General features: G+C 73.3%; 52 protein-coding genes (1 of these 52 cut by a window edge). 31 read left to right on the plus strand and 21 right to left on the minus strand.

Going from position 1 to position 56,395, the window contains the following annotated elements:
• Window positions 1-105 precede the first annotated feature (105 nt).
• Window positions 106-1,671, minus strand: coding sequence for a bifunctional phosphoribosylaminoimidazolecarboxamide formyltransferase/IMP cyclohydrolase (gene purH, locus AB0C78_RS14000; protein WP_360746761.1), 1,566 nt, complete (start codon window positions 1,669-1,671; stop codon window positions 106-108).
• Complete coding sequence (gene purN, locus AB0C78_RS14005) at window positions 1,668-2,372, minus strand: phosphoribosylglycinamide formyltransferase (RefSeq protein ID WP_360747052.1); 705 nt, start codon at window positions 2,370-2,372, stop codon at window positions 1,668-1,670. The genes purH and purN overlap by 4 nt, the downstream gene beginning before the upstream one ends.
• A 106-nt stretch (window positions 2,373-2,478) precedes the next feature.
• On the opposite strand from purN, the gene AB0C78_RS14010 reads away from it, so the two are divergent.
• Window positions 2,479-2,964 (plus strand): hypothetical protein, encoded by a 486-nt coding sequence (locus AB0C78_RS14010; protein WP_360746763.1) that lies wholly within the window; start codon window positions 2,479-2,481, stop codon window positions 2,962-2,964.
• Window positions 2,965-2,986: 22 nt separating this feature from the next.
• On the opposite strand, the gene AB0C78_RS14015 is transcribed toward AB0C78_RS14010, so the two are convergent.
• The 3 genes from AB0C78_RS14015 to sucC all read right to left on the minus strand — a co-directional run bounded on the left by AB0C78_RS14015 (window position 2,987) and on the right by sucC (window position 7,031).
• Window positions 2,987-4,705, minus strand: coding sequence for a DUF6350 family protein (locus AB0C78_RS14015; protein ID WP_360746766.1), 1,719 nt, complete (start codon window positions 4,703-4,705; stop codon window positions 2,987-2,989).
• A 257-nt stretch (window positions 4,706-4,962) separates the two neighbouring features.
• Window positions 4,963-5,850 carry a succinate--CoA ligase subunit alpha gene (gene sucD, locus AB0C78_RS14020; RefSeq protein ID WP_360746769.1) on the minus strand — a complete coding sequence of 296 codons (888 nt, stop codon included), beginning with the start codon at window positions 5,848-5,850 and terminating at the stop codon, window positions 4,963-4,965.
• A gap of 2 nt (window positions 5,851-5,852) precedes the next feature.
• Window positions 5,853-7,031: an ADP-forming succinate--CoA ligase subunit beta gene (gene sucC / locus AB0C78_RS14025; RefSeq protein WP_360746772.1), complete on the minus strand. Its 1,179-nt coding sequence runs from the start codon at window positions 7,029-7,031 to the stop codon at window positions 5,853-5,855.
• 268 nt (window positions 7,032-7,299) lie between these two features.
• On the opposite strand from sucC, the gene AB0C78_RS14030 reads away from it, so the two are divergent.
• Window positions 7,300-8,790, plus strand: coding sequence for a glycoside hydrolase family 15 protein (locus AB0C78_RS14030; RefSeq protein WP_360746775.1), 1,491 nt, complete (start codon window positions 7,300-7,302; stop codon window positions 8,788-8,790).
• A gap of 57 nt (window positions 8,791-8,847) precedes the next feature.
• Here the strand turns inward: AB0C78_RS14030 and AB0C78_RS14035 are convergent, their stop codons facing one another.
• The 3 genes from AB0C78_RS14035 to AB0C78_RS14045 form a co-directional block, all read right to left on the minus strand.
• Window positions 8,848-9,615: a TSUP family transporter gene (locus tag AB0C78_RS14035; RefSeq protein ID WP_360746778.1), complete on the minus strand. Its 768-nt coding sequence runs from the start codon at window positions 9,613-9,615 to the stop codon at window positions 8,848-8,850.
• 67 nt (window positions 9,616-9,682) lie between these two features.
• Window positions 9,683-10,225 (minus strand): GNAT family protein, encoded by a 543-nt coding sequence (locus AB0C78_RS14040; protein ID WP_360746781.1) that lies wholly within the window; start codon window positions 10,223-10,225, stop codon window positions 9,683-9,685.
• A 149-nt stretch (window positions 10,226-10,374) separates the two neighbouring features.
• On the minus strand, window positions 10,375-11,571 hold the full coding sequence (locus tag AB0C78_RS14045) for an amidohydrolase family protein (RefSeq protein ID WP_360746784.1): 1,197 nt from the start codon (window positions 11,569-11,571) through the stop codon (window positions 10,375-10,377).
• Window positions 11,572-11,745: 174 nt separating this feature from the next.
• Between AB0C78_RS14045 and AB0C78_RS14050 the strand changes: the two genes are divergently transcribed.
• Window positions 11,746-12,186, plus strand: coding sequence for a hypothetical protein (locus AB0C78_RS14050; RefSeq protein WP_360746787.1), 441 nt, complete (start codon window positions 11,746-11,748; stop codon window positions 12,184-12,186).
• On the opposite strand, the gene AB0C78_RS14055 is transcribed toward AB0C78_RS14050, so the two are convergent.
• Entirely contained in the window at window positions 12,173-13,549 is a 1,377-nt protein-coding gene (locus tag AB0C78_RS14055; RefSeq protein WP_360746790.1) for an MFS transporter, read from the minus strand. The two genes, AB0C78_RS14050 and AB0C78_RS14055, sit on opposite strands and share 14 nt — an antisense overlap.
• Window positions 13,550-13,665: 116 nt before the next feature.
• On the opposite strand from AB0C78_RS14055, the gene AB0C78_RS14060 reads away from it, so the two are divergent.
• Window positions 13,666-14,694, plus strand: coding sequence for an AsnC family transcriptional regulator (locus AB0C78_RS14060; protein ID WP_360747055.1), 1,029 nt, complete (start codon window positions 13,666-13,668; stop codon window positions 14,692-14,694).
• On the opposite strand, the gene pcrA is transcribed toward AB0C78_RS14060, so the two are convergent.
• Window positions 14,651-16,912 (minus strand): DNA helicase PcrA, encoded by a 2,262-nt coding sequence (gene pcrA / locus AB0C78_RS14065; protein WP_360746793.1) that lies wholly within the window; start codon window positions 16,910-16,912, stop codon window positions 14,651-14,653. The two genes, AB0C78_RS14060 and pcrA, sit on opposite strands and share 44 nt — an antisense overlap.
• Before the next feature lie 289 nt (window positions 16,913-17,201).
• Here pcrA and AB0C78_RS14070 point away from each other — a divergent pair, with 289 nt between their 5' ends.
• Both AB0C78_RS14070 and AB0C78_RS14075 read left to right on the plus strand, forming a co-directional pair.
• Window positions 17,202-18,668, plus strand: coding sequence for a hypothetical protein (locus tag AB0C78_RS14070; RefSeq protein WP_360746796.1), 1,467 nt, complete (start codon window positions 17,202-17,204; stop codon window positions 18,666-18,668).
• A 67-nt stretch (window positions 18,669-18,735) separates the two neighbouring features.
• Window positions 18,736-19,059, plus strand: a complete 324-nt coding sequence (locus AB0C78_RS14075) for a protealysin inhibitor emfourin (RefSeq protein WP_360746799.1) — start codon at window positions 18,736-18,738, stop codon at window positions 19,057-19,059.
• Here AB0C78_RS14075 and dhaM read toward each other — a convergent pair whose 3' ends face one another.
• Genes dhaM through dhaK form a run of 3 tightly spaced genes read right to left on the minus strand, consistent with a single transcriptional unit; the run spans window position 19,060 to window position 21,100 of the window.
• Window positions 19,060-19,443, minus strand: coding sequence for a dihydroxyacetone kinase phosphoryl donor subunit DhaM (dhaM, locus tag AB0C78_RS14080; RefSeq protein ID WP_151541716.1), 384 nt, complete (start codon window positions 19,441-19,443; stop codon window positions 19,060-19,062).
• A 2-nt stretch (window positions 19,444-19,445) separates the two neighbouring features.
• On the minus strand, window positions 19,446-20,108 hold the full coding sequence (gene dhaL / locus AB0C78_RS14085; protein ID WP_360746802.1) for a dihydroxyacetone kinase subunit DhaL: 663 nt from the start codon (window positions 20,106-20,108) through the stop codon (window positions 19,446-19,448).
• Window positions 20,105-21,100 (minus strand): dihydroxyacetone kinase subunit DhaK, encoded by a 996-nt coding sequence (gene dhaK / locus AB0C78_RS14090; protein WP_360746805.1) that lies wholly within the window; start codon window positions 21,098-21,100, stop codon window positions 20,105-20,107. The genes dhaL and dhaK overlap by 4 nt, the downstream gene beginning before the upstream one ends.
• A 106-nt stretch (window positions 21,101-21,206) precedes the next feature.
• Between dhaK and AB0C78_RS14095 the strand changes: the two genes are divergently transcribed.
• From AB0C78_RS14095 to AB0C78_RS14115, 5 genes are all read left to right on the plus strand, one after another.
• Complete coding sequence (locus AB0C78_RS14095) at window positions 21,207-22,172, plus strand: nucleoside hydrolase (protein ID WP_360746808.1); 966 nt, start codon at window positions 21,207-21,209, stop codon at window positions 22,170-22,172.
• 76 nt (window positions 22,173-22,248) lie between these two features.
• Complete coding sequence (locus tag AB0C78_RS14100) at window positions 22,249-22,992, plus strand: PIG-L deacetylase family protein (RefSeq protein ID WP_360746811.1); 744 nt, start codon at window positions 22,249-22,251, stop codon at window positions 22,990-22,992.
• A 110-nt stretch (window positions 22,993-23,102) separates the two neighbouring features.
• The gene (locus tag AB0C78_RS14105; protein WP_360746814.1) at window positions 23,103-23,492 is read left to right on the plus strand and encodes an SRPBCC family protein; all 390 of its coding nucleotides are present in this window, start codon (window positions 23,103-23,105) and stop codon (window positions 23,490-23,492) included.
• A gap of 169 nt (window positions 23,493-23,661) precedes the next feature.
• Window positions 23,662-24,561, plus strand: a complete 900-nt coding sequence (locus AB0C78_RS14110) for a serine hydrolase (protein ID WP_360746817.1) — start codon at window positions 23,662-23,664, stop codon at window positions 24,559-24,561.
• 107 nt (window positions 24,562-24,668) lie between these two features.
• On the plus strand, window positions 24,669-25,841 hold the full coding sequence (locus AB0C78_RS14115; protein ID WP_360746820.1) for an FAD-dependent monooxygenase: 1,173 nt from the start codon (window positions 24,669-24,671) through the stop codon (window positions 25,839-25,841).
• Window positions 25,842-25,948: 107 nt separating this feature from the next.
• Here the strand turns inward: AB0C78_RS14115 and AB0C78_RS14120 are convergent, their stop codons facing one another.
• On the minus strand, window positions 25,949-26,716 hold the full coding sequence (locus AB0C78_RS14120; RefSeq protein WP_360746822.1) for a DUF4190 domain-containing protein: 768 nt from the start codon (window positions 26,714-26,716) through the stop codon (window positions 25,949-25,951).
• 153 nt (window positions 26,717-26,869) lie between these two features.
• Between AB0C78_RS14120 and AB0C78_RS14125 the strand changes: the two genes are divergently transcribed.
• Window positions 26,870-27,193 carry a hypothetical protein gene (locus tag AB0C78_RS14125; protein WP_360746825.1) on the plus strand — a complete coding sequence of 108 codons (324 nt, stop codon included), beginning with the start codon at window positions 26,870-26,872 and terminating at the stop codon, window positions 27,191-27,193.
• Complete coding sequence (locus AB0C78_RS14130; protein ID WP_360746828.1) at window positions 27,190-27,624, plus strand: acyl-CoA thioesterase; 435 nt, start codon at window positions 27,190-27,192, stop codon at window positions 27,622-27,624. Before AB0C78_RS14125 ends, AB0C78_RS14130 begins: the two co-directional genes overlap by 4 nt.
• 24 nt (window positions 27,625-27,648) lie before the next feature.
• On the opposite strand, the gene AB0C78_RS14135 is transcribed toward AB0C78_RS14130, so the two are convergent.
• Complete coding sequence (locus tag AB0C78_RS14135) at window positions 27,649-28,287, minus strand: response regulator transcription factor (protein ID WP_360746831.1); 639 nt, start codon at window positions 28,285-28,287, stop codon at window positions 27,649-27,651.
• A 53-nt stretch (window positions 28,288-28,340) separates the two neighbouring features.
• Entirely contained in the window at window positions 28,341-29,498 is a 1,158-nt protein-coding gene (locus AB0C78_RS14140; protein WP_360747058.1) for a PspC domain-containing protein, read from the minus strand.
• A gap of 223 nt (window positions 29,499-29,721) precedes the next feature.
• Between AB0C78_RS14140 and AB0C78_RS14145 the strand changes: the two genes are divergently transcribed.
• The 5 genes from AB0C78_RS14145 to AB0C78_RS14165 all read left to right on the plus strand — a co-directional run bounded on the left by AB0C78_RS14145 (window position 29,722) and on the right by AB0C78_RS14165 (window position 33,580).
• On the plus strand, window positions 29,722-30,963 hold the full coding sequence (locus tag AB0C78_RS14145; protein ID WP_360746834.1) for a PspC domain-containing protein: 1,242 nt from the start codon (window positions 29,722-29,724) through the stop codon (window positions 30,961-30,963).
• The gene (locus AB0C78_RS14150; protein WP_151541705.1) at window positions 30,956-31,162 is read left to right on the plus strand and encodes a hypothetical protein; all 207 of its coding nucleotides are present in this window, start codon (window positions 30,956-30,958) and stop codon (window positions 31,160-31,162) included. The genes AB0C78_RS14145 and AB0C78_RS14150 overlap by 8 nt, the downstream gene beginning before the upstream one ends.
• 58 nt (window positions 31,163-31,220) lie before the next feature.
• Complete coding sequence (locus tag AB0C78_RS14155; protein WP_360747061.1) at window positions 31,221-31,307, plus strand: putative leader peptide; 87 nt, start codon at window positions 31,221-31,223, stop codon at window positions 31,305-31,307.
• A 67-nt stretch (window positions 31,308-31,374) separates the two neighbouring features.
• The gene (locus AB0C78_RS14160; protein ID WP_360746837.1) at window positions 31,375-32,724 is read left to right on the plus strand and encodes a dicarboxylate/amino acid:cation symporter; all 1,350 of its coding nucleotides are present in this window, start codon (window positions 31,375-31,377) and stop codon (window positions 32,722-32,724) included.
• 154 nt (window positions 32,725-32,878) lie between these two features.
• Complete coding sequence (locus AB0C78_RS14165; RefSeq protein WP_151541703.1) at window positions 32,879-33,580, plus strand: TetR/AcrR family transcriptional regulator; 702 nt, start codon at window positions 32,879-32,881, stop codon at window positions 33,578-33,580.
• Between the two features lie 184 nt (window positions 33,581-33,764).
• Here AB0C78_RS14165 and AB0C78_RS14170 read toward each other — a convergent pair whose 3' ends face one another.
• Window positions 33,765-34,151: a cysteine dioxygenase gene (locus AB0C78_RS14170; RefSeq protein WP_360746841.1), complete on the minus strand. Its 387-nt coding sequence runs from the start codon at window positions 34,149-34,151 to the stop codon at window positions 33,765-33,767.
• Window positions 34,152-34,439: 288 nt separating this feature from the next.
• Between AB0C78_RS14170 and AB0C78_RS14175 the strand changes: the two genes are divergently transcribed.
• Both AB0C78_RS14175 and AB0C78_RS14180 read left to right on the plus strand, forming a co-directional pair.
• A complete protein-coding gene (locus AB0C78_RS14175; protein ID WP_360746844.1) occupies window positions 34,440-35,978 on the plus strand; it encodes an alkaline phosphatase D family protein in 1,539 nt (512 codons plus the stop codon).
• Window positions 35,979-36,185: 207 nt separating this feature from the next.
• Window positions 36,186-36,551 carry a hypothetical protein gene (locus AB0C78_RS14180; RefSeq protein ID WP_360746847.1) on the plus strand — a complete coding sequence of 122 codons (366 nt, stop codon included), beginning with the start codon at window positions 36,186-36,188 and terminating at the stop codon, window positions 36,549-36,551.
• Between the two features lie 108 nt (window positions 36,552-36,659).
• Here the strand turns inward: AB0C78_RS14180 and AB0C78_RS14185 are convergent, their stop codons facing one another.
• On the minus strand, window positions 36,660-37,385 hold the full coding sequence (locus AB0C78_RS14185) for a TetR/AcrR family transcriptional regulator C-terminal domain-containing protein (RefSeq protein WP_360746850.1): 726 nt from the start codon (window positions 37,383-37,385) through the stop codon (window positions 36,660-36,662).
• A gap of 113 nt (window positions 37,386-37,498) precedes the next feature.
• On the opposite strand from AB0C78_RS14185, the gene AB0C78_RS14190 reads away from it, so the two are divergent.
• The 10 genes from AB0C78_RS14190 (at window position 37,499) to AB0C78_RS14235 (ending at window position 47,496) form a co-directional block, all read left to right on the plus strand.
• Entirely contained in the window at window positions 37,499-39,004 is a 1,506-nt protein-coding gene (locus AB0C78_RS14190) for an MFS transporter (RefSeq protein WP_360746853.1), read from the plus strand.
• 221 nt (window positions 39,005-39,225) lie between these two features.
• Window positions 39,226-40,098, plus strand: coding sequence for an isocitrate lyase/PEP mutase family protein (locus tag AB0C78_RS14195; protein ID WP_360746856.1), 873 nt, complete (start codon window positions 39,226-39,228; stop codon window positions 40,096-40,098).
• A gap of 159 nt (window positions 40,099-40,257) precedes the next feature.
• Window positions 40,258-40,605, plus strand: a complete 348-nt coding sequence (locus tag AB0C78_RS14200) for a hypothetical protein (protein WP_360746859.1) — start codon at window positions 40,258-40,260, stop codon at window positions 40,603-40,605.
• 193 nt (window positions 40,606-40,798) lie between these two features.
• Window positions 40,799-40,966, plus strand: coding sequence for a hypothetical protein (locus AB0C78_RS14205; RefSeq protein WP_360746862.1), 168 nt, complete (start codon window positions 40,799-40,801; stop codon window positions 40,964-40,966).
• Window positions 40,963-41,670 carry a peptidoglycan-binding protein gene (locus tag AB0C78_RS14210; protein ID WP_360746865.1) on the plus strand — a complete coding sequence of 236 codons (708 nt, stop codon included), beginning with the start codon at window positions 40,963-40,965 and terminating at the stop codon, window positions 41,668-41,670. Before AB0C78_RS14205 ends, AB0C78_RS14210 begins: the two co-directional genes overlap by 4 nt.
• Before the next feature lie 259 nt (window positions 41,671-41,929).
• Complete coding sequence (locus AB0C78_RS14215; protein WP_360746868.1) at window positions 41,930-42,424, plus strand: (2Fe-2S)-binding protein; 495 nt, start codon at window positions 41,930-41,932, stop codon at window positions 42,422-42,424.
• Window positions 42,421-44,841 carry a xanthine dehydrogenase family protein molybdopterin-binding subunit gene (locus AB0C78_RS14220; RefSeq protein WP_360746871.1) on the plus strand — a complete coding sequence of 807 codons (2,421 nt, stop codon included), beginning with the start codon at window positions 42,421-42,423 and terminating at the stop codon, window positions 44,839-44,841. The genes AB0C78_RS14215 and AB0C78_RS14220 overlap by 4 nt, the downstream gene beginning before the upstream one ends.
• Entirely contained in the window at window positions 44,838-45,695 is an 858-nt protein-coding gene (locus tag AB0C78_RS14225; protein WP_360746874.1) for a xanthine dehydrogenase family protein subunit M, read from the plus strand. The genes AB0C78_RS14220 and AB0C78_RS14225 overlap by 4 nt, the downstream gene beginning before the upstream one ends.
• Before the next feature lie 160 nt (window positions 45,696-45,855).
• Window positions 45,856-46,692 (plus strand): SRPBCC family protein, encoded by an 837-nt coding sequence (locus tag AB0C78_RS14230; RefSeq protein WP_360746877.1) that lies wholly within the window; start codon window positions 45,856-45,858, stop codon window positions 46,690-46,692.
• Window positions 46,693-46,794: 102 nt separating this feature from the next.
• On the plus strand, window positions 46,795-47,496 hold the full coding sequence (locus tag AB0C78_RS14235) for a class I SAM-dependent methyltransferase (RefSeq protein ID WP_360746880.1): 702 nt from the start codon (window positions 46,795-46,797) through the stop codon (window positions 47,494-47,496).
• Window positions 47,497-47,562: 66 nt separating this feature from the next.
• On the opposite strand, the gene AB0C78_RS14240 is transcribed toward AB0C78_RS14235, so the two are convergent.
• The 3 genes from AB0C78_RS14240 to AB0C78_RS14250 form a co-directional block, all read right to left on the minus strand.
• The gene (locus AB0C78_RS14240) at window positions 47,563-51,165 is read right to left on the minus strand and encodes a CDP-glycerol glycerophosphotransferase family protein (protein ID WP_360746883.1); all 3,603 of its coding nucleotides are present in this window, start codon (window positions 51,163-51,165) and stop codon (window positions 47,563-47,565) included.
• A 169-nt stretch (window positions 51,166-51,334) separates the two neighbouring features.
• Window positions 51,335-54,781 carry a CDP-glycerol glycerophosphotransferase family protein gene (locus AB0C78_RS14245; protein WP_360746886.1) on the minus strand — a complete coding sequence of 1,149 codons (3,447 nt, stop codon included), beginning with the start codon at window positions 54,779-54,781 and terminating at the stop codon, window positions 51,335-51,337.
• 205 nt (window positions 54,782-54,986) lie between these two features.
• Entirely contained in the window at window positions 54,987-55,898 is a 912-nt protein-coding gene (locus tag AB0C78_RS14250) for a LysR substrate-binding domain-containing protein (protein ID WP_360746889.1), read from the minus strand.
• A 143-nt stretch (window positions 55,899-56,041) separates the two neighbouring features.
• Here AB0C78_RS14250 and AB0C78_RS14255 point away from each other — a divergent pair, with 143 nt between their 5' ends.
• A protein-coding gene (locus AB0C78_RS14255) for a SigE family RNA polymerase sigma factor (RefSeq protein ID WP_360746892.1) crosses the window boundary here: on the plus strand, window positions 56,042-56,395 show its 5' portion. It continues 228 nt past the right edge of the window; 354 of the gene's 582 nt are visible here — the first part of the coding sequence; its start codon is at window positions 56,042-56,044; its stop codon lies off the right edge, out of view.

A 56,395-nucleotide genomic window follows, 5' to 3' on the forward strand; every position in this document is an offset into this window, starting at 1 on the left:
CCGTCCGGGGGGGGCGCGCCCCCCCCGAGCAACCCGGGGCTGGTGGGGTACAAGGGCGGCGCCGGCCGGGCGGGGGCAGGTCGCGCCGGGCCCGGACCGTTTCGATCAGTGGAAGAAGTGCCGGGTTCCGGTGAAGTACATGGTGATGCCGGCCTTCTTCGCGGTCTCGATCGCCAGCTCGTCGCGGATCGAGCCGCCCGGCTGGACGACGGCCTTGACGCCGGCCTCGATCAGCACTTCGAGCCCGTCCGGGAACGGGAAGAACGCGTCGGACGCGGCGACGGAGCCGCGCGCCCGCTCCTCGCCCGCGCGGGCGACCGCGAGGCGGGCCGAGTCGACCCGGTTGACCTGGCCCATGCCGACGCCCACGGTGGCGCCGCCGGACGCCAGCAGGATCGCGTTGGACTTGACGGCGCGGACGGCCCGCCAGGCGAACGCGAGGTCGCGGAGGGTGTCCTCGTCGGCGGCGTCGCCGCAGGCGAGGTCCCAGCCGGACGGGTCGTCGCCGGGCGCGTCGACCCGGTCGACGGTCTGCACGAGCAGCCCGCCGTCGATCCGGCGGGACTCGGTGGCGCCGCCGGGGGCGTCCGGGCAGATCAGCAGCCGGGTGTTCTTGAACCGGTTCTTCAGCACGGTGACGGCTTCGTCGTCGAAGGACGGGGCGACGACCACCTCGGCGAAGCTGCCGGTGATCTGCTCCGCCATCGCGGCGGTGACCGGCCGGTTCGCGGCGATCACGCCGCCGTAGGCGGACGCGGGGTCGCATTCGAGGGCGAGCCGGTGCGCCTCGGCGATGTCGGCGCCGACCGCGATGCCGCACGGGTTGGCGTGCTTGATGATCGCGACGCACGGGTCGGTGAAGTCGTAGGCGGCGCGGCGGGCGGCGTCGGTGTCCACGTAGTTGTTGTAGGACATCTCCTTGCCGTAGATCTGCTCGGCGCCCGCGAGGCCCGTCTCGCCCGGCACCCGGTACAGGGCGGCGCGCTGGTGCGGGTTCTCGCCGTACCGCAAGGCGTTCGACCGCTCCCACGTGGCGCCGATGAAGTCGGGCCACTGCGTCTCGGCGGCCTCCTCGTCGGGCGCGTACTCGCTCGCGAACCAGGACGCCACGGCGACGTCGTAGGACGCGGTGTGCTTGAAGGCGAGGGCGGCGAGGCGGCGGCGCTGCTCCAGCGTGAACCCGCCCGCCTTCACCGCGTCGAGGACGTCCCCGTACGCGGACGGGTCGACGACGACGGCGACGGACGCGTGGTTCTTCGCGGCGGCGCGGACCATCGTCGGGCCGCCGATGTCGATCTGCTCGACGCACTCGTCGGGCCCGGCGCCGGACGCGACGGTCGCGGCGAACGGGTACAGGTTCACCACGGCCAGGTCGAACGGCTCGACGTGCAGGTCGTCGAGCTGCTGCAGGTGGTCGTCCTTGCGCCGGTCGGCGAGCAGGCCGGCGTGCACCTTCGGGTGCAGGGTCTTGACCCGTCCGTCCAGGCACTCGGGGAACCCGGTGAGCTTCTCCACCTTCATCACCGGCACCCCGGCGGCGGAGATCCGGCCCGCCGTGGACCCGGTGGACACGATCTCCACCCCGGCCTCGTGCAGGCCCCGGGCCAGCTCCTCCAGCCCGGTCTTGTCGTACACGCTGATCAGTGCGCGCTTGATCGCCACCCGACTCACCGGCCGAGCTCCCCTCGTTCCGTCTGACCTGGACTGCCGGACGTTCCGCCGTCCGGCGCGGCGCCGCCGGACGTGCCGTCGCCGCAGGTTCTGCATTTCATCGAGACCCGCCGCCCCCGCGTGGTCCAGCCGTCGCGGGCCAGCCGTCCGACGACGTCGACCAGGAGCCGGCGCTCCACCTGCTTGATGCGCTCGTGCAGGGAGTCCTCGTCGTCATGCCAGCCCACGGGAACGGTCTCCTGGGCGATGACGGGTCCGGTGTCCACTCCTTCGTCGACGAAGTGAACCGTACAGCCCGTGACCTTGACCCCGTACGCCAGGGCGTCCCGTACGGCGTGCGCGCCGGGGAACGAGGGCAGCAGCGCGGGATGGGTGTTGACGATGCGGCCGCCGAACCGGGCGAGCACCGCCGGGCCGAGGATCTTCATGAACCCGGCGGACACCACCAGGTCGGGTTCGTGCTCGGCGATGGCGGCGGCGAGGGCCTCGTCCCACTCGGCGCGGGAGGGGAAGTCGGGGATGCGGAGGGTGAAGGCGGGTAGCCCGGCGCTTTCGGCGCGCTCGGTGCCGCCTATCCCTTCGCGGTCGGCGCCCACGGCCACCACTTTCGCCCCGTAGGCTGGATCTGCGCAGGCGTCGAGCAGCGCTTGTAGGTTGGTCCCCGCGCCGGAGACGAGGACGACGAGCCGGGCGGACACCATGACTCCCTTGTGGACGGTGGGGTGGACGGTGGGGTTGTCGGCATTCGGCATGAAGCCTATCGGCCCTGTTCGGCGCGGTTGAATCCACGGTTGGGAGGAAGCGGACGTGAGCGAGCAGCCGGGACGCCCGGCCCATCCCGTCGAGCAGGGACGGGATCCGGCGGGGCCGCCCCCGGGGCCCTTGGGCCGTCCGCCGGGTCAGCAGCCGGTGGAGCGGACCGGCCGGCGGGCCCTGTGGCTCGGCGTCGCCGCCCTGGTGACCTCGTTGTTCTTCTACCCGCTGGGGCTGGTGCTCGGGGTCGCCTCGCTGGTCATCGGGATCCGGGCGCGGCGGCGGGCGCGGGCTGCGCGGGCGGTCGCGCCGGGCGCCGTGCCGGGCATCGTGCTCGGCTCGGTCGGGCTGGCGTTCGCGGCGCTGTCGGTGGCGTTCACGGCGTACCTGTGGCCGGAGCTGAGCGGCTACCAGGACTGCCTCGGCGCGGCGAACACCGGCACCGACAAGACGGCCTGCAAGCACGAGTACTACCCGAAGATCGAGAAGAAGCTCCATGCCCCCGCGGGCAGCATGAACAAGTACGGGGACTACTTCTGACCCGCGCCCGGCGCGCCGCGGCTCAGTCGCGGGGCTCCTCGCGCAGGACGTAGATCGCGCCGCCGCGGTTCTCGGTGCGCTCGGGGTCCTCGCGCGGCGGCGGGACGGGCTCGGGTTCGGGCTCGGGGTCCTCGACGATGTGGCCTTCGAGGACGACCTTGCCGTCCCGCTCGGCCGGTTCGGGCTCCCTCGGCGCGGGCTCCGGTTCGGGTTCGGGTTCGGGCCGGGCGGGCTCGTCGGCGATCAGTTCGGGCAGCGGGTCCGGGGCGCGGCCGCGGCCGCGCGGCCGGCGCGGCGCCAGGACCGGCTCGGCCTCCTCGAACTCCAGCGGGTCGGGTGCGTACGGCGAGGGACGCGGCGCGGGCGGCTCCTCGGAAGCCGCCCGGGGCTCGTCGAGGACGGGCGCGGGCGGCGGCACCGCCGCCTCCGGCAGCCGGGTCTCCGGAAGACGCGCCGCGGCCCGCCGCGCCTGGGCCTTCTTGCGCTTCTTGCGCTTGCGGGCGCGGGCGGGCGTCTCGTCGCCCCCCTCCGGCCGCCGCATGATCCGCCAGTTCGCGGCCCACGCCGCGATCGCCGCGGAGATCCCGACTTCGAGCGCCGCCAGCAGCCCCACCTGCCATGCCGACGGGCCGACGGTCGCCATCCGCCCGCCGCCGAGCGGGCCGCCCGACAGCGCTGCCAGCAGCGCGACGACGGCGCCGGTCAGGGTCCCGGACACGAAGCCCCACAGCGGCGCGCCCTCCGACGTCGCGCTCGGCATCGTCCGGATCGTCAGGACGCCGCCGACCGCGCCCGCGACGAACGGCGCCGCGAGCGCCAGCAGCGACACCGCGGGCGCGGGGCCCGCCTCGGGCAGCGCCGCGAGCGGCGGGAACGCCGGGACCGTGTCCAGGAACACGCCGGTGGGCGACACGCTCGTCCCGGCGCCGACCGCGAACCCGGGCCCGACCGCGTAGGCGATGCCCCAGATGACGGCGTTCGGCAGGAACGCCAGTTCCACGAGCAGCAGCAGGACGCCGCCCACGATGCCGGGCGCGAGCAGGTCGTACACCCGGTCGGACTCGGAGGTGTGCAGCGCCAGGGACCCGCCGACCAGGACGGCGCCCGCCGCCGCCAGCACGGCGACGGACCCGGCGACCCCGATGACCAGCGACCGCGGCCGGTCCGGCAGCAGCCGCAGCAGCGCGCCGAGCCCGGACCGGACGCGCCGCCCGCGCGCCTCCGCCGCGACCTGCGCGGCGACGACGGCCCGCGCGGCGCCGAGCCCGCCCGCGATGACGGCGACGAGCAGGCAGCCGAGCAGCGCCTGCCACGCGGACGGGTGCACCTCCGGCGCCGACACCGCGAGCGCCATCAGCATCGCCAGCAGCGCGTACGGGACGGCCAGCGCCGCCGCCACCCGCACCACGGCGACCCGCGGCCGCGGCGGCAGCCCGAGCCCGCGGATCATCCACGCGCCGCCCCGGTACAGCAGCGCGCCGGGCAGCACCAGCACGCCCAGCGGCAGCAGCCCGACCCGGCCGTGCCCGTAGGAGAACCCGGCGTGGTGGGAGACGAGCCAGAAGTTCACGGCAGTGCGGAACACCCCGGACAGCCCGTGCCCGAGCGCGGTCTTCGGCGCCGCGACCCAGCCGAGCAGCGTCACGGTCGTCAGGACGGTGAGCCCGATCCCGACGCACCACAGCGCCGCCACGAGGCCCGTCACGTACAGCGGGCGGCCGTTCCCCGGCGGGGGCGCCACGGGCCCGCTCCGTGCCTTCGCAGGGCGCGGGGCGTCCTCGCGGCGCCGCGCCCGCGGGTCCCTGGCCGCCTCGGGGGTCACGCGCTGTCCCGGCCTCACGTCGCTCACCCGCCCATGCTGGCACCCCGCCCCCGCGCGCCCCCGGCCCTCAGCCCGGCGTGTCGCCTTTGTCGGCCCCGACACCGTCCCCCGCAACGACGAAAGACGCCCAAGCCGCAGCGGGCGGCTCGGGCGTCTTTCGGTGCCTGATCGGGCGATCAGAGGTTCTTCATGATCTCCCGCATGAGGACGGCGGTCTCGCTCGGGGTCTTGCCGACCCGGACGCCCACCTTCTCCAGGGCCTCCTTCTTCGCCTGCGCGGTGCCGGCGGAGCCGGACACGATCGCGCCGGCGTGGCCCATCGTCTTGCCCTCGGGGGCGGTGAACCCGGCGACGTAGCCGACGACCGGCTTCGTGACGTTCTTCTCGATGTAGGCGGCGGCGCGCTCCTCGGCGTCGCCCCCGATCTCACCGATCATCACGATGGCGTCGGTCTCCGGGTCGTCCTGGAACGCCTGGAGGGCGTCGATGTGGGTGGTCCCGATGATCGGGTCGCCGCCGATGCCGACGCAGGTGGAGAAGCCGATGTCGCGCAGCTCGTACATCATCTGGTACGTCAGCGTGCCCGACTTCGACACCAGGCCGATGCGGCCCGGCGTGGTGATGTCGGCCGGGATGATGCCCGCGTTGGACTTGCCGGGCGAGGCGATGCCGGGGCAGTTCGGCCCGATGATGCGGGTCTTGTTGCCCTTGGACTCGGCGTACGCCCAGAAGTAGGCGGTGTCGTGCACCGGGATGCCCTCGGTGATGACGACGCAGAGCGGGATCTCGGCGTCGATCGCCTCGACGACGGCGTCCTTGGTGAACTTCGGCGGGACGAACACGACGGACACGTCCGCGCCGGTCTCCCGCATCGCCTCCTTGACGGTGCCGAAGACGGGCAGCTCGGTGCCGTCGAAGTCGACGGTCGTGCCGGCCTTGCGGGCGTTCACGCCGCCGACGACCTTCGACCCGGCGGCCAGCATGCGGCGGCCGTGCTTGGAGCCCTCGGAGCCGGTGATGCCCTGCACGATGATCTTGCTGTTGTCGGTGAGCCAGATGGCCATTGTCATGCACCTGCCGCGGCGAGTTCGGCGGCACGCTTGGCCGCGTCGTCCATGGTGTCGACCTGCTGGACGCCGGTCAGCCCGGCGTCGGTCAGGATCTTGCGCCCGAGCTCGGCGTTGTTGCCGTCGAGGCGGACCACGAGCGGCCGGTCGACGGCCTCGCCGCGGTCGGCCAGCAGCTTGTAGGCGGAGACGATGCCGTTCGCGACGGCGTCGCAGGCGGTGATGCCGCCGAAGACGTTGACGAACACCGACTTGACGTCGGCGTCGGACAGCACGATCTCCAGGCCGTTCGCCATCACCTCGGCGGACGCGCCGCCGCCGATGTCGAGGAAGTTGGCGGGCTTCTGGCCGCCGAACTCCTCGCCCGCGTAGGCGACGACGTCCAGCGTGGACATGACCAGGCCGGCGCCGTTGCCGATGATGCCGACGGAGCCGTCGAGCTTGACGTAGTTGAGGTCCTTGGCCTTCGCCGCCGCCTCCAGCGGGTCGGCCGCGGCCTTGTCCTCGAGCTTGTCGTGCTCCTGGCGGAACCCGGCGTTGTCGTCGAGGGAGACCTTGCCGTCGAGGGCCTTCACCTGGCCGTCGGCGGTGAGGATCATCGGGTTGACCTCGACCAGCGTGGCGTCCTCGTCGGTGAACACCGCCCACAGCCGCTCGATCAGCTGCGCGGCGCCGTCGAGCGCCTCCTCGGGCAGCCGGCCCTGCTCGGCGATCTCGCGGGCCTTGGCCCGGTCGACGCCGGTCAGCGGGGAGATCGGCACCATCGCGAGGCGGTCGTGCGGGACCTCCTCGATCTCGACGCCGCCCTCGACGGAGCAGATGGACAGGAAGGTGCGGTTCGCGCGGTCGAGCAGGAACGAGAAGTAGAACTCCTGCGCGATCGCCGAGCCCTCCTCGACCAGGACCCGGTGGACCGTGTGGCCCTTGATGTCCATGCCGAGGATCTGCCCGGCGAGGGCCTCGGCCTCGTCGGCCGTGTCGGCCAGCTTCACGCCGCCGGCCTTGCCGCGGCCGCCGGTCTTGACCTGGGCCTTGACCACGACCTTCTTGCTGCCCGCGGAGAACAGCTCCTCCGCGATGGCGCGCGCTTCCTGGGGAGTCGAGGCGACCTTGCCGGTGGGCACCGGTACCCCGTACTCGGCGAAGAGTTCCTTCGCCTGATGTTCGAACAGGTCCACGAGGGCGTCCTTAAACGGATCGACAGCCAGATGACCACGCGAGTGGGGGTACACGGGTGTCCGTGCGGCCGGCACTCCGCGGTCCGCTCCGTCGATGCAGCCTAGTCAACCCCGGTCCGTGCTGCCGCCGCCGGGTCCATTTGTCGCCCCGAGTCCGGAAACCGCAGGTGCCGGGGGGTGCGGTGGCGGGCGCGTACGCTCCTCACGACGATGAGCCGATTGGCGTAGTTTGATGTAGTTGGGTGAGGCCAGGGGGGAGACGACGCCCATGGGGCAGCAGCGGGGGGACGTGCGCGCCGGCGCCGTGCCCGCGCCCCCCGGAGGCGTCCCCGCCGGGCGCGGCGGGACGTCGCCCGCGCGGCGCCGCAGGCGCCGGGTGCGCCGCGCCGCCGCGTTCCTCGTCGTCGCCGCGCTCGTCGCCGTGGCCGGGGCGAACGTGCCCGAGCCGTCGGCGCCCGGCTGGGTGAGCCCGGGCCTGGTGGGCGGCGGCGGGTGGCCGTTCGCGGGCGTCCCGCTCGATCCGGACGACGCCGACGGCGCCTCCTACCTGCCGGACAGCTCGGCGGTGCGGCTCGCGGACGGGCGGGTGCTGCTGGTGCCGTCCGGCGGGGACGCGCCGGTCACGGTCGCGGCGGACGACCCGCGGGTGGCGCAGGCGGTGCGGTCCGACAGCGCGTGGCTGGCGTCCGGCACCGTCCCGGAGGGCCCGGCGGACTCGGGTTTCCGTGACATGGCGGCGCGCGCGCTGCTGGACCTGCGGCTGCTGACGCCGCCGAACGGGGCGTCGCTCGCGTCCTGGTACGGGGCGTGGCGGTACTCGTGGCCGCGCGACTCGGCCTTCGCCGCCGCCGCGTTCAGCGTGACGGGCCATCCGTCGGAGGCGCGCCGCATCCTGCGGTTCCTGGGACGGGTCCAGACCGGCAATGGATTGTGGGCCGCGCGGTACAACGCCGACGGCACGGCCGTGACGGACGGCCGGGCGCCGCAGCTCGACTCGCTGGGCTGGGTGCTGTGGGCGAGCTGGCTGTACCGGACGGAGAACCCGGGCGCCGACGACCTGCCGGGCCTGTGGCCGATGGTGCGGCGCGCCGCCGACCATCTGGCGGAGTCGCTGGACGCGGAGGGGCTGCCGCCCCCGTCGTCCGACTACTGGGAACGCGATCACGGCCGCGAGCAGGATCCGCGGCGCCCGACGCTCGGGGTGGTCGGGCCGGTGCTGGCGGGCCTGCGGTCGGCGGCGGACCTCGCGCAGGGCTACGGGCAGGGCGCCGAGGCGGCGCGGTGGCGGGCGGCGGCGCACCGGGTGTCGGACGCGCTGGACCGGCAGTTCGCGCCCTACGGGTACCCGCGCTCGCCCGTGCAGGACGGGCTGATGGACACGTCCGTGACGTTCATCGCGCCCCCGTTCGCGCCGGCGGACCAGGCCGTGAACGGGGCGATCGCGTCCGCCGAGCGCGGGCAGGCGCTGCCGAACGGGGGCGTGCTGCCGGGCGAGAGCTGGTCGGGGGCGCCGGACGTCGCGTGGACGCCGGAGACCGCGCTGTTCGGGCTGTCGGCCGCGGCGGGCGGACGGACGGACGAGGCGATCGCGCGGCTGGGCTGGCTGTCGGCGCACCGGACGTCGCTGGGCGCGCTGCCGGAGAAGGTGGGGCCGACGGGCCGCCAGGCGGGCGTGGCGCCGCTGGGCTGGACGGACTCGCTGGTCCTGCTGACGCTGTCAGCGCTGCGGAGGCCGCTGCCGGTTCCGCCCGCCTCCTGACCGCTTCCCGCCCGCCTCCTGACCGCGTCCCGCCCGTCTCCTGATGCCTTCGCCGGGTCAGGCGAACTGCTCGTAGCCCATCTTGAGCACGAGCGCGGCGACGACGCACAGCAGGACGATCCGGACAAACCCGGCGCCGAGGCTGATCGCCATCCGGGCGCCGAGCTGCGCGCCGACGGCGTTGCAGACGGCCATGCCGAGCCCGATCGCCCACAGCACGTGGCCCTGCGCCGCGAACACCACGAGCGCGCCGAGGTTGGTGCCCGCGTTGATGATCTTCGAGGTGGCGGAGGCGTCGACGAAGTCCAGGCCGAGCAGCGTGGTGAACGCGATGACCAGGAACGTCCCGGTCCCGGGGCCGACGAGCCCGTCGTAGAAGGCGATCGCGACGCCGGGCACGACGATCGCGAGGGCGATCCGGCGCCGGGTCCGCAGGACGAGCCGGGGGGCGCGGCCGAGGTCCGGCTTCAGCACCACGAGCGCGGCGACGGCGAGCAGCACCACCATGATCACGGGCTTGAGCACGTCGGACGAGATCGCGGCGGCGCACAGCGCGCCGCCGGCGGCGCAGCACACCGCGAGGGCCGCGGCCGGTCCGGCGATCCGCACGTCCGGCTTGGCCTTGCGGGCGTAGGCGATGGCGGCGGAGGTGGTGCCCGCGATCGAGCCGAGCTTGTTGGTGGCGAGCGCGGTCGCGACGGGCTGGCCGGGGTTGACGAGCAGCAGCGCGGGCAGCTGGATCAGCCCGCCGCCGCCCACCACCGCGTCGACCCAGCCCGCCGAGGTGGCGGCGGCCAGCATGACGAGCACCTGCTCGGCGTGCACGGGAGCTCCCGGGGGTAAGGGGTGTTCAGTGTATGACCATAACGCCCCGGAGCGCCCCGCCGCCGCGTCAGGCCGCCCACTCCCCCGCGAGGACCGCCCAGATCTGCTCGTCGCGGCGCTCGCCGTCCAGCACGTACGCGTCCCGGAGCACGCCCTCGCAGGTCATCCCGAGCCGCTTCGCCACCGCCGCGCTGGCGGTGTTGCGCGGGTCGCAGATCCACTCGACCCGGGCCATCCCGCGCACCCCGAACGCCCAGTCGATCATGTGCCGGACCGCGGTGGTGACCAGGCCGCGGCCCCGGGCGCCCGCGCCGAGCCAGACGCCGGCCTCGCACACGCCGCGCGGCGCGTCGAACGTCCGGAAGACGGTCCCGCCCTCCAGCACGCCGTCCACCCAGATCCCGTAGACGCGGCCCTCGTCGCGGGCCTGCTTCTCGGCGTAGCCCTGCAGGAACTCCCGCGCGGTCGCCTCGTCGACGACGGTGTGCGCCCACGGGATGTAGTCAATGACGTCGCCCCGCACCCGCTCGGCGTGCGCGGCGAACTCGGCGGCCTGCCACGGCTCCAGCGGGCGGAGCTCGGCGCCTTCGGCCAGCGTGACAGCGAACATGGAGGGCCTCCCCCGAGAACAGTGACCGGACGTTCGTCATATAACACCCATGGAGCCGCCGACGGCGACAGGTGATCGTCCCCGCCCCGGAGGCGGCTCAGCGCCGCCCCTCGGCGCCACCCCTCGGCGCCAACCCTCAGCGCCGACCCTCAGCGCCGTTCCCCGGCGGCGACCCACTCGCCGCGGATCATGACGGCGGCGACGCGGGTCAGGGCCCCGATGTCGGTGAGCGGATCGCCGTCGACGACCACCAGGTCGGAGTCGTGGCCGGCGCGCAGCAGCCCCTTGCGGTCGCCGAGGCCGCACTCCTCCGCCGCGCGCGACGTCGCCGACGCCAGCGCGTCGGCGGCGGGCACCCCGCCCGCGACCAGGCACGCGACCGCCGACGGCAGGATGCCGTGCGGCTTCCCGGCGCTGATCCCGCAGTCGGCCCCCGACACGAGCCGCACCCCCGCGCGGTGCATCGCGGCGGCGTGCCCCTCGCGGTCCTGCAGCGTCATGCCGAACCGCTCCAGCACCGCCAGGACGGGGCCGGCCGGTTCCACCCCGGCGGCCTTCCCCAGCGTCGGGCAGACCGTGATCTCCTGCCTGGCCAGGGCGTCCAGCAGCTCCTCCGGGATCCGGACGCCGGACTCGGTGAGGCACGTGCAGTGCTCGATCCCGTCCGTCCCGGCCCGCACGGCCTGCTCGATCGCGGCGAGGCCGTGCGCGTGGACCGTGACGGGCAGCCCGGCGCGGTGCGCCTCCTCGACGATCAGGCGCAGGTCGTCGTCGCCGAACTGGCAGAGCGCGACCTCTGTGCCCGCCGTCATGACGCCGCCGCTGCCCATGACCTTGACGACGTCCGCGCCGCGATCGGCCCGCTCCCGCACCGCGGCGCGCAGCCCGTCCGGCCCGGACGCCTCGCCGCCCATGGACCAGCAGTGGCCCTGCGGGGAGGTGATCGGCGGGCCGGCGGCGACGATCTCCGGGACACCCTGCTCCGGACCGCGGTCCCGGCGCTCCAGCACGGTCCAGCGCCGGTCGCCGAGGTCCCGCACCGTCGTCACCCCGGCCGCCGCCTGGTCGCGCAAGGCCTGGTCGATGACGGCGTCCAGTTCGGCGCCGGTGTAGTCGGCGAGCCGGTCCAGCGCCCCGTTCCGGCTGTCGCCGCAGAGGTGGACGTGCATGTCGATCAGGCCGGGCAGGACGGTTCCGTCGGGGAAGTCGACCACGTCCCAGCCGTCCGGGACGGGCGCCGTCGCGGGTTCCACGCCGCGGATGCGGCCGTTCTCGACGAAGACGGCGGCCCCGCCGTGCAACCCCTGTACGCCGTCGAATGCGCGTCCCGCCCGTACGACCGGCATCGGATGCCCCCGTTCCCGTCCCTGCCGCCATCATCGCTCGACCAGGGCGAACGCGGATAGTGCCCGCAGGAACGTGGCCGGATGAGGGCGGCCGCCGATGCCACCGTGACCTGATCGTAACGGTCCGTAGGCATCATCGGACGTCCGGCATGATCAGTCCAGGAGGAGGACGCCATGGGACGCGCGAAGACCACCGGCCACGGATGGGTCGGTTCGGTGCTGCCCCTCCTCGCCCTGGTCGTCGGCGGCTCGCTCGGCATCGCGACCGGCGCCTGGCTGGAGATCGAGGACGTCCTCGGACCGCCCGCCGCGGGCGTGCTGGCCGGCGAGATCGTCGCCGCGGCGGTGGTGTTCCTCGTCGGCTTCCGCAAGAACAGCTCGTGGACGCCCCAGGGCCGGGTGTGGACGCGGGAGCACAGCTACGGCGGCCACGGCGTCCAGTGGCTCGGCGTCACCGTCGCCCTCGCCATCGCGGTGCTCCCGTTCTCCATCATGTTCGAGAAGCTGACCGCACCCGGGCTGAACTGGGTGGGCCTCGTGGCGGCGATGGCGGCGACGGCCGGCGTCAGCCGCCTGATCTACGTGAAGACCTGCGCGACCGTCATCGACGCATGAGAGCCGCGGTCCCCAGCGCCAGCGCCAGGAGGACGGCCGCGGCCCCGAACGCGATCTGGGCCGCGGTCGCGGACCCGTGCGGCAGCGCGTGGAAGAACGCGGTGCCGAGGACGGCGATGCCGAGCGTCCCGCCGAACTGCTGGACGGCGTTGAGCAGCCCCGCCGCCGACCCGGTCTCGTGCGGCCGGACGCGGGCCAGCGCCGCCGTGAAGAACGGGACCGTGAACAGCCCGTTCCCCGCCCCCACCAGGACGAGCGCGCCGAGCAGCGGCCACGGGTAGGCGTGCGGGTAGGCGCGGTAGACGGGGATCGCCGCGCACACCCCGGCCAGCATGATCGCGAGCCCGGCGGGCATCAGCCGCGGGCCGAAGCGCGGGACGAGCCGGGTCCCGGCGAGCCAGGACGCCGCGGCCATCGCGGCCGACCAGGGCAGCAGCGTGAACCCGGCGTTCAGCACGTCCCGTCCGAGCCCTATCTGGACTTGCAGGACGACCACGACCATGAGCCCGTTCATCACCGCGAAGAACACCGTCGAGGTCGCCAGCGCGGCGGGGAAGCCGCGGTCCGCGAACAGGCTCGGCTCGACGAGCGGGGCCGCGGCCCGGCGCTGGTGCAGCGCGAACACCGCCAGCACCGCCGCGCCGCCGGCGAGCATCGCCCACGTCCACGCCGGCCATCCCGCCGAATCGCCCTGGATCAGCGGATACACGACCAGCGCCGCGCCGGCGGTGGCGAGGGCCGTGCCGGCGGCGTCCAGGCGGGGCCGCCGCTTCGCCCGGTCCTCGCACAGCAGCGGCGCGGTCGCGAGCACCCCGGCGGCGAGGGGCAGGTTCACCAGGAACGCCGCCCGCCACGACACCGCGTGGGCGAGGACGGCGCCGAGCACCGGCCCGCAGACCGCCGACAGCCCCATCACCGGCCCGATGCTCCCGAACGCCTTCGCCGTCTCGGGCCCGTCGAACATCGCGCGGATCAGCCCGATCGTCTGCGGGACGATCAGCGCCGCCGCGGCGCCCTGCACGGCCCGCGCCGCGATCAGCGCGCCCGCCGACGGCGCCAGCGCGCAGCACGCCGACGCGGCCGCGAACCCGGCGACGCCGAGCGCGAACACCCGCCGCCGGCCGGCGATGTCGCCGAGCCGCCCGCCGGTGATCAGCAGCACCGCGAACGGCAGCGTGTAGGCGGCGCTGAACCACTGGATCCCGGACTCGCCGCCGCCGAGGTCCCGCCCGATCACCGGCGCCGCGACCTGCACGATCGTCGCGTCGAGCAGGTTCATCGCCTCCGCCGCCAGCAGCGTGGCCAGGGCCGCCCACCGCCACCGGTGGACGGCCCGGGTCCGCGTCTCCTCCTGCACCCACATGGCACGTCTCCTTTCGGTTCCGTGCCCCAGCCTCGAAGCTGCGCCGCATCGTGTTCCAACCACGGCGCTGAAATAGCGGATATCTTCCATCCAAGCGGCGGAGATGAGGGATCGTGATGCTGGACGAGCTGGACCGCGCGGTCATCCACGCGCTGCACATCGACGGGCGCGCCCCGTTCAGCCGCATCGCGGACGTCTGCGGCGTCTCCACGCAGACCGTGGCGCGCCGGTACCGGCGGCTCCGCGCTGAGGCGGGCCTGCGCGTCGTCGGCGTCCTGGACCGCGACACCGGCCCCGGGACGCACTGGACGGTCCGGCTGACCTGCACGCCCGCGGCGACGCGGACCCTCGCGCACTCGCTCGCCGCGCGGCCCGACACGCCCTGGGTGAAGCTGACGTCCGGCGGGACGGAGATCTTCGCGATCGTGCACGTCCCGGATTCCCCCGGAGACAAGGGAGACACCGACGGCCCGCACGCCATGCTGCTGCACGACGTCCCGCGCCGCGCGGGCATCACCGCGGTCTCCGCGCACTGCATGCTGCACACCTACCTCGGCGGCCCGACCGCCTGGCGCGGCATCACCCGCGCGCTCTCCCCCGAGCAGCAGGAACGGCTGAGACCGCCCGCGACCGACCCCGCCGACCCGACCGACGCAGGCGACCCGCGCCCGCTGACCGACGCGGACCACGCGCTCCTGGACGTCCTGCGGCACGACGGCCGCGCCGGCTACACCGACCTCGCCGCCGCGACCGGCTGGTCACAGGCGACGGCCGCGCGCCGCCTCGCCGGCCTGCGCGCCCGTGGCACGCTGTTCTTCGACGTCGAGGTCGACTCCGCCCTGCTCGGCGGCACCACGCAGACGCTGATCTGGATGTCGGTCGCCCCGGGCCGGCTCGACGACGTCGCCACCACCATCGCCGGGCACGACGAGCTCGCCGTCGTCGCCGCGACCACCGGCCCCACGAACCTGCTCGCGCAGGCGCTCTGCGACGGCCCCGCCGACCTGCACCGCTACCTCACCCGCGAGCTCGGCGCCCTGGACGGCATCCGCACCCTGGAGACCGCGCCCGTCCTGCGCACCCTGAAAAGGGCCGGTGCGGTCAGAGCTTCTCCACCGGCGCGAACCGCAGGACGAGGCGCTTGACGCCGTACTCGCCGCCGAAGTCGACGCTGGCGGCGGCCTTGTCGCCGGCGCCGTCCACCGACACGACCGTGCCGAGCCCGAACGAGTCGTGCGTGACCTTGTCTCCCGGCGCCAGGGCCGGGACCTCCCGGTTGCCCGGGGACTTCACGCCGGGCCGGGCCGCCATCCGCGACATCGCCGACGACGACGCGGACGACGCCTCCCGCTCCCAGTCGATCAGGGTGCCGGGGACCTCGCCGAGGAACCGGGACGGCGGATTGACCTGCGGCGCGCCCCACGAGCTGCGCATCGTCGCCCGGGACAGGTACAGCCGCTGCCGCGCGCGCGTGATGCCGACGTAGGCGAGGCGGCGCTCCTCTTCGAGCTCCTTGGGGTTGCTCATGGCGCGCAGATGCGGGAAGACCCCGTCCTCCATGCCGGTGAGGAACACGACCGGGAACTCCAGGCCCTTCGCGGTGTGCAGGGTCATCAGCGTGACGACGCCCTGGTCGGTCTCCTCCGGCTGCTCGCCCGGCGGGACCGGCCCGCCCTTCGCGCCGCCGGGGATCGAGTCGGCGTCGGCGACCAGCGCCACCTGCTCCAGGAAGTCGGGCAGCCGGCCCTCGGCGGACTCGCCGTCGAGGCGCTCCTCGAACTCGCGGGCGACCGCCTCCAGCTCGCGGAGGTTCTCCACGCGGGTCTCGTCCTGCGGGTCCTTGGAGGCCTGCAGCTCGGCGAGGTAGCCGGACCTGTCGAGGATCTGGACGACCAGGTCCGCCGGCGTCGACGACTCGGCGGCGGCGCGCAGCTCGTCCAGCAGCAGGACGAACTCGCGGACGGCGTTGATCGACCGCGTCGCCATGCCGGGCACGTCCTCGGGGACGCGCAGCGCCTGCCAGAACGAGATCCGCTCGCGCGACGCGTACGCCTCGACGCACGCCTCCGCGCGGTCGCCGATGCCGCGCTTCGGCACGTTCAGGATGCGGCGCAGCGAGACGGTGTCCTCGGGGTTGGCGAGGACGCGCAGGTAGGCGAGCAGGTCGCGGATCTCCTTGCGCTCGTAGAAGCGGACGCCGCCGACGACCTTGTAGGGCAGGCCGACGCGGATGAACACTTCCTCGAACACACGCGACTGGGCGTTGGTGCGGTAGAACACCGCGACGTCGCCGGGGCGGGCGTCGCCGGCGTCGGTGAGCCGGTCGACCTCGTGCGCGACGAACGCGGCCTCGTCGTGCTCGTTGTCGGCCACATAGCCGGTGATCTTGTGGCCCTCGCCCTGGTCGGACCAGAGCCGCTTCGGCTTGCGGTCGGCGTTGCGCTCGATGACCGCGTTCGCCGCCGACAGGATCGTCTGCGTGGAGCGGTAGTTCTGCTCCAGCAGGATCGTGGTCGCGTCGGGGTAGTCGCGCTCGAACTCCAGGATGTTGCGGATCGTCGCGCCGCGGAACGCGTAGATCGACTGGTCGGCGTCGCCGACGACGCACAGCTCGGCGGCGCCGACGCCCTCGACCGGCGCGGTCAGCTCGCGGACCAGCTCGTACTGCGCGTGGTTGGTGTCCTGGTACTCGTCGACGAGGACGTGCCGGAACCGCCGCCGGTAGTGCTCGGCGGCCTCCGGGAACACCTGCAGCAGGTTGACCGTCATCATGATCAGGTCGTCGAAGTCCATCGCGCCGGCCTGCTGCAGCCGCGCCTGGTACATCTCGTACGCCTCGGCGAGCGTCTGCTCCATGTGCGTGGACGCGCGGTTCTTGAACGTCTCGTAGTCGATCAGCTCGTTCTTCAGGTTCGACACCTGGGCGCTGAACGACTTCGGCGGGTACCGCTTCGGGTCGAGGTCCAGCTCGCGGCAGACGAGCGCCATCAGCCGCTGCGCGTCGGCCTGGTCGTAGATCGAGAAGCTCGTGGGGAAGCCGAGCCGCTTGGCCTCCCGGCGCAGGATCCGCACGCACGCGGAGTGGAACGTCATCACCCACATGGCGCGCGACCGCGGCCCGACGAGGGCGTCGACGCGCTCCTTCATCTCGGCGGCGGCCTTGTTGGTGAAGGTGATCGCGAGGATCTGGCCGGGGTGCGCGTCCCGCTCGCCCAGCAGGTGGGCGATGCGGTGGGTGAGCACGCGGGTCTTCCCCGACCCGGCGCCCGCGACGATCAGCAGGGGGCCGCCGGAGTGCACGACGGCGGCGCGCTGCTGCTCGTTCAGGCCGTCGAGCAAGGGGTGAGCTTCGGTCTTCGACATCACGTGCGAGTGTACGGCGCCGCGCCGACGTTTTCGGCGGCGTCGCCGCGGCGCGCGGGTCGCCCGCGCCTCCCGGAGATCACCAGTCCGGATGAGGACACCGGCCTCACCGGTGGCCTTTCCGGGTTGACTCGACCTTGTGACGGGCGGAGCGTAGGCCGCGCGGGCGGTCCCGAACGACGAGGCACCGCCGGCACTCCCGCCAGATGACCGCCGGGGGTGCCGCACGACCGCCCGCGGCCGCGTAGGGCCATCGGGGGCTCGCGCACGGTGACGGAAGGTGGCATCGATGACGATCCACCAGGAGGAACGCCAGATCCAGCAGAGCGGACGCCGGGGCGTGGAGGTCCCCGAGGCCCTCACGGGCCGGATGGCGCCGCGATTCCGCGTCGAGGGGGCGGCCGCCGCCCCCGTCCCGGTGCCGCGTCCGGTGCCGATCCCGGTACCGGTCGCGACCGGGCACCGCTTCCTCATCTACAAGCAGGACCCGTCGGTCGCCGACCTCGGCGTCCGGCTCACGTTCGTTCCGACGGTCGTGCTGAACGGCCCGGCCGACGCCCGCGCCAGGACGGACCTGGCCGGTACGACACCGGTCGCCCGCAACGCCAGCGGCGACTTCGTGTTCGCGCCCAACTCGCCGCAGTTCGACTGCGCGCACACCTTCGCGGTCGTCCGCGAGACGATCGCGATGTACGAGCGGCACAACGGCGGCAACCCCATCCCGTTCGCCTGGAACGTCGGCGGCAACACCGACCCCATCACGGTGTTCCCGCACGCCGGGGAGGGCGCCAACGCGTTCTACAGCCGGACGGCCAAGGCGCTGAAGTTCCTGTTCTTCACGCCGCAGGGGCAGCCGCCGTCCAGCGTCCTGTACACGTGCCGGTCGCTCGACATCGTGTCGCACGAGACCGGCCACTCGGTGCTGGACGGGCTGAAGCCCGGCTGGCTGTCGGCGGGGAACCCGCCGCAGACCGGCGGCCTGCACGAGTCGTTCGGCGACCTCACCGCGATCTTCCTGGCGCTGGCGCAGCCGGACCAGGCCGAGGCGTTCGTCTCCCTGACCAAGGCGAACCTGCACGACCGGTCGTTCCTGCCGGAGCTCGCGGAGGAGTTCGGCAAGGCGCTCGGCATGCCCGCCGGGCTCCGCAACGCCGACAACGACCTCAAGCTCAGCCAGGTCGGCAACGAGGTGCACGCGATCTCGCAGGTGTTCACCGGCGCGATCTACGACGTCCTCGCCGACGTGTACCTGTTCGAGACGGCCCGGCAGCGCCGCACCAAGGACCTGACGGTCCTGCTCATGGAGGTCGCGCAGGGGCTCTGCAAGCTGCTGTTCGACGCGATCGTGGCGGCCCCGGCGACGGGCGCGCTGTACGTGGACGTCGCGAACAAGATGCTGCAGATCTCGGCCGGCCGGGGCGACCCGGCGATCTACCGGACGTTCATCCGGAACCGGTTCGCGGTCCGCGAGATCACGACGGCGGCGACCCCGCTGCGCGACCTGATGAGCGGCGAGATGCGGATGACCGACGCCGACTACACCGGCGACGGGCAGGACGTCACGGAGGTCGGGCCGCACGACGAGCACTCGGCGAGCCTGCGGGCCGAGCAGGACCGGTCGCTGTGCTGCGGCACGATGCAGATGCCGGAGTACCAGGTCGTCGCGCCGGAGAAGCTGGCGAGGCGCGGCTCGCTGGACGACGACGACATCCTCCGCGACGAACTGGACGAGCTGCGCCGCGCGTTCAGCAAGTAGGGAACCGGGACCGGGCGGGCAGGGACCGGGACAAGGAATCGGGACGGGCGAGGGAGGCCGGACGGCGATGCGCGTGACGGTCGAGAGCACGGGCGGTTTCACCGGCCGCGCGGTGGTGGTCGCGCGCTACGACACGTCCGGCCTCCCCGCCGGCCGGGCGGAGCGGGTGCGGCGGGCGGTCGACGCGCTGGCCGCCGCGCACGCCCGCGGGGACACCGGGGAGATCGGGGCGGACCTGCCCGGGTACCGGGTGACGGTGGACGACCCGGACGGCGGCGCCGAGGCGCCCCGCGTGTACGAGGTGCGCGGCGACCCGTCCGAGCCGTCCCCCATCGGCGTCCTGCTCGACGACCCGGGGATCGGCGGCGCGGAGCCCGGCGGCCCCGGCTGATCAGGTCTTGCGGTGCTCCCGGGCGGACTCGGCGGCGGCGTGCACGGCGGGGAGGTCGGCGCCCGTCGCGGCCATGGACGCGGCGGCGACCGCGCCCTCGACCAGCGGCGCGTCGGCGAGCAGGATCCGCTCGCCCTCGGCGTCCTCGATGAGCATCTTGGCGGTGAGGACGGAGCTGCCGATGTCGGCGAGCAGCAGCACGCCGTCACCGCCGTCGGCCCGCGCCACGGCGTCCTCGACGAGGTCGATGCTGGTGCCGAGGCCGCCCTCGGAGTCGCCGCCGGCGGGCTCGACGACGGCCTTCCCCACGCCCATGGCGCGGGCCACCTCCGCGACGCCCTCGGCGAGCGTCCGGCTGTGCGAGATGATCACGATCCCGACCACGGTCACTCCCGTCCGGTGACGTCGGCGAGCGCGCGCAGGACGAGCGCGGTGGACGAGGCGCCGGGGTCCAGGTGGCCGGTGCTGCGCGGGCCGAGGTAGCTGGCGCGGCCCTTGCGCGCCTGCATCGGGACGGTCGCGGCGGCGCCCGCGTCCGCGGCGTCGGCCGCGGCGCGCGCGGAGCCGGCGAGATCGGCGCCGCCGTCGAGCGCGGCCGCGTAGGCGGCGGCCGCCGGGGCCAGCGCGTCGATCATGGTCTTGTCCCCCTCGTTCGCCTGGCCCAGCTCCTGGACGCCCTCCAGCGCGGCCTTCAGCGCGGCGCCGACCGCCGCGGCGTCCGCCTCGGACGCGTCGCCGAGCGCCTTGCCCGCGCGGCGCAGCGCCGTGCCGTAGAGGGGGCCGGACGCGCCGCCCGTCTTGGACACGATGGCCCGCCCGGCGGCGATCAGCACCTTGCCCGGGCGCGTCTCGCCGAGCTCCGCGTCGCCGGGGAGGGCGGCGACGGCCGCGGTGAACCCGCGGTGCAGGTTGTGGCCGTGGTCGCCGTCGCCGATCGCCGCGTCCAGCCGGGTCAGCCGCTCGGCCTCGGCGGACACCAGCTCGGCGGCGCGGCGGATCCACGCCGCGGCGCCCCGCGCGTCCAGCCCCGCGCTCACTTGCCCGGTCACCGGCCCCACCGCAGCGCGGGCGTCTCGACGGACGCGTCCCAGAGGCGGGTCAGGTCGGGCGTCAGCCGGCACACGCTGATCATGCTGCCGGCCATCTCCAGGCTCGTGACGTACGGGCCGACGAGCGGGCGGACGACCGTGGCGCCGTGCCCCTCCAGCCAGCGGGCCGCCGCCGCGTACGCGATGTACTGCTCCATCAGCGGGGTGCCGCCCATCCCGTTCACCAGCACGAGCAGCTCGGACCCCGACACCGGCATGTCCGCGTCGATCGCGCTGAGGGACGCGTCCACGATCGCGTCGGCGTCCGCCAGCGGGACGCGCTCGCGGCCCGGCTCGCCGTGGATGCCGATGCCGAGCTCCATCTCGCCCTCCTCGAGCTGGAACGTCGGCTCCCCGGCGGCGGGCACCGTGCACGGCGACAGCGCGACGCCGAACGAGCGGCTCCGCTCGTTGACCTCGCGGGCGACGGCGGCGACGGACGCGAGGTCGGCGCCCTCCTCCGCGAGCGCCCCCGCGATCTTCTCCACGAACAGGGTGGCGCCGGTGCCGCGCCGACCGGCGGTGTAGAGGCTGTCCTCCACGGCGACGTCGTCGTTGACGATCACCGACGCGACCTCGATGTCCTCGTCCTCGGCCAGCTCCGCGGCCATCCGGAAGTTGAGCACATCGCCGGTGTAGTTCTTGACGATGTGCAGCACGCCGGCGCCGCCGTTCACCGCCATCGTCGCGGCGATGATCTGGTCCGGGACGGGCGAGGTGAACACCTGGCCGCAGCAGGCAGCGTCGAGCATCCCGTGGCCGACGAACCCGGCGTGCAGCGGCTCGTGCCCGGAGCCGCCCCCCGACACCAGGGCGACCCTGCCGGCGCGCGGCGCGTCCGCCCGCACGACCGTGCCGTTCTCGGGATCGACCCGCAGCGACGGATGCGCGGCGGCGAGGCCGCGCAGCGCGTCGGCGACCACGTTCTCCGGATCGTTGATGAGTTTGCGCATGTCTCAGCTCTACCCCGGCACGGCGCCCCGTCCCAGGCCCAATCACGATCTTCACGTGCCGGTTATCGGGATGCCGCCGGCCGCCCTCCCGGCATAGGTTGCACGGGTGACGAAAGCTCCCGTTCTGCTGTTCGACTGCGACACCGGCATCGACGACGCGCTGACCCTGCTCTACCTCGCCTCCCTCGTCCGCGCGGGCGAGGCCGAGCTCGCCGGGGTCGGCACGGTGCACGGCAACATCGACCCGCTGACCGGGGCCCTCAACACGCTGCGCGTGCTGGAGGCGGCCGGGATGGAGGCGGGCGAGAAGGGGGTGCCGGTCGCGGTCGGCGCCGCCCGCCCGATGGCGCAGGACGTCCACTACGCGCTCGACTGGCACGGCCGCGACGGCCTCGGCGACACGAACCCGCCCGCCCCGGCGGGGCGCCCGGTCGCCGAACCGGCCGCCGCGCAGATCGTCCGGCTGGCGCGGGAGCGGCCCGGCGAGCTGACGCTGCTCGCGACGGGCCCGCTGACCAACCTCGGCGCGGCGCTGCTGCTGGACGAGGAGCTGCCGTCGCTGGTCCGCGAGGTGGTCGTGATGGGCGGCGCGTTCGGCCACCCCGGCAACATCACCACGCACGCCGAGGCGAACATCTGGCACGACCCGGAGGCCGCCGACCTGGTGTTCGCGGCGGACTGGCCGGTCGTCCTGGTGCCGCTGGACGCGACGCACCCGACCGCCGTCCACGACGACTGGCTCGACCGGCTGGCGGCGCACGACTCCCCCGTCGCGCGGTTCGCCGCCCGGATCCTGGAGTTCTACGCCGACGCCTACACGCCGACGCTGCGGCGCCGGGGCGCCGTCATCCACGACGCGCTGGCGGCGATGCTGGCGGTCGACCCCGGGCTCGGCGAGTACGTGCAGCGGCCGGTGCGGGTGGAGCTGCGCGGCGAGCTGACGCGCGGCACGACCGTCTGGGACGCGCGGTCCCTGCCCGCCGACGACACCCGCCGGCCGGTGAAGGTGGCGGTCGGCAGCGACGTGCGGGCCTTCCAGGAGCGCCTTCTCGCGGCCGTGCTGTCGCTCTGACCGGCCGCCGCCGCGGCGGCCTGCGGGTTCGCGGAAACCCTGATCTTGGGTGTGCCCGTATCCGTTCGGAGACTTTATGGTTGAAGCCGTGACCAACGTTCTGGACGACAGCGGGCTGCAGCGGATCCTCGCCGTGATGGCGCATCCGGACGACGTCGACTTCGGCTGCGCCGGGTCGGTGGCCGGCTGGACGGACCAGGGCATCGAGGTCGTCTACCTGATGGTCACCGACGGCGACGCGGGCGGTTTCGACGACGGCGTCACCCGGGACGAGATGGCGTCGCTGCGCCGCGAGGAGCAGCGCGCGGCGGCCAAGTGCGTCGGCGTCACCGACGTCCGGTTCCTCGGCTACCCGGACGGGCGGGTCGAGGCGACGCTGGAGCTGCGCCGCGACATCGCCCGCGTGATCCGGCAGGTGCGGCCCGACCGGGTGCTGATGCCGAGCCCGGAGCGCAACTACGAGCGGATCTACCCGAGCCACCCCGACCACCGCGCGGTCGGCGGCGCGGCGCTGGACGCGGTGTACCCGGACGCGCGCAACCCCTACGCGTTCCCGGAGCTGCTGGCCGACGAGGGCCTGGAGGCGTGGACGGCCCGCGAGGTGTGGCTGAGCGGCGGCCCGGTGGTGAACCACTACGTCGACATCACCGACCAGTTCGACCGGAAGGTGAACGCGCTGCGCGCGCATGCCAGCCAGACGTCCCACATGGGCGACGAGCTGCCGAACATGCTGCGCGGCTGGCTGTCGGCGAACGCCAAGGCGGCCGGGTTCGGGGACGGGCGGCTGGCCGAGGCCTTCCAGGTCGTCGACACGGCCTGACCCCCGCGCCGGACCCCGGATCGGTCACGCTCCAAATTCATCGCGTCACAAGCCGTTATCTTCCCTGAATCGGGCATACATCCGCTGTGTCCTGACTCAGGGGGGATGTCATGCCGCATGAGATCGAGGCCACCGCCACCACCTACGCCGCCCCAGAAGTGATCTTCAAACATCTCTTCGTGGCGGACTCCTGGGACGAGTGGGCCGCGTTCTGGGCCCGCGCCCGGCACGAGGTCGTCGCCTACGACCCGCCGCGCCACTGCGGCTACGTCGCCATGGCCGGGCTGCCGCGCGGCTACCGCGTCGACATCACGCTGGAGCCGCACGGGGTGAACACGCTGATCCGCTGGCGCGGGGCGTTCGACGGGCGGATCCCGGGCACCGCGCCGCTGAAGCGCGCGATGCTGCGCCGCCGGTTCGGCTCGTTCGCGCGGCGCGTCGCGTGGCACGCCGAGCGCTGCGAGCCGGGCTGCCCGGCCCGGCTGCCCGTCGAGTTCTGACCGCGGGCCGGGCGCGCGCGGGGCGCGGGCACGGCGCGGATGGGCGCTTGCCAGGCGCGGGCGGGGCCGTCCCGGGTGCAGGTGATCTTCCCGTTCCGGCGGGTAGGAGCCGTGGTGATCATGGCGGCCCCCGGGGGACGGGCCGCCGTCGCGCGAATCGGGGGATCGCATGCGGCGCAGCGTCACCGTGCTCGGCATCGCCATCGGTGCCGTGGCCGCCGGAACGGGCATCACCTGGACGATGACGCACGGGCACCCGCCCGGCACCGTCCACCGGCCGGAGCACGGCTCCTCCGGCGGACGGGTGGTGACGGTCGCGAAGGCACCGATGTTCGATCCGCTCCGGCTGCGCGGCAACGTCCTGGCCTACCTGCGGGACCGGCCGGGGCGCGCCGGCGTGATGGCGGCGGACCTGCGCGGCGGCACGGCGTTCGGGGTGAACGAGACGTCCCGGTTCGTCACCGCCAGCGTCATCAAGGTCGACATCCTGGCGGCGCTGCTGCTGCAGCACCAGCGGCAGGGCGTCGGCCTGTCGGACGGGGAGCGGTCGCTGGCCGGGCGGATGATCCGCAAGAGCGACAACGACGCGGCGGACGCGCTGTACGCGGACATCGGCCGCGACGCGGGGCTCCAGAACGCCAACGCCGCGTTCGGCCTCGGGCACACCGTGCCGTACCCGGTGTCGTGGGGGTCGTCGTGGACGACCCCGGCCGACCAGGTGCGGCTGGTGCGGATGCTCGCCGCGGACGGCGGCCCGCTCACCGCGGCGAACCGCCGGTACGTCCTCGGCCTGATGGGCTCGGTGACACCCTCGCAGGCGTGGGGGATCAGCGCGGCGGCGCGTCCCGGCGAGAAGGTCGCGCTCAAGAACGGGTGGGTGCCGCTGCGGTACGAGGGCAACGGCTGGGCGGTCAACAGCATCGGCCGCATCACCGGCGGCGGCCACGACTTCGTCGTCGCGGTGTTCAGCGGCGACAGCCCGACGATGGCGGCGGGCGTGGCGACGGTCGAGCATGTCTCGTCCATGGTGGTCTCGGCCCTGCGCGAGGCCGGGCGCGAGGCGGGCTGACCCCGGCTCTCAGCGGGACGTCAGGCCGGTGAGCGGAGCGTCAGCGTTCTGTCAGCGCGTGCGGTGAGCCTTCGGGAAGGCGGCACGAACTTCCGAAGGAGCGGCTCATGCGCAGCAGGAACATCCTGATCTCCGGTGCGAGCATCGCCGGCCCGGCCCTCGCGTACTGGCTCGACCGGTACGGGTTCGCGGTGACGGTCGTGGAGCGGGCGCCCGGGATGCGTCCCGGCGGGCAGGCGATCGACGTGCGGGGGCCGGCGCTGGACGTCGCGGACCGGATGGGGATCCTGGACGCGGCCCGCGGGCTGAGCACCGACCTGCGCGGCATGTCGGTCGTCGGCCAGGACGGCGAGGAGATCTTCCGCACCACCGAGCGCACCGCCAGCGGCGGCGACCTCGCGAGCCCCGACGTGGAGATCCTCCGCGACGACCTCGCCGAGCTGATCGCCGGGGCCGGCGGGGACCGGATCGAGTACCTCTTCGACGACGCGATCGCCGGGCTGGAGCAGCGCGGCGACGGCGTCCGGGTGATCTTCCACGGCGGCGCGACCCGGACGTTCGACCTGGTCGTCGGCGCCGACGGGCTGCACTCCAACGTGCGGCGGCTGGCGTTCGGCCCCGAGGAGGACTATTTGCGCCACCTCGGCAGCCACCTCGGCGTGTGGACGGCCCCGAACCTGCTGGGCCTCGACCGCTGGCAGACGATCTTCCCGGTGCCGGGGAACGCGTGGGGCGCGATGGCGATGAGCGTCCGCGGCAACGCCGAGCTCCGCGTCTACATGGGGTTCGACTCGCCCGGCCCGGTCGCCTACGACCCGCGCGACGTCCAGGACCAGAAGCGGCTGCTCGCGAGCCGCTTCGCGGACGCCGGCGGGGCGATCCCGCGGCTGCTGGAGACGATGCGCGCCGCGCCGGACTTCCACTTCGACGCGATGGCGCAGATCCGCATGGACGCCTGGTCGGCGGGACGGGTGGCGCTGCTCGGCGACGCCGGGTACTGCGGTTCCCCCGCGTCCGGCCAGGGCACCAGCATGGCGATGGTCGGCGCGTACGTCCTGGCGGGCGAGCTGAAGGCCGCCGGCGGCGACCACCGCGCCGCGTTCGCCGCCTACGAGGCGGAGCTGCGCGACTTCGTCACGGCGAACCAGGACCTCGCGCTCAGGAACATCGAGCGGAACCGCGACCGGATCGCCGCCGAGATGGGCGTGGCGGAGGCGAGCGAGGAGCAGATGGACGGCATCTCCGCCGTCACCGAGTCCTACAAGCTGCGCGACTACTGAGGGCCCGCGCCGGGCCGATCGCGCGGGCCGATCGCGCGGGTCCGGGGTCGCGCGGGTCCGGGGTCGGGCTGAGCGGCGGGCCGGCCGCCCAGCGGAGACGCCGGAGATCAGCCGCGGATGGGGCGGGTGAGCTTCTTGCCCTCGGCGGCGTTCACCGCCAGGCAGGTCACGGCGCGGTCGCCGTCCCGCCACGAGTCGGCGGTCGGGTAGTAGAACGACCGGCCGAGGTGCGCGGCGGCCGGGTCGCGGTCGAGCCTGCGCTGGATGCGCAGCTTGCAGCCGGTGGAGGCGAGCCGGCTCATCTCCTGGTCGGTGGGCATCACGGTCTGCGTCAGCTTGAAGACGGCCAGCACCTCGCCGTCGTGCGGGCCGGTGCAGGGCACCTTCTTGACGCTCTCCACCTCGACCGGCGGAGCGGACTCGTCCGCCGGGGCGCCGGACGAGACCGGGTCGTTGATGCAGTCGCCGACCTTCATCGTGTACGCGTCGATCTTCTCCGGCTTGGTCGTCTTCGGCTTCGGCGTGCCGTCCGGGCCGGTGGCGGAGGACGAGGAGTCCGAGCCGGGGATGACGAGGTAGCCGATCGTCCCGCCGACGATCCACAGCGCGGACAGCGCGATGCCGGCGATGGCGAGGCCGCGGCCCTTGCCGCCGCGGTCGGCGATCTGGCGGAGCGAGATGAAGCCGAGGACGGCGCCGACGATGCCGCAGCAGCCGAGCAGCCCGGTGACGAACGCGGCGATGGCCATGCCGTTGGTCTTGTCGTCCCGCGGCGGCCCGGAGCCGTAGGCGGGTCCGGACGGCATGGGCGGCGGCGGGTAGGGGGCCGCGGGGTCGGGGCCCGGCTGCGCGGGCCCGGGAGGTGGGTAACTCATGGGAGGCGACCCTGTCACATCCCGCGCACCGCTTGATCATGATGCCCGACATTCCGGACATTACATTTTGCTCACACCCATTACGCCGACGTAGCGCGGAGTGGGCGGCCCTCCCATCGCAAAGCGATCGGTACCGATTGCTAAGCTATGGCCATGGAGCCACCGGACCCGCGCGCCGAGCGGATCGCCGCGGCGCTGCGCCAGATCAGCGCCGGGTTCGCGGCCCTGGCCGACGCCGTCGCCGCCGACCCCGCCGAACCGCCGGAGGAGAGCCGCCACCTCGCGCTCATCACCGAGTGGGGCCGGCGGGGCCTCACCAGGGCCGAGGCCAGCGCGCTGTTCCGCAAGCACGGCTTCTCCCCGCAGGCCGCCGGCGGCTGGGTCCGCGGCGACTGGCTGGAGATCCGCGACGACGGCCGCCGCTACCTCACCGAGCGCTCGCTGAGCTGGCGGGCCGGACAGGAGGACCCCGAATGACCGTCACCGCCGAACCGTTCAGCGTCCGGATGGACGTCCGCGTCTACGAGATCGACCCGCAGCTGCATCTCAACGGCGGGTTCTACGTCCAGTACGCCGACCACGCGCGCTACGCCTGCGTGCAGGCCGCCGGGGTGTCCGTCGAAGACCTCGTCCGCGGCGGCCTCGGGCCCGTCAACCTGGAGACCGTGATCAGGTACCACCACGAGCTGCGCGGCGGCGACCGGGTCGACGTGACCTGCGAATGGGAGTGGGGCGGCGGCAAGACCTACCGCGTGCGCCACGCGTTCCGCCGCGCGGACGGCACCGTCGCCGCAGAGGTCGCGCACGTCAGCGGCCTGCTCGACCTCGAGGCGCGGCGGCTCGTCGCCGACCCCCGCGAGGCGTGGCGCGCGAGGGCGAGCAGGCCGGAACTCCTCGGCCTGGACTGAGGCCCCTGGCCAGGAGGCCGTCCGCTACACCAGGCGGCGGGCGGCCGCCCAGCGCGACAGCTCGTGCCGGTTCGACAGCTGGAGCTTGCGCAGCACGCTGCTGACGTGCGTCTCCACCGTCTTCACCGAGATGAACAGCTCCTTCGCGATCTCCTTGTAGGCGTAGCCGCGGGCGATCAGCCGCAGCACGTCCCGCTCCCGCTGCGTGATCTGGTCGAGCTCCGGGTCCACCGCCGGGACGTCCGTCGCCGCGAACGCGTCCAGCACGAACCCCGCCAGGCGCGGCGAGAACACCGCGTCGCCCTCCGCGACGCGGCCGATCGCGTCCGTCAGCTCCGGCCCTGAGATCGTCTTGGTGACGTAGCCGCGCGCGCCGCCGCGCACCACCCCGATCACGTCCTCCGCCGCGTCCGACACCGACAGCGCCAGGAACCGCGACGGCACCACCCCCGTCAGCCGCCGCAGCACCTCGATCCCGCCGCCGCCAGGAAGGTGCACGTCCAGCAGCACCACGTCCGGCGTCGTCGCGCGGATCACCGAGACCGCCTCGTCGACGTCGCCGGCCTCCCCGACGATCTCGACGCCGCCGCCGAGCTCCGCCTTCACCCCGGTCCGGAACATCTGGTGGTCGTCCACCAGCACGACCCGCTTCAGCTCGCTCACGCCCTGCTCCTTCGAGGGGGGACGACCGCCCGCACCCGCCGGTCCGCTCCCGCTCATCCCTTGTCCATTTCCAGCCGCACCTCGGTGCCCTCCCCCGGGGCCGTGCGGACGGTGGCCTTGCCGCCGTTGCGCTCCATGCGTCCGATGATGGACCCCCGGACGCCCATCCGGTCCTCCGGGACCTGATCCAGGTCGAATCCCTTCCCCCGGTCCCGCACGAAGATGGCGACCTTCTCCCCCTCCACCTCCGCGTACACCGACACCGACGGCGACTCCGCGTACTTCGCGGCGTTCACCATCGCCTCCCGCGCCGCCTGCAGCGCCGCGCCCAGCCGGTCGTCCAGCTCGGTGTCCCCGACGCACACCACCTCGATCGGCACGCCGTGGTCGTCCTCGACCTCGCCCGCCACCGCCTTGATCGCCGCGGCGAACGTCTGGTCCGGGTCCGAGCGCGGCTGGTAGAGCCACGTCCGCAGCGTCCGCTCCTGCGACCGGGCGAGCCGCTGCACCTCCCTCGAGTCGTGCGCGTTCCGCTGGATCAGCGTCAGCGTGTGCAGCACCGAGTCGTGGATGTGCGCGGCCAGCTCGGCCCGCTCCTGCGACCGGACGCGCTCGGCGCGCTCGGTGTCCAGGTCCTGCCAGAGCCGCACCACCCACGGCGTCACGATCAGCGTCACCCCGGTCAGGATGATCAGCATCGCGATGACGACCGACCGGGCCTGCCCCACGTCCACCCGCTGCGCGACGAACCCGCCGATCCCGCCGACGACCAGCAGCAGCCCGAGCAGGCTGCGCAGCCAGCGCTGCCGCAGCGGCAGCACCCACCGCTGCCGCTGGTCCCGGTCGGCCTGCTGCCACAGGATCGCGGCGCCGACGCCGCCGAGCACGAACGGCCAGATCGCCCACTGCATCAGCCCGCCGGCCTTGCCCGCCGCCCCCCACGGCAGCGCGGCCAGCCCGAGCGTGACCACCGCGTAGACGGCGAGCTGCCCCCAGTCGCGGCCCCGGCGCCCCGCCGCGCCCTCCCGCGCCGGCACCAGGATCCAGAACGCGCCGTACGCGGCGAGCCCGAGCCCGCTCGCCACCGTCAGCAGGACGAACGCCGACCGGACGATCAGCACGTCGACGCCCAGGTGCGCGGCGAGCCCGCGCGCCACGCCCGCGACGAGCCGCCCGTCCGGCACCCGTTCGAGCCGCGCCGCCTCGGGCACGGCCGACGGCGCGGCCGTCACCCCGCCCGCCGCCCCCGCGTCCCGCGGGCCTTCGCCACGTACTCCCACGTCACCGATCGTCACACGCCCCCGGGCCCGTCCGCATCAGGGCCGCACCCCGAATTCCCTCAGGGTCCCGATTCCGGGGGGCGGGGGGATCTCGGGGTCCGGTCAGGGTCGTCCCCGATACCGCGCCGCGTGCCGGGCGGTCACGATGGTGGACATGGCTGAGGAGCGGAACGCCGGCGAGCGCCGGCGGCTGGCGCGGGATCCGGAACGGCGCGTGCTGGCCGGGGTGTGCACCGGGCTCGGGCGGTACACGGGCATCGACCCCGTCGTCTTCCGCGTGGGGTTCGGGCTGCTGGTCCTCGCGCACGGGCAGGGCGTCTTCCTCTACATCGTCGCCGCGCTGCTCATGCCGGCGAGCCCCGGCGAGTCGTCGGCCGCGGAACGGCTGTTCCGGCGGTGGTTCGACGCGCCGGCGGTGCTGTCGGCGCTCGGGGCGCTGCTGTGCGTCGGCGTCGCGCTCAGCCTGTTCGGCGGCGTCTCGACGGACTCGATCGCGGTACTGGTCGTGTTCGGGCTGGTCATGCTGGTCGCCCACGCGCGGGGCGTCGACCTCGTCGGCGCGGCCCGGGCCATCCCCGAACGGTTCGCCGGGCACCCGCCGGGCCCGTCCCCCGAATGGACCGCGGGCAAGAGCGTCTCGCTGGAGAAGGAGGCACCGGCCTGGACGGGCGGCGGCCTCCCCGAAGGAATGATCGACCTCGCCACCTACGGCCGGGCCCGTACCGCGGAACCGCCCGTGGAGCCGTGGGAGGACGCGCCCCCGCCGGAGCGGCGGCGCGAGCGCCCGAAGTCGCCCGCGGCGACGATCACGCTGCTGGCGGCGATGGCCACCGGCGCCGCGCTGATCCCCGTCGCCCGCGGCTACCCGGCGCCCGAGTCGGCCCTGATCGTCATGGCGCCCGCGCTCGCGGTCGTCGGGCTGGGCCTGATCGTCGGCGGCTGGTTCCGGACGCGCGGCCTCGCCGCCGTGGGAACCCTGCTCGCCCTGTCGCTGCTGGCCACCTCGGTCGCGGCGCACCTGCCGGAGAACCTTAAGTACGGCGACATGGAGTGGCGGCCGATGAACGCGACCAGCACGCACCAGGAGTACCGGATCGGCGTCGGCCAGGGCACCCTGGACCTGACCGCCCTGCCGCTCGCGACAGGCCAGCACGTCTCGGTCGACGCGCGGGTCGGCCTCGGCGGGATGGAGGTCAAGGTGCCGCAGGGCGTCCGCGTCCGGCTCGACGCCCGGATCGCGCTCGGCGACCTGCGCATCGAGCACCGCACGACCAGCGGCCCGAACGCCAAGGTGATCCGCGTGCTGGAGCCCGAGGGAGCGGCCGTGAAGAACCCGCCCGAGATCGACCTGCGCATCCGCGGCAAGGTCGGGGACGTGGACGTGCACCGTGTCTGAGCGGCCGTACAGGTTCGACCCGGCGGGGCCGGTGACCGGGATCTTCTTCCTCCTGCTCGCGGGGATCTTCCTCGCCGACGGGCTGTCCGGCGGCCACGCCGTCGAGGTGGCGGTGATGGTGCCGGTGGTGCTCATCGGGCTCGGCGTCGTCGGGACCGTCCGGGTGCTGACCCGGTCGAGGCGCAGACGGCTGAGGTGACAGGGGTCACCCCCTGACCTGGGAACATCCGGTCCGGGGCCGGCTGTTCAGAGGATTCGTGAAGTTCTCCGGGAAGAGCGTCCTGCTCGTGGCGCGGCTGCACGTCGACCTGTGCCGCCTCGCCAGCGTGCTGTGTAGCCGCTGAAGCCTCTCGCGCCCACAGCCCGTCCCCTTTTCACAGCCGGTTCCCGGCTGCCCTGGAGAACCCCTCGATGAACCTCCGTGTCTGGAAATGGCAGTTCTGGCAGCAGATCGTGCTGTCGCTGGTGCTCGGCGTCGCCGCCGGCGCCCTGATCAACAACTTCGGCGGCGGGGAGAAGACCGCCGCCGACTGGCTCGACCCGTTCGGCGACGTCTACGTCAGCCTGCTGAAGGTCGTCGTCGTGCCGCTGGTGTTCGCCGCGATCGTGGTGAGCGTCGGCCGCCTCCGCGGCGTCGGCAGCGTCGCGCGGCTCACCGCGAAGACCCTCGGCTGGTTCGTGGTGACCTCGGCGATCGCGACCGCGATCGGGCTGACCGTCGCGCTGCTGATCAAGCCGGGCCAGGGGCTCGGGAAGCTCGCCAGCGAGTCCGCGACGACCGACCCCGTCACCTGGACGCAGGTGCTCCACAACCTGTTCCCGTCCAACATCGTCAAGGCGATGGCGGACGGCAACGTGCTCGGCGTCGTGACGTTCGCGGTGCTGTTCGGCGCGGCGCTGGTCGCGATCGGGCCGCGCGGCGAGCGGCTGACGAGCCTCATCGACGACCTGTACGCCGTCATGCAGAAGGTCGTCTGGTGGGTCGTGCGGCTCACCCCGATCGGGTCGTTCTTCCTGATCGGGTCGGTCGTCGCGACCTACGGGCCGAGCTCGCTCGCGCCGCTGGCGAAGTTCACCGGCGCGATCTACCTGGCCGTCGCGATCATGCTGCTGGTCGGGTACCCGGTGTTGCTGCGCGCGTTCGGCCGGGTGAGCCCGCTGAAGTTCCTGCGCAACTCCTGGCCCGCGATCCAGTTCGGGTTCGTGTCGTCGTCCTCGCTGGCGACGCTGCCGATCGCGCAGCGGGTGTCGATCGAGCGCAACGGCGTCCAGCGCGAGTACGCGAGCTTCGCGCAGCCGCTCGGCGCGACGATCAAGTTCGACGGCTGCGGCGCGATCTACCCGGCGGTCGCGGCGGTGTTCGTCGCCCAGTACACCGGCGTGCACCTCGGCATCGCCGACTACGCGCTCATCGCGCTGGCCGCGGTGATCGGGCAGCTCGGCACCGGCGGCACGCCCGGCCCGGCGCTGGTCGCGCTCACGCTGACCCTCACCACGGTGGGGCTGCCGCTGCAGGCCGTCGGCTACCTGATCGCGATCGACAAGGTCATCGACATGGCCCGGACGGCGCTGAACGTCACCGGCCAGCTGACCGTCCCGGTGCTGGTCGCGCGGTCGGAGGGGCTGCTGGACGAGGCGGTCTTCAACGGGCCGCCGAAGGAGCTGACGTCGAGCCCGTCCACCCCGGACGAGAGCGGCGAGAGCGGCGGCACCGGCGAGGCGCCGGCCCGCGACCGCGCGCCGGAGCCCGTTCCCGCCTGATCCCGCCAAGCCGATCTCCACGAGGACGGCGCCCGCGCCCGGTTCGGCGCGGGCGTCGTTCGTGTGACCCGTGCCGCACCGCCCGGGCATCCCCGTCCGGCGGGGACGCGAAGTAATGTGATCCCAACGGCAGGTGATCGGGGATCGAGGTGTGATGGCAGGGCAGCCCGGTGTCCCGGAGGCCGGCGGCACGGACGTGCTGCCGGGCTCGCGGTCCGCCCTGGATCCCGGCCGCGCGATCAAGCCGGGGCGGCACGGGCTGTCGCCCGAGACGGTCGCGGGCATCCAGCGCGAGCGGCTCATCGACGCGTTCGTGCAGGTGGTGTCGGAGCGCGGGTTCGCGCACACGACGATCGGGCGGGTGACCGAGGGCGCGGGCGTCACGAAGAAGACGTTCTACACGCACTTCACCGATCTGGACGACTGCTTCCTCGCCGCCTACCAGCGCGGCATGGACATCCTGCTGCGGCGGATGGCGGAGGCGTACGAGGCGGCGCCGTCGTGGCCGGACGGGATCCGGGCGGCGCTGCGCCGGATGCTCGCGATCCTCGCGGCGGAGCCGCGGTTCGCGCGGGCGTCGCTGGTGGAGGTGAACGCGGCGGGGCCGCAGGTGCGGCAGGCGCGGATCGACAACCTCGCCCGGTTCCGCGGGTTCTTCGAGGACCCGTCGCTGCCGCCGGTCCCGGTCGCGGTGATCGACGCGATCGTCGGCGGGATCTACAGCGCGATCCACGTGCAGATGGAGACGGGCGAGGCGGAGGAGCTGCCGTCGCTGCTGCCGGCCCTCACCTATTTCGTGCTGCTGCCGCTGATCGGCCGCGAGGCGGCCTCCCCGTACCTGACCGGCGACCCCTGACCCGCCCGCCCCCCTCCGCGCAGCCCGGCAGACGCGCGAGCGTGGGACGACGTGCCCGCGGGCATGGGGCGACGCGCGCGGGCGCGGGGCAACGCGCGCGGGCGCGGGGCAACGCACCCGCGGGCGTCGGGCGACGCGCACAGGCGTGGGGCGACGCGCGCTCGGCCGCTGGGGCGCTCGGCTGCTAGGCGGCGTGGAGGCTGACGGCGAAGGCGGGGCCCGGGTTGGTGAGCGTCTGCGGGCCGCCGTGGACGCGGACCCGGTTGGCCCGCAGCGGCCGCTCCGTCACGCCGTCCGCCGCGATCGCCACCTCCGCCAGCTCGCCGGCGAGCAGCGTGCTGACCTGCCCGTGGACGGTGGCGCCGTGCCCGGGGGGCCAGGTGGTCAGCCACAGCCGGACGCCGTCCGGGGCGTCCAGCGGGACGTGCACCGGGTCGGCGTCGTCGAAGACCACGCGGCGCCACCAGTCGGACGGGCGGGCCGCGAGGTCGCGGACGCGGGCGGCGAGCTGCCCGACGGTGGGCGGGCGGGCGGTGATGGTGCGGCCGTGCGGGTCGTCCTGGCCACGCATAGTGAGATCGGGAACCATGTCCTGGATGTCCTGGTCTGAGCCGGATCCGGGTGAGCGCCACCCGGGAGCAACGGGATGATCAGCGGCTACAGGCAGGACACAGCGCGCTCGCCACGCGGCGGAGGGCCACGGGGCTGTCGGCGGGAACGCGCGCTGGCATGGCAACAAGGAGACACTCCGTGACCAACGGTTGTCAAGCCGAACACCTCCGTTCACCCGCCGTGCACCCGTGATCCGTCCCGGTCCGTCAGCATCCGTCCGGTAACGGATCAAGGAACGGAGTCTGCGATGGACCGGCGAAGCGTGCTGCGCGGTGGTCTCGTGACGACCGCGGGAGCGGCCCTTGCCCTGCTGAACGACGGCCCGGCCCGCGCCGCCGGCCTGGTGCGGACCGGCCGTCCCCGGCTCACCCACGGCGTGCAGAGCGGCGACGTCACCGCGAACGAGGCGGTGATCTGGGCGCGCTCGGACCGGCCCGCGCGGATGCTCGTCGAGATCGGCGACCGGCCCGACTTCCGGAACGCGCGGACGCTCCGCGGCCCCGTCCTCACCCCGGACACCGACCTGACCGGCAAGGCGTTCCTGCGCGGCCTGCCGCCGGGCCGCGAGCTGCACTACCGGGTCCGGCTGGACGACCTGGACCGGCACCTGGCGTCCGAGCCGGTGGCCGGGCGGCTGCGCACGGCGCCGCGCACCCGCCGCGACATCCGGTTCGTCTGGTCGGGCGACCTCGCCGGGCAGGGCTGGGGCATCAATCCGGACCTCGGCGGCTACCGCATCTTCAAGGCGATGGCCGCGGTCGACCCCGATTTCTTCCTCTGCAGCGGCGACCTGGTCTATTCGGACGGCCCGCTCTCCGAGACGGTGAAGCTGCCGGACGGTTCCACCTGGCGCAACCTCACCACGGCGGAGAAGTCCGCCGTCGCGCAGACCCTCGCCGAATACCGCGGCCAGTTCCGCTACAACCTTGAGGACGCCAATCTCCGCGCGTTCAACGCGCAGGTCCCGATGCTCTACCAGTGGGACGACCACGAGACGCTCAACAACTGGTACCCCGGCGAGATCCTGGACCTTCCGCAGTACACGGAGAAGCGGGTGGACGTGCTGTCGGCGCGGGCCCGCCGTGCCGCCTTCGAGTACACGCCGATCGCCATTCCAGCGGCGAAGGGCGGCCGCATCTACCGCAAGATCTCCTATGGTCCGCTGCTCGACGTGTTCATGCTGGACATGCGCACGTACAAGTCGCCGAATGACGCGGACGACTCCCCCACCCAGCGCGACGGCCTGCTCGGCGCCGAGCAGACCGCCTGGCTGAAGAGCGAGCTCCGCCACTCCCGCGCCACCTGGAAGGTCATCGCGAACGACCTGCCGATCGGCCTCGTCGTCCCCGACGGCACCGCGCAGGAGGCGGCGGCGCAGGGCGACAACGGCGCCCCTCTCGGCCGCGAACGGGAGATCGCCGGGATCCTTTCCGACATCAAGAAGAACCGTGTCCGCAACACCGTCTGGCTGACGGCCGACGTCCATTACACGGCCGCGCACTACTACGACCCGTCCAAGGCGGCGTTCAAGGACTTCGACCCGTTCTGGGAATTCGTGTCCGGGCCCCTGAACGCGGGCGCCTTCGGCCCGAACTCCCTCGACGGCACGTTCGGGCCGGTCGCGAAATTCGTCCAGGCGCCGCCGCACGCCAACACCTCGCCGGCGGAGGGCTACCAGTTCTTCGGCGAGGTCGACATCGACGCGCACTCGGCGACGCTCACCGTCCGCCTCCGCGACCTCGACGGAAAGGTGCTGCACACCGAAACGCTGAATCCCGCCCGCTGACGGCGGCGCGTGAGGTCGCGCCTTCCTCGAAAGGCGCGACCTCGCCCCGCCTCGCGGATGTCCGATGCCCCATCGGGCTTCTCAGCGGGTGATCAGGACGTACGCGATCACGGTGAGCACCGCGGTCACGATCAGGTACTTGGCGAACACGTACCGCACATACCCCGCAGATCGGGACACAGTCCCCGACCTGGGATCATCGACCGTGTGAACCCCGTGCGCACCCTCGCCCCGCCCGCGGCGGCGCTCGTCCTGTGCCTCCTCCTCCCCGGCTGCTCCGGCGGCGGCGGGAACCACCGGAAGGCCGACTGCGCCAAGATCACCGCCGCCCTGCGCACCCCGTCGAGATCGGACGACGTCCAGGGGATCATCGACGCGCTGCGCCGCGTCCGCCCGAAGCTCAAGGACGACCACCTGGCCAAGGAGGTCGACGTCGTCCTGGACGTCGGCGCGAAGCTGAAGAAGAGCGGCGGCGACGAGACCGGCCGGAACCTGCTGTCCGACTCCGAGGCGATCCGCTTCAGCAAGGCGACCGACGACATCACCGAGACCTGCGGCACCCCGTCCCCCTGACCCCATCCCCGCAGCCCCCGTCCCGGATCGGCGGTGGCGCCCGCGGCGACGGTGCGCGGCGACGGTGCGCGGCGATGGCGCGCGGCGATGGCGCGCGGCGGTGAGCGGTCAGGACCTGCGGTCGAGCCAGGCCTGGAGGCCGTCGAGGATGCGTTCGAGGCCGAACTCGAAGCCGGCGTCCGGGTCGAGGTGGAGCGGCATGTTCCGCCGCCAGTAGTCGGCGTAGGCGGGGTGGTCGCCGGCCGCCCGCTCCACGAAGGGGCGGAGCTGCTCGACGAGCTCGTCCGGCGACTTCTCGCCGCCGCGGGTCGCGCGCTTCATCGCGACGTCGGACGTCGCGTAGCCGATGGCCTGCGACACCAGCAGGGAGCTGGCCCAGCCGATCTCCGCGCCGGTCAGGCCCGCGGCGGACAGCAGCGCGATGGTGCGGTCGCTGACCCGCATCGCGTTCGGGCCGAGGGCGGGATGGCTGCCGAACAGCGCGATCACCCAGGAGTGGCGCAGCAGCACCGTCCGGAAGCTGCGGGCGAGCCCGGCCGCGGCCTCCCGCCAGCCGGCCTCCGCGGCGTCCGGGACCTCGACCTCGCCGAGGATCTCGTCGACGACGAGTTCGAGCAGCTCGTCCTTGTTCGCGACGTAGAAGTACATCGAGGTCGCGCCCGCGCTGATGCTCGCGCCCAGGCGCCGCATGCTGAACCCGTCGAGGCCCTCGGCGTCCAGCAGCGCGACGGCGGCGGCGACGATCTCCTCGCGGCTGAGCTGCGGGCGCCCGCGCCGCGGGCGGCCCGGGCGCAGCCAGACCGAGTCGATGAAGGGATCGTTCTCAGGGGCCATGCGGCGTCCTTCCGACCTGGGCTGCTCCGGCGCCCCAGATTATCGGTTGACGAACGGCGTACCAAAGTTAGTACAGTGTGCGAAAATTCGATCGCCGTACGAACGGGGATGCCATGTCCGCCCGCAACCCGCGCCGCTGGGTGATCCTCGGCGTGCTCTGCCTCAGCCTGCTCGTGGTGGTCATCGACAACACGGTGCTCAACGTCGCGATCCCCTCGCTGGTCGAGGACCTGCACGCGAGCAACTCCGACATCCAGTGGATCCTGGACGCCTACATGCTGGTGTTCGCCGGGCTCCTGCTCACCGCGGGCGCCCTGTCGGACCGGTTCGGGCGCCGCCGCGGCCTCGTCACCGGCCTGATCCTGTTCGGCGGCGCGTCCGGGCTCGCCGCGCTGGCCGACTCGTCCGGCGAGCTCATCGCCGCGCGGGCGCTGATGGGCGTCGGCGGCGCGTTCCTGATGCCCGGCACCCTGTCGATCCTCACCACCGTCTTCGACGACGAGGAGCGCAAGAAGGCCCTCGCCATCTGGAGCTCGGTGCTGATGGTCGGCGCCGTCGCGGGCCCGCTCGTCGGCGGCCTGCTGCTGCGCGACTTCTGGTGGGGGTCGGTGTTCCTGCTGAACATCCCGATCGCCGTCCTCGGCGTCGTCGCCGCGCTGCTGATCATCCCCGAGTCGCGCGGCCCCGCCGTCCGCCCGGACGTGGTCGGCGCCGTGCTGTCGACCGCCGGGATGACCGCGCTCGTGTGGGGCGTGATCGAGACGGCGCGGGACGGCTGGTCGTCCGTCCGCACCATCGGCGGGTTCGCCGTCGCGGTCGTGATGATCACCGCGTTCGGGCTGTGGGAGCGGCGCTGCGCGGAGCCGATGCTGCCCATGGGCCTGTTCCGGGACCGGAACTTCAGCGGCGCCAGCCTCTCGGTCGTGCTGATGTCGTTCTCGGCGGGCGGGCTGCTGCTCGCGCTCACCCAGTACCTGCAGTTCGTGCTGGAGTACAGCCCGCTGAAGGCGGGCGCCGCGTTCATCCCGCTGATGGTGGCTGCGATGGCGTTCAACGGGGTCGGCGTGGTGGTCGACAAGAAGCTCGGCGCCCGGGTCGCGGTGGCCGCCGGCCTGCTGCTCCTCGCGGCCGGCTTCGGCGTGCTGGCAACGCTGTCGCCCGGCGACGGCTACCCGAAGCTCGTCATCGCCCTGGTCGTCATGGGGATGGGCAGCGGGACGATGGGCCCCGCGGCGTACGGGACGCTGCTCGGCGCCCTCCCGCCCGAGCGCGCGGGCGTCGGCTCGGCGGTCAACGACACCGTCCAGCAGGTCGGGCAGGCGCTCAGCGTCGCGGTCCTCGGCAGCGTCCTGTCGGCGGCGTTCTCCAGCCACATGCCGGACGGGGTGACCGGCCCGGCGCGCGAGTCCATCGGCGACGCGCTGGCGGTCGCGGCGGCCAAGGGCGACGCCGGCCTCGCGGCGGCGGCGCGCGACGCGTTCACCGACTCGATGGCCACGATCGCGATCGTCGGCGTGGTCGCCGGGATCGCCGCGGCGGCGCTGGCGTTCCTCGTGCTGCGGCGCGCCCCGTCGGCGCCGCGGGACGCCCCGGCCGCCCCCGTCGACGTCGCCCCCTAGCCGCCATTTACAAATCACCATAAGGCAGTTCATTACCGGCGAAGCATTTCCGGGTTTTAGTGGACCGCTACATTCACTTTACCCCTCCTATACGTTCTGGATGAGTAACTATTCGCAACGCGGAATAGCGACACATCCGCGTTGTTCGAGGCGTGACAGTCCCCCGGCCCGGTGCCCGCGCGGCACCGGGCCTGCCACACCCCAGAACAGAGGAGTGATACGTGAATTACGGAGACGAGCTACGACGAGAGATCATGTCGGAGGGGGTCACCCCCCTCATCGGAGTGTTCGACATGTTCTCCGCCTCCGTCGCCGCGAAGCACTACGACGGCCTCTTCGTGTCCGGATTCGGGTTCGCCGCGTCGCACTACGGGCTGCCCGACATCGGCTTCATCGCCTGGCCGGACATCGTCGCGTTCGTGCAGCGGCTGCGGCTCGCCTTCCCCGGCCGGCACCTGCTGGTCGACATCGACGACGGGTACGTCGACGCGGAGGTCGCCTGCCACGTCGTCGAGCAGCTGGAGATGATCGGCGCGTCCGGCGTCATCCTCGAGGACCAGCAGCGGCCGCGCCGCTGCGGGCACGTCGACGGCAAGCGGATCCTGCCGCTGCCGGAGTACCTCGAGAAGCTCGACATGGTGCTGCGCACCCGCCGCGACCTCGTGGTGGTCGCCCGCACCGACGCCACCGACGAGGACGAGATCCTCGTCCGCGCGCAGGCCCTCGCCGAGACCGACGCCGACGTCGTCCTCGTCGACGGCGTCCGCAGTATCGACTGGATCCACCGGGTCCGGTCGGTGATCGGCGGCAAGCCGCTGCTGTTCAACCAGATCGCCGGCGGCAAGTCGCCGCGCATCTCGCTGCCCGAGCTGACCGAGCTCGGCGTGGACGTGGCGATCTACAGCACGCCGTGCCTGTTCGCCGCGCAGAGCGCGATGGACGCGGCGCTGCTCGAACTGAAGGGCGCCGACGGCCGGCTGCCCGAGATGACGCCGGACACCGTCGGCGTCAAGGAGTCCATCGAGCTGCTCGAACGCAACATCAGCCGGCACCACCGGCCGAACGGCCGGGAGATGGCGCCCGCTCCCGCCTGATCCACCCGAACACCGGGATCCACCGGAACACCGGGTTCCACCCGAACACCGGGATCCTCCCGAACACCGATCCTTCCGAACACCGAGATCCGCCCATCGCGGTGATTCCCCACCGGGGAGTCGCCGCGATGTTTCGTCCGTACCGAAAAAGGGGTCACCATGCGCATGCTCGCCCGGCTTCTCGTCCTGTCCGCCCTCACCTGCGGCGCCGCCGTGGCGACGTCCGGCATCACCTGGGCGTCCACGTCCCCGTCCCCCGCGCCGGCTCCGGCCGGGCACGGGGACAGCGTCGTCAGCGCGTTCAACAACACCGGCGACGACGCGGGCAACGACAGCTGGCTGGAGATCGACCGGTCGCTCAACCTCGCCAAGGGCGACGGCAGCCCGGGCAGCGACATCATCAACGAGGTCAGCGGCGCGTCCAGCGGGATGTCGCCCGGCTCGTCGAACGGCTCGCTGTCCGGCACGTCGACGACGACGTCACCACCGCAGTCGGACGACGAGTGACGCCCCGGACGGCGCCCGCGCACCCCGCGGGCGCCGTCCGCTTACCCGGAGGCGACGATCGCGCGGCCCTTGGGCCAGGTCAGGCGGGGTCCATGTGAATAGGGCGAAAATCCGGAAAAGTAAGGGGCATCCGATTACGGTCGGTTGGTGATCGCCCACGGAACGGGGCGGTCGCGACCGGCGAGGAGTGACAGTGACCCCCGAAGCACGAACGGACGCCACCGAGGCGTCGCATATGGACAGGGTCGACGTGAACCCCGGCGTCGACCGCGCGACGGAGCCCGACGAGGAGCAGGTCCTCCGCGACCTGTACGGACAGCCGGACGGCGACGGGATCTTCCGCGGGGAGGGCTCCGGATGACCGCGGCGAGCATGCTGGCGGAGGCCCGCAAGTCCCTCGGGATGTCGGGCCGCCCGAACACCATCACCAAGGAGTACGCCGCCAGGCACGGGGACGAGTTCCTCAACGCGTCCTGGTGCGACATGGCCATCACGTATTGGGCGCGGCACAGCGGCAACGCGAGCGCCGTCCTGCCCGGCGGCGACCGCGCGTACACCGTCTGGCACGCGCAGGACTTCCAGAAGGCCGGGCGCTGGCACGCCGGCACGACCGCGCAGGTCGACGCCGCGAAGCCGGGTGACATCGTCTTCTTCGACTGGGGCGCGTCCAACACCGTCTCCGCGATCGACCACGTCGGCGTCGTGGAGAAGGCGCTCGGCGGCGGGCGCGTCCAGACGATCGAGGGCAACACCTCCGACGCCTGCAAGCGCAAGGTGCGCGGCGCGGACGTGATCGCGGGCTACGGACGGCCCGACTACAGCGGCGACGACTGGACGGAGGCCATCGTGAACAAGCTGCCGCAGGTGAGCAAGGGCGACACGGGCGAGCACGTGGAGAGCGTGCAGGGGCTGCTGCTGGCGCGCAGCCACCCCGAGGTGGCCGTCAGCGGGCGCTTCGACGACACCACCGAGGCGGCGGTGAAGGCCGTCCAGAAGTGGGGCGGCGTTACCGCGGACGGGATTGTCGGGCCGGACACCTGGCCGGTCCTGCTGCGGGTGCACTAGCCGGCCGCGTCCCGGCCTCGTCCCGCCCGGGCCCCGCCCGCGCCGCCCTCCCCACCGCCGACAAAAAGGCCACGTCAGGGTCTAGTACGCGATTCAACCGCGGCATACCTTCGTAAGGTCGCATGTCGCGGAGCGTTCCGGCGGTTGCGCCGCGGAGTGCTCCAGAGAGGCGGGGCCCCGATGACGTGGCCAGATCAGCGTGCTCCGCCCGGGGGCGTCTCCTCTCCGGTCCACCCCGAGACGTCCCTGGGAGAAACGCATGCCACGTATCCGTGTCGAGGTCGATGGTGCGACGTACGAGGACGACGTCGAACCGCGGCTTCTTCTCGTCCACTATCTGCGCGACCGGCTGGGCAAGGTCGGCACCCCGGTCGGGTGCGACACCAGCAACTGCGGAGCCTGCACCGTCCTGATGGACGGGTTGAGCGTGAAGAGCTGCTCCGTGCTCGCCGTCCAGGCCGACGGCCGTGACGTCACGACCGTCGAGGGGCTCGGGGCCGGCGGCGCGGAGCATCCGATGCAGCGCGCCTTCCACGAGGAGCACGCGCTGCAGTGCGGCTACTGCACCCCCGGCATGATCATGGCGTCGATCGATCTGCTGCGGGAGAACGTCGACCCGTCCGAGGACGAGATCCGCGACGGGCTCGAGGGCAACCTGTGCCGGTGCACCGGCTACCAGAACATCGTGAAGGCCGTCCGGCGCGCCGCGGCGGAGATGCGGACGCCCGCGCAGGAGCGGGAGGTGACGCCATGACCGCGACGGCCGAGGGCCCCGCGCAGGAGATGGGCTCGCCCAGGAAACGGTCGGAGGACGCCCGGCTGATCACCGGGCGGACGAGATGGACCGACAACATGGCCCCGGCGGGGACGCTGTACGTGGCGTTCCTGCGCAGCCCGCACGCGCACGCGCGCATCGCGGGGGTGGACGTCGAGGCGGCGAGGAGCCGTCCCGGGGTGGTGGCGGTGTTCAGCGGCGCCGACTTCGCGGACGAGCAGGGCGCGCTGCCGTGCGCGTGGGTGGTCACCGAGGACATGAAGCATCCGGACCATCCGCCGATGGCGGTGGACGAGGTCCGGTACGTGGGCGAGCCGGTGGCGTGCGTGGTGGCGCGGGACCGGTACGCGGCGTTCGACGCGCTGGAGGAGATCGACGTCGACTACGAGCCGCTGCCCGCCGTGGTGGACATGGAGGCGGCGGTCGCGGACGGCGCCGACCTGGTCCATGAGGGGCTCGGGACGAACACGTCGTACACGTGGGTGTTCGAGAACGGGGACCTGGACGCGGCGATGCGGGACGCGCCGGTGGTGCTGGAGCGCCGGTACGTGCAGCAGCGGCTGATCCCGACGGCGATGGAGCCGCGGTCGGTGCTGTGCGTCCCGGAGGGCGACGAGTTCACGCTGTACTCGGCGACGCAGATCCCGCACATCCTGCGGCTGATGCTGGCGACGGTCACCGGGATCCCGGAGCATCGGATCCGGGTCGTCGCGCCGGACGTGGGCGGCGGGTTCGGCTCGAAGCTGCAGGTGTACGGCGAGGAGGTCATCGCGCTGCTGCTGGCGCGGCGGCTGGGCCGTCCGGTGAAGTGGACGGAGTCGCGCAGCGAGGGGAACATGACCGTCCACCACGGTCGCGACCAGATCCAGCGGCTGACGCTCGCGGCGGAGCGGGACGGGCGGATCCGCGGCCTGAAGGTGGAGCTGCTCGCCGACATGGGCGCCTACCTGATGCTGGTGACGCCGGGCATCCCGCTGCTGGGCGCGTTCATGTTCAACGGCATCTACAAGATGGACGCCTACTCCTTCACGTGCTCGGGCGTGTTCACGACGAAGACGCCGACGGACGCGTACCGGGGCGCTGGGCGTCCGGAGGCGACGTTCGCGATCGAGCGGCTGATGGACGAGCTGGCCGCCGAGCTGGGCCTGGACCCGATCGAGGTGCGGCGCCGCAACTGGATCGCGCACGAGGAGTTCCCGTACGACACGATCGCGGGCCTCACCTACGACAGCGGGAACTACGAGGCGGCCACGGACAAGGCCCTGGAGCTGTTCGAGTACGACAAGCTGCGCGCGGAGCAGGCGGACCGGCGCGAGCGCCGCGACCCGGTGCAGCTCGGCATCGGGGTGTCGACGTTCACGGAGATGTGCGGGCTGGCGCCGTCGCGGGTGCTCGGGTCGCTGTCGTACGGCGCGGGCGGCTGGGAGCACGCGTCGGTGCGGGTGCTGCCGTCCGGGAAGGTCGAGGTCGTCACGGGCTCGTCCGCGCACGGGCAGGGCCACGAGACGGCGTGGGCGCAGATCACCGCGGACCGGCTGGGCGTCCCGTTCGAGGACGTGAAGGTACTGCACGGCGACACCGCCGTGTCGCACAAGGGCATGGACACCTACGGGTCGCGGTCGCTCGCGGTCGGCGGGATGGCGCTGTACTCGGCGTGCGACAAGGTCGTCGACAAGGCGCGTAAGGTCGCGGCGCACCTGCTGGAGGCGTCCGAGGAGGACCTGGAGTTCGCGGGCGGCCGGTTCAGCGTCCGCGGCATCCAGCAGGAGGGCCGGACGCTGCAGGAGGTCGCGCTGGCCGCGTTCGCGGCGCACGACCTGCCGGACGGGATCGAGCCGTCGCTGGACTCCGACGCGACGTTCGACCCGGACAACTTCTCCTTCCCGCACGGCACGCACCTGTGCGCGACCGAGGTCGACACCGAGACCGGGATGGTGAGGATCCGCAAGTACGTCGCGGTCGACGACGTCGGCAAGGTCGTGAACCCGCTGATCGTCGAGGGGCAGGTGCACGGCGGGCTCGCGCAGGGCATCGCGCAGGCGCTGTACGAGGAGGCCGTGTACGACGCGGAAGGCAACCTCACGACGACGACGATGGCCGACTACCTGATCCCGTCGGCGGCGGACCTGCCGTCGTTCACAACCGACCGCACGGAGACGCCCGCGACGTCCAACCCGATGGGCGTGAAGGGCGTCGGCGAGGCCGGCACGATCGCCTCGACCCCGGCGGTCGTGAACGCGATCGTCGACGCGCTGCGCCCCTTCGGCGTGGACGACGTCCCGATGCCGTGCACGCCGGAGCGCGTCTGGCGCGCGCTCCGCTCGGAGTCCCAGCCCGACGACACGGCCGAACCCGGAGCGGGCGGCGGTCTCGGATCGGCCGGAGGTGCCCAGTGATCCCCGCGACGTTCGACTACGTGCGGCCCGCGTCGGTGGACGACGCCGCGCGGGCGCTCGCCGACGCCGGCGAGGACGCGAAGGTCCTCGCCGGCGGGCAGAGCCTGATGCCGCTGCTGCGGATGCGGCTCGCCTACCCCGACGCGCTCATCGACCTCGACCGGCTCGACGGGCTGCGGGAGATCCGCGACGACGGCGACGCCGTGGTGATCGGCGCGATGGCGACGCACCACCAGGTGATCGGCGACCCGCTGGTGCGCGAGCACCTGCCGCTGATCGCGCGGGCGACGGAGACCGTCGCGGACCCGGCGGTCCGGCACCGCGGCACGTTCTGCGGGTCCCTCGCCCACGCGGACCCGGCGGGCGACCTGCCGGCGGTCGCGCTGGCGCTGGACGCGGTGCTGCTGGCCCGGTCGGTGCGCGGCGAGCGGGAGATCCCGGCGGCGGAGTTCTTCGTCGACTGGATGACCTCGGCGCTGGAGCCGGACGAGCTGCTCGTCGGGGTCCGGGTGCCGAAGCCCGGCACGGGCTGGGGCGTGCACTACGAGAAGTTCCACCGGACGGCGCAGGCGTGGGCGATCGTCGGGGTCGCGTGCGCGGTGCGCCGGTCGGGCGACACGGTCGAGGAGGCCCGGGTCGCGCTCACCAACATGGGGCCGACGCCGGTCCGGGCGAGCGGGGTCGAGGACGCCGTCCGGGGTAAGGCCGCGTCGCGGGAGGCGTTCCAGGCCGCCGCCGGGCACGCCGCCGAAGGCACCGAACCGCCCACGGACCTGCATGGATCCGCCGAATACCGGGCACACCTGGCGTCCGTGCTGACCGCGCGGGCGCTGAGCACGGCGGCGAACCTCTGAGTCGTGGCCGCGCGGCCGGGCCCCCGCGCCCCGGGGCCCGGCCGCGCGACCCGCCCGTCCCGGCGGGCGTCCCGCGGGCGTCCCGTGGGGCACCCCCGCACTGGCGGCGCCAGAGTGATCGCCGTAAGGTCGCGAGGAAGTACACCGGACGATAAGGACCATGATCATGGAGCTCGACCACGAATTCACCGTCCCCGTGCCGGTGGATCGGGCCTGGTCGGTGCTGCTCGACGTGGAGCGCGTCGCGTCGTGCATGCCGGGCGCGACCCTCGACTCGGTCGACGGCGACGAGTACGCGGGCCGGATGAAGGTGAAGGTCGGCGCGATGACCATCACCTACCGGGGCACCGCGCGCATCGTGTCGGCGGACGAGCCGTCCCGCACCGTCACGATGGAGGCCGCCGCGAAGGAGGCGCGCGGCTCCGGCACGGCGTCGGCGACCGTCCAGGCGAAGCTGCACCAGCAGGACGACGGCACGACCCGGGTGACGGTGCGCACCAAGCTGAACGTGACGGGGCGGCCCGCGCAGTTCGGCCGCAACATCCTGTCCGAGGTCGGCTCGAAGATCATCGCGCGGTTCGCGAAGGCGCTCGCGGCGGAGCTGGAAGCACCGGAGGCACCGGCGGCCGAGCCCGCCGCCGCTGCTGAGCCCGCGGCTGCCGAGCCGGTGCAGGAGGCCATGCCGGAGCCGGAAGCCCCCGCAGAGAAGGCCGCCGAGCCGGAACCCGAGCCGCCCGCCGAGAAGGCCGCGGAGCCGGAGAAGGCCGCGGAGCCGGAACCGGCGAAGGCGGAGGTGGCGCAGCCCGTGCCGGCCGCGCCGCCGCAGCCGCCGTCGCCGTCCGAGCGGCCGCCGCTGCGGCTCGCCCGCGACGACGACGCGATCGACCTGCTGGAGGTCGCGGGGCCGTCGCTGGCGAAGCGGGCCGTCCCGGCGGCGGGCGGGCTCGTCGTGCTGCTACTGGTCATCCGCTGGCTGGTGCGGCGCCGCCGCCGCTGACGGGCCGCCGAGGCTCGGAGCCGGTTCAAGCGCGGGTCAACGATCGGCATGCGATCGGCGACGACGGTGGATCGCGCGGCCGCGATGGCATGACCTTGTGCCGTGGACACGATCGAGCTGCAGCGGATCGCGCGGATCGGGAACGACAACTGGTGGTACCGGGAACGGCGCGCGATCATCTCCGGTGAGCTGCTGCGGTTCAGCGTGCCCGGCGCCGCCGTCGACATCGGCGCCGGGGCGGGCGCGGACGCGCGGATGCTGGCCGGGCACGGCTGGCGCGCCACCGCGATCGACCTGAACCCGGAGGCGGTCGCGCTCGCGCGCGCACACGGCGTCGAGGCGTACGAGGGCGACGCCCGCTACCTTCCGCTCCCCGGCGAGGAGTACGACCTGGCGCTCGCGATGGACGTGCTGGCCCACATCGACGACCAGGAGCGCGCCGCCGCCGAGATCGTCCGGGTGCTGAGGCCGGGCGGGACGGCGCTGGTGTCCGTCCCGTGCGACATGGGGCTGTGGTCGGCGCACGACGTCGCGCTCGGGCGCGTCCGCCGCTACACCCGCGACGCCCTCACCGAACTCCTCGAAGGCGCGGGCCTGCTGCTGGAGCGGCTGTGGAGCCGCGGCGTGCTGCTGCGTCCCGTCCTGCGCCGGCTCCGGCACCGGACGACGCGCCGCGAGGACCTCGCTCCCCTGCATCCGCTGGCGAACGAGGCCCTGCGGCTGTCGATGGCCCTGGAGCGGCGGCTGCCGCTGTGGTCGTGGCCGGGCACCTGGCTGTTCGCCCGCTGCCGCCGCCCCGGCTGACCGACCGGCGTTCACGTGCGGCGAGCCGCCGTCATCGCGCGCCGCATGACGGCGGCTCGCCGCACGTCAACGGGGGAAGACCTGGTCGATGACGCGGGCGGAGGCGTCGCCGTCGTCGTGCGGGCAGTACTTGACGAAGAAGTCGTCGTACCGGCCGCTGTACTCGTCCTCCAGGTCGGGCGCCTCCCGGACGGCCTCGGCGACCTCCTCGGACGTCGCGACCAGCGGCCCCGGCGCCTCCGCCTCCAGGTCCATGTAGAAGCCGCGCACGTGGTCGCGGTAGCGCTCCAGGTCGTAGGTGTAGAAGACCATCGGTCGCCCTAGGACGGCGTAGTCGAACATGGCCGACGAGTAGTCCGTCACCAGCACGTCGGACGCCATGTAGAGGTCGGAGATGTCGGGGTAGCGGGTGACGTCGATGACGAAGTCGTCGGACGCGAGGTGGGCGCGGTCCGTGATGAGGTAGTGCGCACGCAGGAGCAGGACGTGGTCCTCCCCGAGCGCGCGCCGCATGGTCTCCAGATCCAGTTCCAGGTGGAAGCCGCGCCTGCCCGGGGTGTGGTGCTCGTCGTCCCGCCATGTCGGCGCGTACAGCACGACCTTCTTGCCTTCGGCGATCCCGAGGCGCTTGCGGATGTCGGCCCCTACACGCTGCCACTCGGGGGCGCTCATGACGTCGTTGCGCGGATACCCGGTCTCCAGAACCTCGCCGCTGTAGTGGAACGCGCGCCGCATCACGTCCGTGGCGAACGGGCTGGGCGAGAGCAGGTAGTCCCATCGCGGTACCTCGCGCTGGATCCAGTCGAGCTTCTCGGTGCGCCGGTAGGGCATGTCCTTCAGGTCGTAGCCGAGCCGCTTGAGCGGGGTGCCGTGCCACGTTTGCAGGTAGGTCTGCCCCGGCCGCTTGGCGAACCAGTACGGCGCCCCGTAGTTCGTGACGACGTACCGTGCGCGCGCGAGCGTCCGGTAGTGCTCGCGTGTTCCCGCCTGGACGGTCCGCGCCTCGCCCTCAACGACGAACTGGCCGTCCTGCGAGACCCACACGCATTCGAGGTCGGGCCTCCGCTTCGCGAGCTCCTCGTAGAGCGCGCGCGGGTTGCAGCTGTACTGCGATGCGTTGTAGCTGTCGAACACGACCACATCGGACAGGGGGCTGCGCAGGTAGACGGGGTAGTCGTTCTGCTGCAGGAGCCGCTGCGCGTGCCGGCCGCGCTCGTCCTCCGACAGGGCCGGACGGCTGTGGAGCTGCACCGCGTCGGTCTGATGGACGCCGACCTCGAACTCGTGCGTCCCGACGCGCCGCCATTCGGGCAGCGCCGGGATCCCGGCGCGCTCGGCGACGACGGCGACGTCCCCGGAACGCGTGGGCGCGATCAGGTCCCAGGCGCCCTCGGCGAGCGGCAGGTCCGTCCCGAACACCGGCAGGCGCGCGGGCGTGAACGCGGCGGTGAACCGGTCCTCCTCCCAGGCCAGCGGCACCTCGTGCGCCTCGCCCGAACGGCTGCAGCGCAGCACGAGGCGGTCGGGCCGCTCCTCCGGGTCGGCGTAGGTGCCGGTCAGGGTGAGGCGGCCCTCGGCGTCCCAGCCTGCCTGCGTGACCACCGGGCGGAAGCCGCGCTCGATCCCGCGCAGGTTCCCGTACGCGGTGCGGGTCACGACGAACTCGCGGCCCCGCCAGGCGAACCTGGCCTCGGCGAGATGCCCGGCCATGGTGAGCCGGAGCGGGCCGCCCTCACCGCTCAGCCGGATGTCCCAGTCGATGGCGTCCAGCAGGTGCGCGCGACCCGCCGTGACGTCCGGGACGCCGTCGTCCGCGCGCTCCCCCTCGCCCTCATCCGCGGCGTCTTCGCCGGGTGCGCCGCCGTCGGCGTCGGCGTCGGCGTCGGCGTCGGCGGGGATCGACAGCAGGCCGTCCAGCGGCAGCGTCGCGGTGAAGCTGAACCCGGTCCCCTCGGCCGCCGGCGTCACCGCCGCCGGGCGGACCGTGACGTCGCCGAACACCTCCGTCCCGCCGTGCCGCCGCGCCGCCATGATCGCCGCGCCGGCGCCGAGGGCCCGGTTCGTCCACCCGGTCAGCTCCAGCACGTCACCCGTCCGGCGGAACCCGGTCAGCACCGCCCGGGACGCCTTGACGTGCACGGCGAACCCGTCGTCGCCGTCCGCCGGCTGCACCGCGACGTGCTCGGCGGGCTGCCGCGCGGCCGTCCACCGGACCCGCGGCGCCGCCGCGGTGACCCGCCGGACCGCCTTGTGCCCGGCCGTCGTGACCTCGGCGTACAGCTCCCACGCGGCGGTGCGCCACTCCTCGCCGTCCCGCAGCGCCTCCGGGTCGACCCGGACGGCGAACCCGGACCACTCGTAGGAGACCAGCGCCTGCCCGGAACGGGCCGTGGCCTCGGGGCAGCGGGTCCGCTCCACGTCGAGGCGGACCTCCTGGCCCGTCCGGGCGTCGCGCAGCCACATCCGGATCCGGGAGTCGTGCGCCGACGACACGTCGAGGCGGGCGAAGTGCGCGAACCCCTCGATCGTGAGGACGTCCCCGTCCCAGCCGGCCCGCTCCACGCGGGTCCACAACTCGAACTCGTCGGTGACGTCGTACACCTCGTCGGGGACCCCGCGGTGCGGGTCGCCGAAGAACGGGTAGCGGGCGTACCAGCGCTGCCGGAACCGGCCCTTCGCGACGAGCGGGACCTCGTCGAGGCCGCCCTCCTCGAACCGCAGCACCTCCAGCAGCTCCGGCAGCATCCGCTCGCCGAGCAGGTGCAGCTCCAGCCGCTTGATCGCCTCCAGCCCGGACGCGGCGGCCGGGTCCGCCTCCGCGACGAGCTCCGCGCCGAGGCCGACCAGCCGGCGGCGCTCCTGCTCGGACGCGGCGGGCAGCGCGTGCACGAGCGCGCGGACGTCCAGGTCCAGCGCGTACATGTCGTGGGCGGGCAGCAGCTCCGGCGCCCGGTCGCGCAGGACGCGGCGCACCATCCCGAGGGCGGCCATCCGGTCGATGATGTCGCCGAGCTCCTGCCGTTCCCGGTCGTAGGCGCCCGGGTGGTGGCGCCAGAAGTAGACGGTGGCGTCGAGGACGTCGACGGAGGACGCGAGGACGTGCGTCTCCATCGCCACGGTCAGGTCCCCGTACTGCATCGCGGGGAACTCGAACTGGTGGGTCTCCCAGAACGAGCGGCGGAACACCTTGTTCCACACCGTCCGGTCCTGCAGCAGCGTCGGCTGGTGGGAGATGTGCGTGGAACGGGCCGTCGCCGCGTAGGGCTCCGCGTGCAGCCACGACTGCCATACGCCCTCGTCGTCGAGGCACATGACGTTGCCGCCCGCGATGTCCGACCCGGTCGACTCCAGGGTCGCCACCAGCAGCTCGTACGCGTAGGGCGGGAGCGCGTCCTCGCCGTCCGCGAACGCGAGGTAGCGGCCCTCGGCGTGCCGGACGCCGATGTTGCGCGCCGGTCCCGCCGCGGGGTCGGTGTGCGGGACGAGCGCGAACCGGCCGTCGCGGCGCGCGAACGCCTCGGCGACGGCGACGGCTCCGTCCGCGGCCCCGTCGTCCACCATGATCACTTCGAGGTCGCGCAGCGTCTGCCCGGCCAGCGACTCCAGGCATCCGGCGAGGTGCTCCCCGGCGGCGCGGAACGGTACGACGACGCTGATCTTCGGTGACACGGGTTCTCCAGGGGTTGCGGGGTGGTGCGCGCAGTGACGGGCACGGTGGTGGTGACGGGCACGGTGGTGAGGAACGGTGGTGAGCGTGGTGGTGCGCGGGTGCCGCTCGGGACGGCGCCGCGGCGCGCCGGATCCGCGCGGCGCCGCTCGGGACGGCGCCGCGCGGACGTCAGAGCACGCGGTCGAGGACGCGGGCGGCGGCCCGGCCGTCGTCGTGCGGGCAGTACCGGGCGGCGAACGCCGCGCGCGCGCCGCGGTACCCGGACTCGATCGCCGCCGGCTCGGCGAGCGCCTCCACGACCTGCTTGGACGTGCGCAGCAGCGGCCCGGGCGCCTCGGCGTCGAAGTCGAAGTAGAAGCCGCGCACGTGGTCGCGGTAGCGCTCCAGGTCGTAGGTGTAGAACAGCATCGGCCGGCCGGTGACGGCGAAGTCGAACATCGCCGAGGAGTAGTCGGTGACGAGCACGTCGCTGATCAGGAACAGCTCGGAGATGTCGGGGTAGACCGACACGTCCATGACGCAGTCGCCGGGCCGCCACTTCGGCCGGTCCGTCACCAGGTAGTGGGTGCGGAGCAGCAGGACGTGGTCGCGGCCCAGGGCCTTGCGGAACCGCTCGACGTCGAGTTCGAGGCGGAACGCCCGCTTGCCGATGGCGAAGTGGAAGTCGTCCCGCCACGTCGGCGCGTACAGCACGACCCGCTTGCCGTCGGGGATGCCGAGGCGCCGCCGTACCGCCGTCGCTATCTCGTCGCGGTGCGGGCTGCACAGGATGTCGTTGCGCGGGTAGCCGCTCTCCAGGATCTCGCCCTGGTAGCCGAACGCGCGCCGGAACAGCGGCACGGAGAACGCGTTCTGCGAGAGCAGCACGTCCCACTGCGGGACGTCGTGCTGCATCCAGTCCATGCCTTCGGTCCGCTTGTAGGGCATCTTCTTGACGTCGTAGCCGAGCTTCTTCAGCGGCGTACCGTGCCAGCACTGCACGTACGTCTGGTCCTCGCGCTTGGTGAACCACTCCTGCTGCGACCAGTTACCGAACACGAAGCGCGCCCTTGCGAGCGCCTCGTAGTGCTCGCGGGAACCGGCCAGGACAGTACGCGCACCGGCGGGCTTGCCGAACTGGCCGTTCTCCGTGACCCACACGCAGTCGATGTCCAGTTCCCTACGGCGGAGCTCGTCGTAGATGCCGCGCGGGTTGCAGGCGTACTGGCGTCCCTTGTACGCGTCGAACACGGCCAGGTCCCGCACGGGCAGGTTCAGGTGCCGCCTGTAGTGCCCGGACCGGATCCTCGCCTGCGCGTAGGGGCCGCGCTCGTCGTCGTCGAGGGCCGTCTGGATGAGGAGTTGGAGCTGGTCGGTCTTGTAGACGCGGACGTCGACGCGGTGCAGGCCCGTCTCGGTCGGCTCCGGCAGGTTCCGCAGGGCGTGCCGGCGGACGACCACCGGCCGCTCCGTCTCGCCGAGCGGCGCGAACACGTCCCAGCGGCCGGACACCAGCGGCCGCGACAGCCCCAGCACCGGCATCCGCTCCGGCGCGAACTTCGCGGTGAACCGGTCGCTCTCCCAGCGCAGCGCGACGGTGTGCTCCTCGCAGGAACGGCGCCGCCGCAGAACCAGCGCCTCCGGACGGCTCGCCGGGTCGACGCAGGTCCCCGATAGTCGCAGCAGCCCGTCGGGCGACCACGACACCCGGTCCACCGCGGGTGCGCTGCCGCGCGCGACGACCCGGACCTGGCTGCGCCGCGTCCGCGCGACCTCCAGCTCCCCGCAGGGCGCCGGGTAGACCGCGCCCGCCGCGTCCTCCTCCAGGTACGGGCGGACGCCGCCGGGCAGGGTGATCTCCCAGTCGCCGAGATGCCGCGCCAGCGCGCCGACCGGCAGCTTCGCGCGGAACCCGTACCAGCCGTCCGCCGCGCCCTCGGCGGGCTCGACCAGGCCCACCACGGTGGCGCGCCCCGCCTTCGGCACCGCGGTGACCCGCGCGTCCGCGTCAAGCGGCGTGCGGCTCCAGCCGTCCAGCCACAGCTCGTCGCCCTCGACGTGCGACCCGGCCACCGTCGCCTCGGTCCGGCGCACCTGCACGACGAACCGGCGCTTGGCCGCGACGCCCTGCACCATCACGCCCGGCGCGCACTCCCGGTCGTCCGGCCACTGCCGGGCGCTCAGCCGCGGATTGGCGAACGTCCGGCGCCGCCGCAGCCCCCGGTTGACGATCTCCACGCACGGGATCCAGTCGACGTCCCGCCAGCGGCCGAAGATCCGCAGCGCGGCCGGGTCGATCTCCGCGACGAACCCCGACCAGTCGTAGGACACCACGGACTGCTTCGTTCGCGCCGTCACGTCCGGCCGCCGCACCCGCCGGATCGGCACCCGCATCAGCCCGCGCCGGTTGGACGCGAGCAGCCACAGCCGGATCCGGGAGCCGTCCTCGCTGGAGGAGTCCAGGTGCCGGATGTAGGCGTGCCCTTCGAGCCGCAGCCGCCCGCCGACCCAGGTCGCCCGGTCGATCGCCGCCGCCGGCTTCAGCTCGTCGGTCACGTCGTACACGTGCAGCGGGACGCCGCACTCCTCGTCCTCGAAGAACGGGTACTCGGCGTACCAGCGGTGCCGCAGCCCGCGCCGCACCCGCGCGGTGTCGTTGTGCTTGCCGAGCTGGACGAACCGGAGCACGTCCATCAGCTCGGGAAGCTTCTTGCGGCACAGCAGGTGCAGCTGCAGCCGCGTCATGGAGGGGAGCTTCTTGATGACGCGCGGGTTCACGCCGTCCGCGAGGGCCGCGCCCATGGCGACGAGCTCCTCGCGGTTCTCGTCGTCGGTCCTGGGGAGGGCGTCGAGGACGACGCGCAACTCGATGTCGATGAGCACGTGCTCGTCGTACGTGGCGACGAGCTGCGGCGCGTAGGACGCCAGCCCTTCCCGCACCACGCGCGCGGAACGCAGGCGCTGGCAGAGGTTGTCCCAGTCGTAGCGGTCCTCGGTGATGGATCCCGGCCGCTTGCGCCAGTAGTAGACGGTGTCGCTCAGCACGTCCACGGACTCGGCCAGCGCGTGCGCGCGCGCCGTCACCGGCGGGTCCTCATAGAAGCCAGGGGGAAATTCCAGTTCCGCACGATCCCAGAACGAGCGCCGGTACACCTTGTTCCACGGCGTACGGTCGCGGATCAGCAGCCCATGCGACGACACATGCGTCCTCGTGCGGGTCTCGGTGAAAACACCGCTGTGCAACACCGACTGCCACGTCCGGTCGACGTCCATCCGCTCGACGTTCCCGGACGCCATGTCCGACCCGGTGCGCTCCAGCGAGCCGACCATCCTGCTGTAGGCGTCCCGTTCCACCACGTCGTCGGCGTCGGCGAACGCCAGGTACTCCCCCTTCGCCAGCCGCACCCCCGCGTTCCGGGACGGGCCCGGCCCCTCGTTGTCGCGCGTCAGCAGCCGGAACCGCGGATCGCGGTCGCACATCTCCTTGGCGATCACCGCTCCGTTGTCGTCCGACCCGTCGTCCACCATGATCACTTCGAGGTCGCGCAACGACTGCCCGGCGATCGACTCCAGGCACGCGCGCAGATACTCCTCGGTGTTGTGGAACGGGACGACGACGCTGAGCTTCGGGGACATGCGGCCTCCTAGGGACGGGGGGCCGAACCCCCGCACCCCCCGGTTCGCTTCGCTCATGCCAGTAGGTCGGTTGGACGGGAGCCGCCGCCGAGCGAGAGCGGAAACCCCGCCACACCGAGCATGGTGACACGAAGTGATCACACGAACGCGGATCGCTATTGCCAGGCCGTCCCCTGACGCAGACTTGACCCGCCCTGCCGTCCCTTTACCGCGTCCTGACCCGGCATTCCGGGCCGAGCTCCGCGATCGCCGCGCGGACGCCCGCCGCCAGGGCCTCGAACTCCTCCGCCCGCGGCGACGTCGACCGGAACCCCAGCCCGATCCGCCGGAACGGCGCCGGGTCCGCGAACCGGTGCAGCGCCAGGTTCGGCGCCCGCCGCGTCTCCACCGGCAGCGCCGTCTCCGGGACCAGCGTCACGCCGAGCCCGCCCGACACCAGCTGGACGAGCGTCGCCAGGCTCGTCGCGTACGTCGCCGACGGCGCCCGCGCGCCCACCTCCCGGCACACGTCCAGCGCCTGGTCGCGCAGGCAGTGCCCCTCGTTCAGCAGGATCACGTCCAGCTCGTTCAGCGCGTCGCGGGGCACGCCCTCGGCGTCCAGGTCGAACGACGCTGGGGTGACCAGCACGAAGTCCTCGTCGTAGAGGGGCAGCTCGGTGACGCCCTGGACGGGTGCGGGCAGCGCGAGCAGCACCACGTCGAGCCGCCCGGCCATCAGCTCCGCGACGATGTGGTCGGTCTGCTCCTCGTGCACCGACAGCTCGAGGTCGGGGAACTCTTTGGCGAGCCGCGGCAGCACCACCGGCAGCAGGTAGGGCGCGACCGTCGGGATCACCCCGACGCGCAGCGGCCCGACCAGCGGCCCGCGCACCGCCCTGACCTCCTCGACCAGCCGGTCCAGCTCCGCCAGCACGATCTCGGCGCGCCGCGCGACCCGCTCGCCGGCCGGTGTCAGCAGCACCCGCCGGGTCGTCCGCTCGACGAGGCGGGTGTCGAGGCTCTCCTCCAGCGCGGCCACGGAGCCCGACAGCGCGGGCTGGCTCATCCGCAGCGCGGCGGCCGCGTCCCGGAAGTGCAGATGCTCGGCCAGCGCGAGGAACGCCCGGAGCTGCGACACCGTCGGCCTGCTGATAACCGTCTCCTATCAACCCATCATCGATTGATGACCGCGGCCTCACGATACCCGGCGGGCGCAGGAGCCCCGGACCATCACTTCCGCCGCACCGGGCAACGGACGGGCGGCCCGTGAGTGTAAGAGACGTGGAAACCGACATAGTGGCGAACATGCGCCACCCCCGCCGCACGGCCGGCGCCGTCCCCGAGGCGGACGCCCCCGAGGCGGACCATCGCGCCGCGGGCACCGCCGCCCTGGTGGCCCTGTTCCGCGAGCACCAGCTCGGCCTGGCCCGCACCGCCCTGATGATCGTCGGGGACAGGGCCACCGCCGAGGACGTCGTGCAGGACGCCTTCATCGACCTGTACCGCAGGATCGACCGTCTCACCGACCACGACCGGATGCTGCCGTACGCCCGCGCCGCCGTGGTCAACAAGTGCCGCACCGTGCTGCGCCGGCGCAAGCTGGCGTTCCGGGCGGGACGCACGCACGAGCCGCCG

It is taken from the genome of Actinomadura sp. NPDC048394 (assembly GCF_040651755.1).
Classification (GTDB): Bacteria; Actinomycetota; Actinomycetes; order Streptosporangiales; family Streptosporangiaceae; genus Spirillospora; species Spirillospora montaniterrae.

Bases quoted from the DNA above. Each gene is read 5' to 3' on its own strand.
- purN (WP_360747052.1), bottom strand. From the start codon at position 2,372: ATGGTGTCCGCCCGGCTCGTCGTCCTCGTCTCCGGCGCGGGGACCAAC.
- sucD (WP_360746769.1), bottom strand. From the start codon at position 5,850: ATGGCCATCTGGCTCACCGACAACAGCAAGATCATCGTGCAGGGCATC.
- AB0C78_RS14030 (WP_360746775.1), top strand. From the start codon at position 7,300: ATGGGGCAGCAGCGGGGGGACGTGCGCGCCGGCGCCGTGCCCGCGCCC.
- AB0C78_RS14040 (WP_360746781.1), bottom strand. From the start codon at position 10,225: ATGTTCGCTGTCACGCTGGCCGAAGGCGCCGAGCTCCGCCCGCTGGAG.
- AB0C78_RS14045 (WP_360746784.1), bottom strand. From the start codon at position 11,571: ATGCCGGTCGTACGGGCGGGACGCGCATTCGACGGCGTACAGGGGTTG.
- AB0C78_RS14050 (WP_360746787.1), top strand. From the start codon at position 11,746: ATGGGACGCGCGAAGACCACCGGCCACGGATGGGTCGGTTCGGTGCTG.
- AB0C78_RS14055 (WP_360746790.1), bottom strand. From the start codon at position 13,549: ATGTGGGTGCAGGAGGAGACGCGGACCCGGGCCGTCCACCGGTGGCGG.
- AB0C78_RS14060 (WP_360747055.1), top strand. From the start codon at position 13,666: ATGCTGGACGAGCTGGACCGCGCGGTCATCCACGCGCTGCACATCGAC.
- pcrA (WP_360746793.1), bottom strand. From the start codon at position 16,912: ATGTCGAAGACCGAAGCTCACCCCTTGCTCGACGGCCTGAACGAGCAG.
- AB0C78_RS14070 (WP_360746796.1), top strand. From the start codon at position 17,202: ATGACGATCCACCAGGAGGAACGCCAGATCCAGCAGAGCGGACGCCGG.
- AB0C78_RS14075 (WP_360746799.1), top strand. From the start codon at position 18,736: ATGCGCGTGACGGTCGAGAGCACGGGCGGTTTCACCGGCCGCGCGGTG.
- dhaK (WP_360746805.1), bottom strand. From the start codon at position 21,100: ATGCGCAAACTCATCAACGATCCGGAGAACGTGGTCGCCGACGCGCTG.
- AB0C78_RS14100 (WP_360746811.1), top strand. From the start codon at position 22,249: ATGGTTGAAGCCGTGACCAACGTTCTGGACGACAGCGGGCTGCAGCGG.
- AB0C78_RS14105 (WP_360746814.1), top strand. From the start codon at position 23,103: ATGCCGCATGAGATCGAGGCCACCGCCACCACCTACGCCGCCCCAGAA.
- AB0C78_RS14110 (WP_360746817.1), top strand. From the start codon at position 23,662: ATGCGGCGCAGCGTCACCGTGCTCGGCATCGCCATCGGTGCCGTGGCC.
- AB0C78_RS14115 (WP_360746820.1), top strand. From the start codon at position 24,669: ATGCGCAGCAGGAACATCCTGATCTCCGGTGCGAGCATCGCCGGCCCG.
- AB0C78_RS14120 (WP_360746822.1), bottom strand. From the start codon at position 26,716: ATGAGTTACCCACCTCCCGGGCCCGCGCAGCCGGGCCCCGACCCCGCG.
- AB0C78_RS14125 (WP_360746825.1), top strand. From the start codon at position 26,870: ATGGAGCCACCGGACCCGCGCGCCGAGCGGATCGCCGCGGCGCTGCGC.
- AB0C78_RS14130 (WP_360746828.1), top strand. From the start codon at position 27,190: ATGACCGTCACCGCCGAACCGTTCAGCGTCCGGATGGACGTCCGCGTC.
- AB0C78_RS14145 (WP_360746834.1), top strand. From the start codon at position 29,722: ATGGCTGAGGAGCGGAACGCCGGCGAGCGCCGGCGGCTGGCGCGGGAT.
- AB0C78_RS14160 (WP_360746837.1), top strand. From the start codon at position 31,375: ATGAACCTCCGTGTCTGGAAATGGCAGTTCTGGCAGCAGATCGTGCTG.
- AB0C78_RS14165 (WP_151541703.1), top strand. From the start codon at position 32,879: ATGGCAGGGCAGCCCGGTGTCCCGGAGGCCGGCGGCACGGACGTGCTG.
- AB0C78_RS14170 (WP_360746841.1), bottom strand. From the start codon at position 34,151: ATGCGTGGCCAGGACGACCCGCACGGCCGCACCATCACCGCCCGCCCG.
- AB0C78_RS14175 (WP_360746844.1), top strand. From the start codon at position 34,440: ATGGACCGGCGAAGCGTGCTGCGCGGTGGTCTCGTGACGACCGCGGGA.
- AB0C78_RS14185 (WP_360746850.1), bottom strand. From the start codon at position 37,385: ATGGCCCCTGAGAACGATCCCTTCATCGACTCGGTCTGGCTGCGCCCG.
- AB0C78_RS14190 (WP_360746853.1), top strand. From the start codon at position 37,499: ATGTCCGCCCGCAACCCGCGCCGCTGGGTGATCCTCGGCGTGCTCTGC.
- AB0C78_RS14200 (WP_360746859.1), top strand. From the start codon at position 40,258: ATGCGCATGCTCGCCCGGCTTCTCGTCCTGTCCGCCCTCACCTGCGGC.
- AB0C78_RS14210 (WP_360746865.1), top strand. From the start codon at position 40,963: ATGACCGCGGCGAGCATGCTGGCGGAGGCCCGCAAGTCCCTCGGGATG.
- AB0C78_RS14215 (WP_360746868.1), top strand. From the start codon at position 41,930: ATGCCACGTATCCGTGTCGAGGTCGATGGTGCGACGTACGAGGACGAC.
- AB0C78_RS14220 (WP_360746871.1), top strand. From the start codon at position 42,421: ATGACCGCGACGGCCGAGGGCCCCGCGCAGGAGATGGGCTCGCCCAGG.
- AB0C78_RS14230 (WP_360746877.1), top strand. From the start codon at position 45,856: ATGATCATGGAGCTCGACCACGAATTCACCGTCCCCGTGCCGGTGGAT.
- AB0C78_RS14245 (WP_360746886.1), bottom strand. From the start codon at position 54,781: ATGTCCCCGAAGCTCAGCGTCGTCGTCCCGTTCCACAACACCGAGGAG.